Origin of the sequence: Campylobacter sp. IFREMER_LSEM_CL2151 (genome assembly GCF_025771725.1) — a bacterium.
Lineage (GTDB): Bacteria > Campylobacterota > Campylobacteria > Campylobacterales > Campylobacteraceae > Campylobacter_D > Campylobacter_D lari_C.
This window is the reverse complement of the sequence record NZ_JAKMQT010000001.1, coordinates 230,686-288,356: the sequence shown is the minus strand read 5'-3', so window position 1 is coordinate 288,356 and position 57,671 is coordinate 230,686. Positions and strand designations below refer to the sequence as shown.

61 protein-coding genes and 1 other RNA gene (2 of these 62 only partly in view) are annotated in these 57,671 nt (G+C 29.9%); 18 read left to right on the top strand and 44 right to left on the bottom strand.

From position 1 onward, the window contains the following. The 3 genes from L8V82_RS01510 to rnpB form a co-directional block, all read left to right on the top strand. Positions 1 to 219: the final stretch of a hypothetical protein gene (locus L8V82_RS01510; protein ID WP_263723756.1), read on the top strand. It extends 792 nt beyond the left edge of the window; only the last 219 of its 1,011 coding nucleotides appear in the window; its start codon lies off the left edge, out of view; the stop codon is at positions 217 to 219. Further along, the gene (locus L8V82_RS01505; protein WP_263723755.1) at positions 182 to 721 is read left to right on the top strand and encodes a hypothetical protein; all 540 of its coding nucleotides are present in this window, start codon (positions 182 to 184) and stop codon (positions 719 to 721) included. Before L8V82_RS01510 ends, L8V82_RS01505 begins: the two co-directional genes overlap by 38 nt. A gap of 26 nt (positions 722 to 747) precedes the next feature. Further along, positions 748 to 1,070: RNase P RNA component class A (gene rnpB / locus L8V82_RS01500), an RNA gene on the top strand. On the opposite strand, the gene L8V82_RS01495 is transcribed toward rnpB, so the two are convergent. The 17 genes from L8V82_RS01495 to L8V82_RS01415 form a co-directional block, all read right to left on the bottom strand. Further along, on the bottom strand, positions 1,065 to 1,280 hold the full coding sequence (locus L8V82_RS01495; protein WP_133318894.1) for a hypothetical protein: 216 nt from the start codon (positions 1,278 to 1,280) through the stop codon (positions 1,065 to 1,067). The genes rnpB and L8V82_RS01495 overlap by 6 nt on opposite strands. Then, on the bottom strand, positions 1,277 to 1,648 hold the full coding sequence (fliS, locus tag L8V82_RS01490; RefSeq protein WP_039618295.1) for a flagellar export chaperone FliS: 372 nt from the start codon (positions 1,646 to 1,648) through the stop codon (positions 1,277 to 1,279). The genes L8V82_RS01495 and fliS overlap by 4 nt, the downstream gene beginning before the upstream one ends. Positions 1,649 to 1,665: 17 nt before the next feature. Continuing rightward, the gene (gene fliD, locus L8V82_RS01485) at positions 1,666 to 3,960 is read right to left on the bottom strand and encodes a flagellar filament capping protein FliD (protein WP_263723754.1); all 2,295 of its coding nucleotides are present in this window, start codon (positions 3,958 to 3,960) and stop codon (positions 1,666 to 1,668) included. Positions 3,961 to 3,962: 2 nt separating this feature from the next. Next, entirely contained in the window at positions 3,963 to 4,310 is a 348-nt protein-coding gene (locus tag L8V82_RS01480) for a FlaG family protein (RefSeq protein WP_263723752.1), read from the bottom strand. A gap of 120 nt (positions 4,311 to 4,430) precedes the next feature. Then, positions 4,431 to 6,224 carry a menaquinone biosynthesis decarboxylase gene (locus L8V82_RS01475; protein WP_263723751.1) on the bottom strand — a complete coding sequence of 598 codons (1,794 nt, stop codon included), beginning with the start codon at positions 6,222 to 6,224 and terminating at the stop codon, positions 4,431 to 4,433. Beyond that, complete coding sequence (hemC, locus tag L8V82_RS01470) at positions 6,225 to 7,151, bottom strand: hydroxymethylbilane synthase (RefSeq protein WP_257942496.1); 927 nt, start codon at positions 7,149 to 7,151, stop codon at positions 6,225 to 6,227. Next, positions 7,142 to 7,540, bottom strand: coding sequence for an FxsA family protein (locus tag L8V82_RS01465; protein ID WP_257927512.1), 399 nt, complete (start codon positions 7,538 to 7,540; stop codon positions 7,142 to 7,144). Before L8V82_RS01465 ends, hemC begins: the two co-directional genes overlap by 10 nt. After that, complete coding sequence (locus L8V82_RS01460) at positions 7,537 to 9,237, bottom strand: proline--tRNA ligase (protein ID WP_263723805.1); 1,701 nt, start codon at positions 9,235 to 9,237, stop codon at positions 7,537 to 7,539. The genes L8V82_RS01465 and L8V82_RS01460 overlap by 4 nt, the downstream gene beginning before the upstream one ends. After that, on the bottom strand, positions 9,224 to 10,531 hold the full coding sequence (hemA, locus tag L8V82_RS01455; protein WP_263723750.1) for a glutamyl-tRNA reductase: 1,308 nt from the start codon (positions 10,529 to 10,531) through the stop codon (positions 9,224 to 9,226). The genes L8V82_RS01460 and hemA overlap by 14 nt, the downstream gene beginning before the upstream one ends. Then, positions 10,531 to 11,424, bottom strand: a complete 894-nt coding sequence (locus tag L8V82_RS01450) for a polyprenyl synthetase family protein (protein WP_263723749.1) — start codon at positions 11,422 to 11,424, stop codon at positions 10,531 to 10,533. Before L8V82_RS01450 ends, hemA begins: the two co-directional genes overlap by 1 nt. Positions 11,425 to 11,471: 47 nt before the next feature. Continuing rightward, on the bottom strand, positions 11,472 to 11,906 hold the full coding sequence (locus L8V82_RS01445; protein WP_373274254.1) for an exporting protein: 435 nt from the start codon (positions 11,904 to 11,906) through the stop codon (positions 11,472 to 11,474). A 2-nt stretch (positions 11,907 to 11,908) separates the two neighbouring features. After that, positions 11,909 to 12,172 (bottom strand): DUF2018 family protein, encoded by a 264-nt coding sequence (locus tag L8V82_RS01440; protein WP_263723747.1) that lies wholly within the window; start codon positions 12,170 to 12,172, stop codon positions 11,909 to 11,911. 2 nt (positions 12,173 to 12,174) lie between these two features. Next, positions 12,175 to 12,801, bottom strand: coding sequence for an HAD family hydrolase (locus tag L8V82_RS01435; protein WP_263659848.1), 627 nt, complete (start codon positions 12,799 to 12,801; stop codon positions 12,175 to 12,177). Next, the gene (locus L8V82_RS01430; protein ID WP_012661485.1) at positions 12,798 to 13,130 is read right to left on the bottom strand and encodes a hypothetical protein; all 333 of its coding nucleotides are present in this window, start codon (positions 13,128 to 13,130) and stop codon (positions 12,798 to 12,800) included. Before L8V82_RS01430 ends, L8V82_RS01435 begins: the two co-directional genes overlap by 4 nt. Further along, positions 13,127 to 14,752, bottom strand: coding sequence for a cation:proton antiporter (locus L8V82_RS01425; protein ID WP_263723746.1), 1,626 nt, complete (start codon positions 14,750 to 14,752; stop codon positions 13,127 to 13,129). The genes L8V82_RS01430 and L8V82_RS01425 overlap by 4 nt, the downstream gene beginning before the upstream one ends. A gap of 27 nt (positions 14,753 to 14,779) precedes the next feature. Further along, complete coding sequence (locus L8V82_RS01420; protein WP_039668403.1) at positions 14,780 to 15,154, bottom strand: heat shock protein transcriptional repressor HspR; 375 nt, start codon at positions 15,152 to 15,154, stop codon at positions 14,780 to 14,782. A 12-nt stretch (positions 15,155 to 15,166) separates the two neighbouring features. Next, complete coding sequence (locus L8V82_RS01415; RefSeq protein ID WP_039628332.1) at positions 15,167 to 16,039, bottom strand: co-chaperone-curved DNA binding protein A; 873 nt, start codon at positions 16,037 to 16,039, stop codon at positions 15,167 to 15,169. A 149-nt stretch (positions 16,040 to 16,188) separates the two neighbouring features. Between L8V82_RS01415 and L8V82_RS01410 the strand changes: the two genes are divergently transcribed. Genes L8V82_RS01410 through L8V82_RS01380 form a run of 7 tightly spaced genes read left to right on the top strand, consistent with a single transcriptional unit; the run spans position 16,189 to position 23,049 of the window. Continuing rightward, positions 16,189 to 17,607 carry a DegQ family serine endoprotease gene (locus tag L8V82_RS01410; protein ID WP_263723744.1) on the top strand — a complete coding sequence of 473 codons (1,419 nt, stop codon included), beginning with the start codon at positions 16,189 to 16,191 and terminating at the stop codon, positions 17,605 to 17,607. 12 nt (positions 17,608 to 17,619) lie between these two features. Further along, entirely contained in the window at positions 17,620 to 18,294 is a 675-nt protein-coding gene (locus L8V82_RS01405; protein ID WP_039618324.1) for a response regulator transcription factor, read from the top strand. Then, positions 18,291 to 19,532, top strand: coding sequence for an ArsS family sensor histidine kinase (locus L8V82_RS01400; protein ID WP_087700579.1), 1,242 nt, complete (start codon positions 18,291 to 18,293; stop codon positions 19,530 to 19,532). The genes L8V82_RS01405 and L8V82_RS01400 overlap by 4 nt, the downstream gene beginning before the upstream one ends. A gap of 7 nt (positions 19,533 to 19,539) precedes the next feature. Then, positions 19,540 to 21,561, top strand: a complete 2,022-nt coding sequence (locus L8V82_RS01395; RefSeq protein WP_263723743.1) for an ATP-dependent helicase — start codon at positions 19,540 to 19,542, stop codon at positions 21,559 to 21,561. Positions 21,562 to 21,620: 59 nt separating this feature from the next. Beyond that, positions 21,621 to 22,145 carry a thiol peroxidase gene (tpx, locus tag L8V82_RS01390; RefSeq protein WP_263723742.1) on the top strand — a complete coding sequence of 175 codons (525 nt, stop codon included), beginning with the start codon at positions 21,621 to 21,623 and terminating at the stop codon, positions 22,143 to 22,145. Positions 22,146 to 22,184: 39 nt separating this feature from the next. Then, the gene (locus L8V82_RS01385; RefSeq protein WP_263723741.1) at positions 22,185 to 22,790 is read left to right on the top strand and encodes a Crp/Fnr family transcriptional regulator; all 606 of its coding nucleotides are present in this window, start codon (positions 22,185 to 22,187) and stop codon (positions 22,788 to 22,790) included. 58 nt (positions 22,791 to 22,848) lie between these two features. Continuing rightward, a complete protein-coding gene (locus L8V82_RS01380) occupies positions 22,849 to 23,049 on the top strand; it encodes a DUF2892 domain-containing protein (protein ID WP_012661495.1) in 201 nt (66 codons plus the stop codon). On the opposite strand, the gene msrA is transcribed toward L8V82_RS01380, so the two are convergent. From msrA to L8V82_RS01300, 17 genes are all read right to left on the bottom strand, one after another. After that, on the bottom strand, positions 23,046 to 23,552 hold the full coding sequence (gene msrA / locus L8V82_RS01375) for a peptide-methionine (S)-S-oxide reductase MsrA (protein WP_263723740.1): 507 nt from the start codon (positions 23,550 to 23,552) through the stop codon (positions 23,046 to 23,048). The genes L8V82_RS01380 and msrA overlap by 4 nt on opposite strands. Further along, positions 23,542 to 23,907 carry a hydrogenase maturation nickel metallochaperone HypA gene (locus L8V82_RS01370; protein WP_039641489.1) on the bottom strand — a complete coding sequence of 122 codons (366 nt, stop codon included), beginning with the start codon at positions 23,905 to 23,907 and terminating at the stop codon, positions 23,542 to 23,544. Before L8V82_RS01370 ends, msrA begins: the two co-directional genes overlap by 11 nt. Next, a complete protein-coding gene (hypE, locus tag L8V82_RS01365) occupies positions 23,907 to 24,878 on the bottom strand; it encodes a hydrogenase expression/formation protein HypE (protein ID WP_263723739.1) in 972 nt (323 codons plus the stop codon). The genes L8V82_RS01370 and hypE overlap by 1 nt, the downstream gene beginning before the upstream one ends. Before the next feature lies 1 nt (position 24,879). Then, a complete protein-coding gene (hypD, locus tag L8V82_RS01360) occupies positions 24,880 to 25,971 on the bottom strand; it encodes a hydrogenase formation protein HypD (RefSeq protein WP_263723738.1) in 1,092 nt (363 codons plus the stop codon). Then, positions 25,958 to 26,239, bottom strand: coding sequence for a HypC/HybG/HupF family hydrogenase formation chaperone (locus tag L8V82_RS01355; protein ID WP_039618343.1), 282 nt, complete (start codon positions 26,237 to 26,239; stop codon positions 25,958 to 25,960). The genes hypD and L8V82_RS01355 overlap by 14 nt, the downstream gene beginning before the upstream one ends. Further along, complete coding sequence (gene hypB, locus L8V82_RS01350) at positions 26,239 to 26,973, bottom strand: hydrogenase nickel incorporation protein HypB (protein ID WP_039628341.1); 735 nt, start codon at positions 26,971 to 26,973, stop codon at positions 26,239 to 26,241. The genes L8V82_RS01355 and hypB overlap by 1 nt, the downstream gene beginning before the upstream one ends. 63 nt (positions 26,974 to 27,036) lie before the next feature. Beyond that, a complete protein-coding gene (gene hypF / locus L8V82_RS01345; protein WP_263723736.1) occupies positions 27,037 to 29,235 on the bottom strand; it encodes a carbamoyltransferase HypF in 2,199 nt (732 codons plus the stop codon). Continuing rightward, the gene (locus L8V82_RS01340) at positions 29,216 to 30,730 is read right to left on the bottom strand and encodes a hypothetical protein (RefSeq protein WP_263723735.1); all 1,515 of its coding nucleotides are present in this window, start codon (positions 30,728 to 30,730) and stop codon (positions 29,216 to 29,218) included. The genes hypF and L8V82_RS01340 overlap by 20 nt, the downstream gene beginning before the upstream one ends. Before the next feature lie 100 nt (positions 30,731 to 30,830). Beyond that, on the bottom strand, positions 30,831 to 31,652 hold the full coding sequence (gene pepE / locus L8V82_RS01335; RefSeq protein WP_263675297.1) for a dipeptidase PepE: 822 nt from the start codon (positions 31,650 to 31,652) through the stop codon (positions 30,831 to 30,833). Between the two features lie 73 nt (positions 31,653 to 31,725). Next, positions 31,726 to 32,391 carry a M48 family metallopeptidase gene (locus L8V82_RS01330; protein WP_263723734.1) on the bottom strand — a complete coding sequence of 222 codons (666 nt, stop codon included), beginning with the start codon at positions 32,389 to 32,391 and terminating at the stop codon, positions 31,726 to 31,728. Then, positions 32,367 to 33,683, bottom strand: coding sequence for an MATE family efflux transporter (locus L8V82_RS01325; protein WP_263723733.1), 1,317 nt, complete (start codon positions 33,681 to 33,683; stop codon positions 32,367 to 32,369). The genes L8V82_RS01330 and L8V82_RS01325 overlap by 25 nt, the downstream gene beginning before the upstream one ends. Positions 33,684 to 33,762: 79 nt before the next feature. After that, on the bottom strand, positions 33,763 to 34,452 hold the full coding sequence (locus tag L8V82_RS07740) for a DUF2920 family protein (protein WP_318529664.1): 690 nt from the start codon (positions 34,450 to 34,452) through the stop codon (positions 33,763 to 33,765). Next, positions 34,403 to 34,960, bottom strand: a complete 558-nt coding sequence (locus tag L8V82_RS07735) for a DUF2920 family protein (RefSeq protein WP_318529663.1) — start codon at positions 34,958 to 34,960, stop codon at positions 34,403 to 34,405. The genes L8V82_RS07740 and L8V82_RS07735 overlap by 50 nt, the downstream gene beginning before the upstream one ends. A gap of 59 nt (positions 34,961 to 35,019) precedes the next feature. Then, a complete protein-coding gene (gene pstB, locus L8V82_RS01315; protein WP_263723732.1) occupies positions 35,020 to 35,760 on the bottom strand; it encodes a phosphate ABC transporter ATP-binding protein PstB in 741 nt (246 codons plus the stop codon). Next, positions 35,757 to 36,845 carry a phosphate ABC transporter permease PstA gene (gene pstA / locus L8V82_RS01310; protein ID WP_263723731.1) on the bottom strand — a complete coding sequence of 363 codons (1,089 nt, stop codon included), beginning with the start codon at positions 36,843 to 36,845 and terminating at the stop codon, positions 35,757 to 35,759. Before pstA ends, pstB begins: the two co-directional genes overlap by 4 nt. Further along, positions 36,842 to 37,756 carry a phosphate ABC transporter permease subunit PstC gene (gene pstC / locus L8V82_RS01305; RefSeq protein ID WP_263723730.1) on the bottom strand — a complete coding sequence of 305 codons (915 nt, stop codon included), beginning with the start codon at positions 37,754 to 37,756 and terminating at the stop codon, positions 36,842 to 36,844. The genes pstA and pstC overlap by 4 nt, the downstream gene beginning before the upstream one ends. Positions 37,757 to 37,770: 14 nt before the next feature. Beyond that, on the bottom strand, positions 37,771 to 38,754 hold the full coding sequence (locus L8V82_RS01300; RefSeq protein ID WP_263723729.1) for a substrate-binding domain-containing protein: 984 nt from the start codon (positions 38,752 to 38,754) through the stop codon (positions 37,771 to 37,773). 85 nt (positions 38,755 to 38,839) lie between these two features. Here L8V82_RS01300 and L8V82_RS01295 point away from each other — a divergent pair, with 85 nt between their 5' ends. The 8 genes from L8V82_RS01295 to ccsA all read left to right on the top strand — a co-directional run bounded on the left by L8V82_RS01295 (position 38,840) and on the right by ccsA (position 49,696). Beyond that, a complete protein-coding gene (locus L8V82_RS01295; RefSeq protein WP_263723728.1) occupies positions 38,840 to 39,499 on the top strand; it encodes a response regulator transcription factor in 660 nt (219 codons plus the stop codon). A 56-nt stretch (positions 39,500 to 39,555) separates the two neighbouring features. Further along, positions 39,556 to 40,782 (top strand): sensor histidine kinase, encoded by a 1,227-nt coding sequence (locus tag L8V82_RS01290; RefSeq protein ID WP_263723727.1) that lies wholly within the window; start codon positions 39,556 to 39,558, stop codon positions 40,780 to 40,782. 77 nt (positions 40,783 to 40,859) lie between these two features. Then, positions 40,860 to 41,354: a non-heme ferritin gene (ftnA, locus tag L8V82_RS01285; protein ID WP_012661514.1), complete on the top strand. Its 495-nt coding sequence runs from the start codon at positions 40,860 to 40,862 to the stop codon at positions 41,352 to 41,354. A gap of 106 nt (positions 41,355 to 41,460) precedes the next feature. Then, positions 41,461 to 42,096, top strand: a complete 636-nt coding sequence (locus L8V82_RS01280; RefSeq protein WP_039668429.1) for a helix-turn-helix transcriptional regulator — start codon at positions 41,461 to 41,463, stop codon at positions 42,094 to 42,096. Between the two features lie 183 nt (positions 42,097 to 42,279). Further along, entirely contained in the window at positions 42,280 to 44,217 is a 1,938-nt protein-coding gene (locus L8V82_RS01275; RefSeq protein ID WP_263723726.1) for a cytochrome c family protein, read from the top strand. 95 nt (positions 44,218 to 44,312) lie between these two features. Beyond that, entirely contained in the window at positions 44,313 to 46,331 is a 2,019-nt protein-coding gene (locus L8V82_RS01270; protein WP_412175306.1) for a rhodanese-like domain-containing protein, read from the top strand. Between the two features lie 56 nt (positions 46,332 to 46,387). Beyond that, entirely contained in the window at positions 46,388 to 46,987 is a 600-nt protein-coding gene (locus L8V82_RS01265; protein ID WP_263723724.1) for a SoxW family protein, read from the top strand. A gap of 9 nt (positions 46,988 to 46,996) precedes the next feature. Further along, positions 46,997 to 49,696 carry a cytochrome c biogenesis protein gene (gene ccsA / locus L8V82_RS01260; protein ID WP_263723723.1) on the top strand — a complete coding sequence of 900 codons (2,700 nt, stop codon included), beginning with the start codon at positions 46,997 to 46,999 and terminating at the stop codon, positions 49,694 to 49,696. Position 49,697: 1 nt separating this feature from the next. Here ccsA and L8V82_RS01255 read toward each other — a convergent pair whose 3' ends face one another. From L8V82_RS01255 to L8V82_RS01210, 10 genes are all read right to left on the bottom strand, one after another. Continuing rightward, complete coding sequence (locus L8V82_RS01255; RefSeq protein ID WP_263723722.1) at positions 49,698 to 49,922, bottom strand: hypothetical protein; 225 nt, start codon at positions 49,920 to 49,922, stop codon at positions 49,698 to 49,700. Beyond that, a complete protein-coding gene (lpxD, locus tag L8V82_RS01250; RefSeq protein WP_263723721.1) occupies positions 49,915 to 50,874 on the bottom strand; it encodes a UDP-3-O-(3-hydroxymyristoyl)glucosamine N-acyltransferase in 960 nt (319 codons plus the stop codon). Before lpxD ends, L8V82_RS01255 begins: the two co-directional genes overlap by 8 nt. After that, positions 50,871 to 51,338, bottom strand: coding sequence for an acetolactate synthase small subunit (ilvN, locus tag L8V82_RS01245; protein ID WP_039628356.1), 468 nt, complete (start codon positions 51,336 to 51,338; stop codon positions 50,871 to 50,873). The genes lpxD and ilvN overlap by 4 nt, the downstream gene beginning before the upstream one ends. Continuing rightward, positions 51,335 to 53,044: an acetolactate synthase large subunit gene (locus L8V82_RS01240; protein ID WP_263723720.1), complete on the bottom strand. Its 1,710-nt coding sequence runs from the start codon at positions 53,042 to 53,044 to the stop codon at positions 51,335 to 51,337. The genes ilvN and L8V82_RS01240 overlap by 4 nt, the downstream gene beginning before the upstream one ends. Before the next feature lie 83 nt (positions 53,045 to 53,127). Next, entirely contained in the window at positions 53,128 to 53,685 is a 558-nt protein-coding gene (locus tag L8V82_RS01235) for a 2-oxoglutarate:acceptor oxidoreductase, gamma subunit (protein WP_039618370.1), read from the bottom strand. Then, the gene (locus L8V82_RS01230) at positions 53,682 to 54,527 is read right to left on the bottom strand and encodes a 2-oxoglutarate ferredoxin oxidoreductase subunit beta (protein ID WP_115645582.1); all 846 of its coding nucleotides are present in this window, start codon (positions 54,525 to 54,527) and stop codon (positions 53,682 to 53,684) included. The genes L8V82_RS01235 and L8V82_RS01230 overlap by 4 nt, the downstream gene beginning before the upstream one ends. A 1-nt stretch (position 54,528) precedes the next feature. Then, on the bottom strand, positions 54,529 to 55,653 hold the full coding sequence (locus L8V82_RS01225; protein ID WP_214127234.1) for a 2-oxoglutarate synthase subunit alpha: 1,125 nt from the start codon (positions 55,651 to 55,653) through the stop codon (positions 54,529 to 54,531). 8 nt (positions 55,654 to 55,661) lie between these two features. Continuing rightward, entirely contained in the window at positions 55,662 to 55,976 is a 315-nt protein-coding gene (locus tag L8V82_RS01220) for a 2-oxoglutarate:acceptor oxidoreductase, delta subunit (protein WP_039628359.1), read from the bottom strand. Positions 55,977 to 56,146: 170 nt separating this feature from the next. Continuing rightward, positions 56,147 to 57,043 (bottom strand): malate dehydrogenase, encoded by an 897-nt coding sequence (locus tag L8V82_RS01215; protein WP_263723718.1) that lies wholly within the window; start codon positions 57,041 to 57,043, stop codon positions 56,147 to 56,149. Between the two features lie 18 nt (positions 57,044 to 57,061). Continuing rightward, a protein-coding gene (locus L8V82_RS01210) for an AsmA-like C-terminal domain-containing protein (RefSeq protein WP_263723717.1) crosses the window boundary here: on the bottom strand, positions 57,062 to 57,671 show its 3' end. It continues 1,892 nt past the right edge of the window; the window shows 610 of its 2,502 coding nt (coding positions 1,893-2,502); its start codon lies off the right edge, out of view — the gene reads right to left on this strand; it ends in the stop codon at positions 57,062 to 57,064.

Here is a 57,671-nt window from a genome sequence, read left to right as displayed (position 1 = left end):
ATAAATACACTTTGTTATAAAGATTTTTATGATTTTTTAAAAATTTTAAATTCTCATCAAGCTTATATAGAGGCTTTGCATGTTAAAAATAATGATTTTATTGTAGAACTTAAAAATGACTATGAATTTTATGAAGATTTTAAAAAACATCATTTTGTATTAAAAAATAAAGAAGTTAATAATGGAAAAATCACTCTTGTTTTTGAAAAATCTTTATAAAAATTTAGAAAATATCTTTGCTAGGTTATCTGGGCGTGAATTTGCACTAGCTTTGATAGTTGCTTTTGTTTTTGGTTTTTTCATGGTTTATATGAGTGTTTTTGATAATTTTGAAAAACAAATGAAGTTGTCAAAAGATGAACTATATGTTTTACAAACAAAATACGAGCAAAAACAAGAAATGATTTCTGATTTAAAAGAAGATGAAAATATATCTTATAACGAGCAGTCATTCTTGAGTTTAGACAAGGACTATCAAAGCATTTTAAAAGATATTGAGAGAAATCTTGCTAAAATAAGGTCTTTACAAATCCAAAGTTATAAAAGTCAAGATGAATATTTTACTTATTATGAATTAAAATTGAGTTTTGTTAGTGATTTTTATTTTTTAATGCAATTTTTACAAAAACTAGATTCTTATATAAAAGTTAAAAATTTAGAGCTTACAAAATATGAAAATGAACTAAAAATCACACTAAAACTTATTTTTACTCTAGTATAAAAATGATTTTTTTGATAAAATTCATCTAAACATGGCAAGCGATCGCTTCTTTCGAAGAGGAAAGTCCGAGCTGCAATAAGACAAGGATTCCATCTAATGGATGGCTAGGGCAACCTAAGGGAAAGTGCAACAGAAAGAAAACTACCATATTTTTATGGAAAAGGTGAAACGGTAGAGTAAGAGCCTACCAGTAGCTTTGGTAACAAAGCTAGCTATGTAAACCCAATCTGCAGCAAGAAGGGGTGGTTTTAGTCTTATAATATAACCCTTCGCTTGAATTTGTTTGCAAAAACAAGTCTAGATAAATGATCGCTCTTGACAGAACTCGGCTTATCGCCATGTTTTACTTCATATAAGCAGAAGCTTTTTTGAGTTTTTGCAAATTTTTTGCTACTTCATCTTGCTTTTTTTTCATAAAAGCTATTGCTTCATTAGTAAGTGCCAAGGCTTCATTAGGACAATCTTTAAAATCAGGTTTTTCGATGAGTTTAACTATTTTTTCCACATCTTCAGTATATACAGCTAGTTTAAACTCATCTATCCATTTTTTTTCACTCATTTTTGATGTACTTCCCTCCAAGCTTCTAGTAAGCCTTTTACTACATTTATTACTTCATCTACTCTAGCCTCATTATTTTCTATGTTTGCTAAAGAAAGAAGTTGTAATTCTCTTGTATATAAGCCACTCAGATAATGTGCTACATCTCCACCTTTTTCATAGTCAAGACAGTTAATAAGCTCAACAAAAATAGCACTAGCTCTTTTTACATAATACACTCTTTCTTCTATATTTTCATTTTGTATAGCTATTTTTATCCTACTTGCAAAGCGTAGAATCCCTCCGTATAACATCTCTATAAGTTTTTCTTGAGATTCTACGCCTGCTTGGCTTTGTGAATATGCATTATAAACTGCACTATTTACCATTTAAATCCTTTCTTATTTTAAGAATTTTGATTATTTGCTGCATTAATCATATTAGCAATAACGCTTGCTTGATTATTTAATTTAGAAATAATACTATCATATGCTGCCCATGTTGACCACATAGTATCATATTTTGTGTCAATAGAGCTTTTTGTATTTTCTATGGTTTCATTCAAATTCTTTGATTCTTTTGTTAAAGAAGCTTTATACCCGCCAAAAGAACCTTCTGAACTCATCATTTCTCTCATGGTGTTTTTAAGCACGCCAAAAGTTCCAGTTTCTTCTTTCCAATTTGAATACATAGTTTTAGGACTTAAGCCAAATTGTTTTAAAAACTCTTCTTTACCTTGAATTTCTAAATCGCTTCCTGAAGTTCCTTTAATTTTAAATTGAATTTTTTGATCAGGACTTCCTTGATTGATAATTTCAAAACTAGCCTCTAAACCTTCTAAACCAAAGCTATTAATATGATCAACTAAATTCTGAGCCATTTCTTCATCTGTACTTCCCGTTAGCACAAAAGGATCGCCATTTTTTGTTTTAGTTAAATCTATGGTTTCTTCATTATAAATAATTTTAAATTCTGAATCAGTAAAGTTAATACCACCTGGATTGTCTTTTGCAAATCCTCCAACTTTTTCTCCACTTAAGTTTATATCTTCAAAACCATTACTTCCTACGAAAAATCTTTCAGCCATTTCCGGATCTTCGCTAAATTTGGTGTTAAATTTAGAAGAATCAAAAGTCATGGTTCCATTAGATATAGTAAGTCCATAATCAGCCAAAGATAAACTAACTTTAGATGATATTTTTGTCCCTTCTGAAGTTTCACTATCTCCAACTGTGATTGTTCCATCAACTGTGATGGTTTGAAGTAAAATATTATTAATTTGAGATTTTATATTTGAGATTGCATTAACACCTACAAAATTTCCTTTTGTCCCTGCATCAGGATCATATTTTGTAGCTGCTGTAAGATTTAACATTAAATCATTATAAGCAGTTGCTAAACTTTCCAAAGATTCAGCTATGGCGGCTGTATCTTGAGTCACATTAAAGCTTATTTCACCTTTTTGTTTAAGCTCTAAGGTAGTATCTGGACTTATATCTGTAATAGTGTTGGTTGGTCTAGTCATTTGAACACCATCTACACTAAAGATAGCATCCATTCCTTTTTGGATATGATTTTTATTATCTTTAGAAACATTATATCCTTGTGGAGTACTAGTATCTAAAGTAATACCAAATTTATCTTTCAATAATGAAGTAGCTTTGTCATCTCTAGTATAATTTGCTTTATCAATATTACCATCTTCATCTACAGCATAGCCTCCATCAAAAATTCCAAGCTCAGCCCCATTAGTTGTTTTGAAAGTTGCTGCTCCATCTTTTATTTCAAGGTTAACTTTACCACCAGTTTTTTTACTAATTTGCTCAGCTAGACTTTTATAAGTAGTATTTTCATCGATATCTATGGTATATCTATCGTAAGTATCACCATTTTTAACTACAAAAGTTAAAGAAGTTTTTTCGCCAGAGCCAAGAAGTTTATCATTTTCATTTATACTAGTAGTAAGAGATCCGCTAATTTGAGTTTTATCTGTATTACCTTGTTGTCTAAAACCAAATAAACCACCAGCGCTAATACTATTTTTATCAAGCTCCCATCCCATACCTTTTAAGAGATCTTCATCACCTGAAAAAGAAATATTATTTTGCGTTCCAGTGTCTTTGCTTTGTACTACTAAACGATATGGGTTTTCTTTATCTCCAGTATTGACTATTTTAGCTTCTACTTTGCCGCCTGTAGCAGAGTTGATTTTTTCAGCAAGTTGAGCTACGGTAGTGCTTTGATCAATTTCTATTTTATATTCTTTTCCATCTTGTGTGATTGTAAAAGATTTGGTGCCGCTTAGACCTAAATTTTGTAGTACCGATGAAGTTTTATCCTTAAAACCATTGCTTTGATATACATCTTTTTGAGCAAGTTGATCAACAATAACTTTCATGTTTGTAAGATTGGATAAGGATCCTACAGTTAAACTAGCAGCAGCACTATCTCCACTTACACTAGGTGATACTTTTTTTTGATTAAACTGTGAAGCATCTCCTAGACTATTTACAGCTGTTTGAAATGCAAGTAGTTTAGCTTCAAGCTCTGCCAAATCTTTCTGTCTTAAGCCATTGGTTTCAAGTTGTGAATTATAAAATTTCAAATTCGCATGCATTTCTGCTTCTTTTAGTTTATTAAGCGTATCGCTTGTTAAAACTCCTGAACCTATCCCTAAACTTCCTAAACTACCTACTGCCATGATTAACTCTCCTTATCAAAAATAGTACCAATAACACCTTTAAAATGCTCTATTAATTTCATTACTTCTTCACTAGGAATTTTACGTATCAGTTTTCCTGTGTCTTTTTCGGTAACATTTATATACATTTCATTGATTTTGTCATTAAATGCAAAACGCACATTTGTTCCTAGTGTTTCCATTTGACTATTAAGCTTTTCTGTCGCGTTTTTTAGTTTTTCATTTAAATTCTCATCTTGATCGTTTAAATTAACTTGTTGTTGCTTATTCTCTTGAGGTGCTTTTTCAACGCTTTTTGTGTTAAAATGAGCTACATTTGCATCTCTTTGAATATTGTTACTAATGTCCATTTTAAACTCCTTTTTAAAAGACTTTAAAATACTCTATCGACATAATTTTAAAAAACTTAATATTTAGATTAAAAATCTATATTTTCTTACAAGCAAAAAGTGTTCTCAAAAAGTTTAAAATTAAAAAATTTCAAACTTTTTGAATAATTTTTCATCATTTGGAAGTAAATTTCTTGCAATAAGTCTGTCTATAACTTCTTTAGAACAATTTGTCATTAAAGGCCATTCTTTATGGTAATCTTCTAACAATCCTTTATTTGTCGCATCAATCGCAATACAATCTTTTTTGATAAATATATCTCTTTTTGCGTCGATATTATTTACCACACGCCAAATTAGCATATAAGGATTTTCTAAAATAGCATCTGTATCTAAGAAAACTAAAATTCTAAAATGCTTTTTACAAGTTTGTAATTTTTCAAAAACTTGAGCAATTTTTTCTTTTTTATCAATCAAAATCACACAAACTGGAGCAAAGGCTTGGGTGTAAAATTGCTTTAATTTTAAAATACTTTGATCTTTTTCTTTAAAAAGTGAAAGTAAAGCTTCATCACTTAGAATTTCAAGTTCAACTTTTTTCTCATCACCACACGCATCAAGCCCTGCTTTACCACCATAACAATAAGTACTTGAAGCATGATCAAGCTGATCGCAAATTCCTTCACTAATAAGTAATTTTTCTTCATCAAAACGATTAAGTATGTAAGGTATGAGTTTGTCATAATCTTGCAAGCAAGGTGCATTTTCATCAACAAAAATAGCATGTTTTACAAAACTCATTTGTCCTACACCCCAAAAAGTATGCATGACTTGTTTTGCATGAGCTGGGTATTTTGCTTCTATTTTAGCCAAGATTAGATTATGAAAAACTCCATTTTCAGGCATGTTATAATCTATCAAATCAGGTGCGTTTGTTTGAAGTAAGGGTAAAAAAACTCTTTCTGTTCCAAGTCCCATGTATTTATCTTCTAAAGGCGGTTTTCCTACAACGGTAGCTTGATAAATTGCATTTTTTTTAGCAAAGATTTTTTCTACTTTTAAAACAGGACAAAGCTCAACCGGAGTGTAAAAACCCGTATGATCTCCAAAAGGTCCCTCAGGTGCAAATTCATTTGGATCTACAAAGCCCTCAATCACAAAATCACTATCATAAGGCACATAAAGATGATTGCTTTTGCATTTTGCTAAAATGGCAGGTTTTTTCTTGATAAAACCATAAAGTAAAAGTTCAAAAATTCCTTTTGGCAAAGGCGCTTGAGCACACCAAATATATAAAGGATCTCCACCTATGGCTATGCTTACTGGCATTTTTTGGTTTGCTTTTTTATACTCATGGAAAAAATGGCTCGCATCTTTGTGAATTTGCCAATGCATAAGCAAGGTTTTTTCATCAACTACTTGCAAACGATACATTCCAAGATTATTTTGTTTTCCATCTAAGCTTTGAGTATAAACTTGCCCCATGGTAATAAAAGGCGCAGCGTCTTTTTCCCAAGTTTTTAAAATAGGCATATCATATAATGAATTTAAGCTTTTGTAGTTAAATTCTCCATCTTTTTTAATGCGTTTTGGTGGGATATTTTTTAAATCAAGTAAGGTCTTGAAAAAATTTAATTTAGCACCAAAGCTTTGAGGTATATGCATTTTAAGCAAAGAGCTAATTTCTTTAGCCACATCTTCATAGTCTTTCCCAAATGCTAATTTTAAAGCTTTTTCATTACAAAAAGTATTTAATAATACAGGATAATCGTATTTTTTACCATTTTTTACTGCATTAGTAAAAAGTAAGGCTTTTGAGTCTTCTTTTTTAACTTCTATATAAGCTAAATGTGCCATCTCAAGATCAACATCAACAGGCTCATGAATGGTTTTTAATAAATTATTTTTTTCTAAAAGCTCTATGAATTTTTGCATTTATATCATACTCTCTGCTTCTTTTAAAATTTCTTTTGCACCTTTTGCTATCATTTCTTTAGCTAAAAGCTCGCCTGCTTTTGCGTAATCTTGCTTATCAATCACTCTTTTTTCTTTGAGAATTTTACTTGCATCAGGTAAGCCTACTATGGCGCGAATTTCTATTTTTTTATCAATGATTTTTGCGTTAATTCCTATAGGTACTTGACAGCCACCTTCTAGAGTTTTTATAAAATCTCTTTCTACATGGGTTTCTATAAAGGCATTTTCATCATTTAAACATTCAAGGTATTTTAAAATTTGTTTATCATCAATACTTTCTATGCCTAAGGCTCCTTGGGAAGCTGCGGGTATCATCTCATCAAGTTCAAAAGCTCTAATGTATTTTATTTCTTTATCCAAACCTAAGCGTTTAATACCAGCTAAAGCTAAAATAATAGCGTCAAATTCCTTGGCTTTAAGTTTTTCTAAGCGTGAGTTGATATTACCTCTTAGAGAAATGATATTTAAATCAGGTCTTAGTGCTAAAAGTTGCATTCTTCTTCTAAGACTTGTTGTACCTACTTTTGCACCTTTTGGAAGAGCATTTAAGCTTTCGTAATACTCACTTAAAAAAGCATCATTTACCACTTCTCTTTTTGAAATAGCAGCTAAAACCAAACCTTTTGGAAAAAAACTAGGAACATCTTTTAAGCTATGCACAGCTAAATGCGAATCACCTCTTAACATACTTTCTTCAAGTTCTTTTGTAAAAAGTCCTTTTCCGCCTATTTTAGCCAAAGGTGAATCAAGTAAAACATCACCTTTTGTTTTAAAACCCTCTAAAGAAATTTCTAATTCAGAATGTGTTTGCGATAATTTATTTTTTATATGCTCACTTTGCCATAACGCAAGTTGGCTTTTTCTTGTTGCGATAATTAATTGCATTTTTTATGCTCCTGTATGATTTCTACATCTATGATTTCTTCTTCATTATTTGTATGATGATGATATTTTCTTTTTTGTTTTGTAAAAAGTTTTAGTGCCATTATAAAAAATAAAAGCAAAATTCCTAAAAATGTACTTAAAATTCCTGGTATTAAAAGTAAAATTCCTACTATAGTTAAGGAAAATAATTTAATCATACCAAATAAATTCGTGTTAGTATTTTGCATAGTAATGAGATTTGTCCAAGTCTTTGCTAAAAACATTGCTCCTAAAAACATACTTGCAAAAACTATCATAAAAAAATTTAAAAAACCAAAAAAGGCTATAAATAAAATACTAGCAATCAATTCTAAAATCAAAAATGCACTTATATTTACTCTTGCTATCATAGAATTTTCTCTAAGTGTGAAATTACTTCTTGGGTTTTTAAAACTTGTTTTTCTAAGGTATTTCTATGGATTAACTCTACTTCATTATTTTCTAAGCCCTTACCTATAACTAAAGCATAAGGAAAGCCCATTAATTCAAAATCGTTAATCTTTACACCAAAACGCTCATTTCTATCATCAAATAAAATCTCTTTATCACTAAAATGAGTATAAATTTGCTCAGCAAATTCCATAGCTTTTGTATCTTTTATATTAGAAACGATGATGTCTAAAACAAAAGGAGCTAAAGTTTTATTCCAAATACAGCCTTTTTCGTCATGGCTTGCTTCTATGGCAACCGCAACCAAACGACTAACACCCATACCATAACAACCCATAGTGAAAAATTGAGCTTTACCATTTTCATCTAAATAGCTTGCATTCATTGCTTTTGAGTATTTATTTCCAAGTTTAAAAATATGTCCTACTTCAATACCCTTGCTTTGCTTAAGCTTGTGCTGGCATTTTGGACAAAGATCATGCTCTTTAACTGCCGCAAGATCTTTAAAGCGTTCTTTGTTTAAATTTACAACATTGATTCCGACTAAATGATAATCTTTTTTATTTGCTCCAATAATCATATTTGTTTCATTTTCAAGCTCATGATCAATATAAAAATCAACTCCATTTAATCCTACAAAGCCGATAAATCCTGGCACTAAACCTGCTTTTTCTAATTCTTCTTCACTTGCATCAACTAATTCTAGTGCATTTGCCGCATTTAGTGCTTTAACTTCTTGTAATTCATCATCACCGCGTATAAAAAATACTACAATTTTTTCTTCATTTTCATAAATAGCTTTTTTAGCAATAGCTTTAATAGTATAGTAAGGATTAATTTTAAAAAATTCTGCTAATTCTTCTATAGTTTTTACATTTGGAGTGTGAAATTGTGTAGCAAAGTCAGCTTCTGGTCTTTCATCTTCGCAACTTTTTTTAGCTCTTTTTGCTGCTTCAATATTTGCAGCATAATCACAATGCTCACATAATAATATATCATCCTCGCCATTTTTAGCCAAAACCATAAATTCTTTTGAACCGCTTCCACCAATAGCCCCGCTATCAGCTTCAACAGCTCTAAATTCAAGCCCTAATCTTGTAAGAATTTTACTATAAGTTTCATGCATAAGATTAAATTCTTTGTCTAAATCAGCTTCACTGCTATGAAAACTATAACCATCTTTCATTAAAAATTCTCTACATCTTAAAAGTCCAAATCTAGGTCTAGCTTCATCTCTAAATTTAAGTCCTATTTGATACAAATGTAAAGGAAGTTGTTTATAAGAATTTATTTTATTTCTTACTAAAGCCACCATAGCTTCTTCATGAGTTGGCCCTAAGACAAAATCATTTTCTTTTCTATCTTTAAAGCGTAAAAGCTCTTTGCCAAAAACATTAAATCTCCCACTTTCTTTCCAAAGTTCTGCTGGAGTATTAAAACTTAAATTTACTTCTAAAGCCCCTGCTTTATCCATTTCTTCTTTGATGATATTTTTAATCTTATCTAAAACTCTTTTTCCTAAAGGTAAAAAATTATACAAACCACTTCCAATTTGTTCTACAAAGGCACCTTTAACTAAAAATATATGACTTGGTAAAGTAGCGTCTTTTGGATTTTCTTTTGTACTTATGGCATAAAATTTACTAAATTTCATGATTATTCTCCAAATTAAATTCACATTTATAAAGGTTTAAACCTTCCATATTTTCATTTTTTAAATCAAACACATAACGCATAGCATTAACTACTGAATCATTTTGCATAGTTCCACTTAGTTTTTTTAAATTTATGCTTGGATGATGTAAAAATGCATTCATTACTTGTCTTATAAGCTTTCTTGCTTCTTCATGGTTTGAGTGTTTTAAATACCCTTTATCTATAGCCTTTTGCAATTGTTCTTTAGCGATTTCATCAGCTTGTAAGCGTAGTTGTTTCACTAAAGGCAGGGTTGCTAGTTTGCTTAGATGTTGAAAAAACTCATTTGTCATAGCACCTACTATAGAATAAGCAATTTGGGCTTGGTGTTCTCTTAGGGTTAAATTTTTTCTTACAACTTCTTCTAAATCATCAACAGCATAGACTATATTTTTTTCATTTGTTTTTACATCAATATCCCTAGGCACCGCTATATCAAAAAAATATCTTTTATAATCTTTTTCTTCTAATAAATCATTAGTTATAATAGCATGTGGAGCATTTGTGGCACTAAAAAATATCTCATATTGATTTAATGCTTCTTTTAAATTTGCAATACTTTCACAACTTGCATTTTCACCCAAATCCTCACAAAGCTTTTGGGCATTTTGTATATCTCTATTTAATATCAATACTTTGGCCTTAGCATTTAATAAATGCTTACAGGCTAGCTCACTCATTTCCCCTGCACCTACTACAACTGCAGTTTTATTTTCTAAATTTACAAGTTCTTTGGCTTTTGCTACTGCTACTGAAGCAACTGAAATAGGATTTTTAGAAATTTCGGTTTGATTTCTAACATTTGCTGCACATTTAAAAGCATAATGCACCGCTCTAGTTAAATGCACGCCACATCTTTGTTCTTGCAGAGCAAATTTATAAGCATCTTTTAATTGTCCAGCAATTTGTGTTTCACCAATAACCAAGCTATCAAGTGAGCTTGCCACAGAAAATAAATGATGAATAGCCCCGCTATCTTCGTAAAAATCAGCCTTAGTGCTTAAATTTTCTTTATCAACACCACAAAGCAAACTAAGTGTTCTTAAAATATGCTCATTAATGCCTTCAATCTCTCCAACAAAAAGAAAAATTTCAACCCTATTGCAAGTACTAAGTACTAGGCTTTCTAAAATTTTATTATTAGTATGGATTAGCTTTAGCAGTTCTCTTTTTTTGTCTTCATTAGAAAAGGAAAGTTTTTCTCTAGTAGCAATATCTGTATTTTTATGTGTAAAACTGATACAATAATAGTGCATTAAAATTCCCTTTCTATCATACTTTTAATAATATCTTCTAAATCTTTTATATTGTATTTTTCTATGGCTTTTAGTGCATTATTTGCATAAATGTTTAATTCTTGGCTAACTTGATTAAAAATTTCACGCTCTTGCATTTTATTTTTAATCCAAGCAAGCTCATCCACACTTAAATCTTTCTTGTAATAAGACTTAAGTATTTCTTGATCTTGTGGATTTAATTTTTCATATAAATACATATAAGCAAGAGTGGTTTTACCTTCTTTAAAATCATTCATAGCGGGTTTGCCTAAGGTTTGCTCATCACCTTTGATATCTAAAATATCATCAACAATTTGAAAAGCCAAGCCCAAATTTTTACCATATTCTGCAAAATCATCTTCATTTAAATCAGCAAGTATTGCCCCACACCTTGCACTAGCTTCGATTAAAATGGCTGTTTTATTATATATCATTTGTAAATAAGCGTTTTTATCGGTATTGAAAGTTTCGCTTAAATTTACATCCATTAATTCACCAACAGAAAGCATAACAACAGCATTAGAAATGATTTTTGCTAATTTTAAATCTATTAAAGAAAGCTCATAAAAGGCTTTTGAGTATAAGATATCTCCAAGCATGATAGCATTTTTAGCTCCAAATTGTGCATTGATAGACTTTACTCCTCTTCTTAATTTTGCCTCATCAATCACATCATCATGCAATAAGCTTGCAGCATGAATTAACTCTATAATAGCACAGATTTTATAGCTAATATCACTTTCCCCAGCTATTTTTAAAAGTAGTTTTGAGCGTAATTTTTTACCACCTTGAAGTTTTGAACTCATGGTTAAAATAGGCTCATAATTTAATTCAGATAAAAATTCATGCATATATTGATCGATCTTTTGCACTATGCTTTCCTTAGTTTTCTTATAATTGTATTTTATTAAATTTTACTTTAGTTTTGGTTAAGACTAGCTTTTCTAGGGTCTAAAAATTCTACTTCTAATCTTTTATCTCTATCTTCTATATATACAGTAAAAATAGCTTCGCCTTTTTTAAAATCACTAAATTCAAGTATCAATCTTGCTCTATCTATATGAGGATTTTTATAATCAGGTACTAAGGTTTGATCTACCCAGTTTAAATTTCTTCTTAAAGACATCACAAATTGTCTAGGGTATTTTTTATATCTTGAATGAACAATGATATTAGTTTGATCAAATAAAGTCCATGAAAAGTCAAAATAATAAATCTCATCAGGATAGTCAATTTCTTTTATTTTTACACTTGCTTTTTCATCTTTACTTAAGGTAAATTTATAAGTATAATCAAAAAATACTTCAGCCTTTAAAAAATTAAGTATCAAAAATAAAGATAAAAATAAACGCAAAATCAACCCTCATGCCCTAAAATTTCAGCGCTTAATCCTATGTAAAAATCATTTTTTCTCTCATCTATTAAGAGTGAATTTTCCATTTGAAATTGCGCTACATCGCTTTCATTTAAATTATTTTTTTCTAAAAGTTCTATCATAGCGATATGATTGGCTAATAATTTTTCTAAAACATTTTCTAATGCACCCAAATTTGCATATTTTATTGTTTCGATAAATTTTTCTTTAGGGCTTTTTGCAAACATTTCATCAAATATATCCATTTTTAACCTTTTATGTAAGTTTGAATTTTTTCTATTAAAGTAGTTTTATCGTTAGCTTCATCTAAGTCTTTAATTTCTTTTTGCCAAGAAATATGTATGTAATCCATCTTAGCATTTTTAGCACAAAGTCTGTCTTTTAAGCTATCGCCTATAAAAATACTTTTTTCATATTTTGCTTCATCTGCGATTAATCTTAACATCATAGGATCAGGCTTAGCTTCTATACCATAACTAACACCTAGTATTTTATCAAAATATGAAAGAATGTTTTGTTTTTTTAAAATAGGTACCAAACTTTCTTGAGGTGCATTAGTAGCTATAGCTAAATAGCAATCATTTTTTTTACAAAATTCTAAAACCTCAAGCACACCATCAAAAAGCACCACACTTTGATCATAATGCTTAATAAAATACTTCTCATAACCTTCTTTAAAGCTAGTATGTGAGTAAGTATCAACACCGTAAAAAATCTTAGCATAATTTTGCCCAGGAGTATTGATAGTATCTAAAATAAACTCTCTTTTTAAAGGTTCTAAATTTAAATCCGCTCTTATCTCATTTACTGCACATACTATGGCATTAGCACTATCTATAAGCGTGCCATCCATATCAAAAATTACATTTATCAATATTCATCCTTAAATTTAATTTTATGTTTGTCTTTTTTATAACTTTGATTATTTTTTAGCTTATATAAGGCATTGGCTTTTGAAGCTAAGGTTTTTTGATCTAAACTTTCATCTAAACACTCATTTACAAAAATCTCCAAAGCCTTAGTATAAGTAGAATCTAAAAACACCGCTTGAACTTTTTCAAAGATTTTAGCATTTTTTTGCATTCTTTCTCTAAAAAGTGTTAAATCAAAATCTTCCCTTTTTAAAGCACTTACAGCAGAGTTGGTAAATTTTTCTAAAGCTCTTACGTATTTAACTCTCAAGGCTTTTTCATCATTTTTCATTCTGCTGCACTTGTATTAATTCTACATTGCAATGCTTCTTGAACTAAATTTCTAGCTATTGAAGCTTCAGCATCTACAATGTGTAAATGTTTATCAGTATGTGGGAAAATGATCTTAGCACCCGTACCACTTGTCTTTAAAACTGTTTGTATAGGTTTGTTAAAACTAGAAAGCACTTGATAAAGCATATCAAGTTTAGCTTCATTGCTTATAGTTATAATAGCAACTGAACATTCTTCTATATTAGCTACTTTTAATGTTTCTACTTGCGCTACACTAGCAAAAAAAACATTCTCATTTCTACTACGCCCAAGCTCAACTAAATTTAAATCACTTTCTAAAACTAGATATGGAATACCTGTTTTTTTAATCTTTTGCACTACTTCTTGACCTAATCTTGCATAACCAAAAATGATAAAATGATCTTTCATTTTTTGATCGCATAAATAAAATTTAGCCATATCATTTTGCTCACCTTCAGCTGCGTTGGCTATTTTTCTAAGATTATTTAAAATAAAAGGTGTTGCAACCATAGTGATGATAGAAACTATAATGAAAATCTGTGCTGTTTTTTCATCTATAAGTGAATTTACTTGCATTAGTGAAAATACTGCTAGTGCAAATTCTCCAATTTGAGAAATACTCAAAGCAGTTTTTAAAGCTACTCTTTTTCTTGTATAAAGGATTAAAAGACCATAAATTACTACAAATTTTATTAATAACACCAAACTTACAAAAACAAAAATCAAAAACCAATTTTCAAAAACTATATGAAAATCAATTTGCAAGCCAACACTGATAAAGAAAAATCCTAAAAGTAAATCCCTAAAAGGAACTAAATCTGCTTCTATTTTATGTTTATACTTAGTTTCAGCAATCAAAGCTCCAGCTATGAATGCCCCAAGTGAATATGAAAAACCAAAAGAATGCGCTAAAAAGCTTGCTCCTATTACGGTAAAAAGTATGGTAGCGATGAAAATTTCATTTGCATTAGTCTTAATGATAAATTTTAAAACATAAGTAAAAAGGTATTTGCCTATAAAATAAAGTAAAACAAGTAAAATCACAGCACTGACTAAGGTTGTAAATAAAAGCTTTGAAATATCAGCGTTTTGAGAGCTAAATATATCAATCATTAACAGCAGTGGTATCACAGCAATATCTTGAAAAAGCAAAATTCCCAAAGCTTTTCGGCCATATTCTTCATTGATATCGCCACTATCATTAAGTATTTTTAAAACTATAGCTGTAGAAGATAAAGCTAGAGCAAAACCTGCTATCATTGCTATATGGTTTGCTATACCTAAAATATAAGTTACAAGTAAAGTACAAACCAAGCCACAAGTTAGCATTTGCAAACTTCCATTTAAAAACACTTCTTTTTTCATTGCTAAAAGGTGTTTAAATGAAAATTCAAGCCCTATGGTAAACATTAAAAAAACTATACCAAACTCAGCCACATGGATAATGATTTCATTCGTGCTAAAACCATAAAATTCGCGCACAAATAAACCTGTGGCTATATAGCCTATAATGGTTGGAATTCCAAATTTTTTAAGTATAACATTAAGTACGACAGCAACTGCTACTGCAGTTAAAAATAAAGTTATAAAAGCATCCACTCACCAACCTTTTTTTGTAATGTTTTATTATTTTATTTTCTCTAAAAAAATTAAGTCAAAATTGCTTCTGTGTTTGACTACTGCTCTTGATTTAGAAGGATTATCTCTTCTATCAAGTTCTAATCTTAATTCTTCAATGGTATTTTCAAACTCATCAATTTTTGTTTTTAGCTTTAAAATCACATCAACACCAGCTAAATTAACTCCAAGATCTCTTGTTAAGCGTAAAATCATTTTGATTCTATCTATATCTTTTTGAGAATAAAGCCTCATTTTGCCATCAGTTCTACTTGGTTCAACCAAACCTTCTTTTTCGTATTGTCTTAGAGTTTGTGGGTGTATGCTTAAAACCTTTGCAACAACGCTTATAAGATACACCGGTTCATCATAACTATGCTCCATTGCATACTCCTTTTAAGGTAATTTTTCTTCTAAAATTTTTACAAATTCAGGATCAAGACTATTAATATCAGGTATTTTTACATTTAAAATTAAATACATATCCCCATAAAGATCTGTTTTTCTATTTTGCACCCCATAGCCTTTAAGTCTGATTTTTTGATTATTTTTAGAATTTGGCGGTATGGTGATTTTAACTTCTTTTCTTGGGGTGTGTACGCTGATTTTGTCTCCAAAAAGTGCTGTTTTTAAACTAATTTCAACCTTTTTGTATAAATCATCATCTTCTCTTTCGTATTCATCACTTTTTTCAAGCTCTACTTTTAAAATCAAATCTCCTTTTTGTCCTTGAAAGCTTTTTCCTTTACCTCGTATGCGTAGCTTTTCGCCATCTTTTATACCATGTGGAATTTTGATTTTAACTTGTTCGTTATTGATATTTATTGTGTGTTCACCACCTAAAATTCCTTTTTCAAAAGGAATTTTAACACTTGCTTGTAAGTCTAAATCCTCTTCAAAACCCCCAAAACCTCCAAAACCACTTCTAAAATTATTACTAGAGCTAAAACCTCTACCAAAACCTCCAAAGCCACCGCCAAAAATATTATTCAAAATATCATTAATATCAGCTCCGCCTGCATTTCTTGAAAAATCATGAAAACTTTGCCCACCAAACATAGAATCACCATATCTATCATATTGAGCTCTTTTTTTCTCATCACTTAAAATTTCATAAGCGGCGTTGATTTCTTTAAATTTTTCCTCAGCACCTGCTTCTTTATTGATATCTGGGTGGTATTGTCTTGCTAATTTTCTATAAGCTTTTTTTATCTCATCTGCGCTAGCATTTTGCGAAACACCTAGTGTTTCATATAAACTATTACTCATTTTTTATTCCTTATTTTTTATAAGATTATATCATAAACTTTAGTCTTAGTCAATCAACTTTTATAAGTTTTAAAACTAAAGGTTTTATTTACAATTGTGTAAAAATAAAATTTTATACTTGCATAAATTGATTTTACAAAGGATAATACATGAAAAAAACTATGGTTCTTTCTTTGGCATTAGCAACTACTCTTTTTAGTGCTAGTATTGATTTTAAACAAGCAGATGATAATGTAAAAAGATCTTTACCAACTGATAATCAAAATACTATACTTTCTTATCATGATTCTATACAAAAAGTTAAAAATTCAGTTGTGAATATTTCAACTTCTAAAACCGTTCAAAGTAATTCCTTTGGGATTGATGATTTTTTCAATGATCCTTATTTTAAACAATTTTTTGGTTTTGATTTTCCACAAGCTCCAAAAAGTAAAAAGAATAAAAAAGAAGTAGTAAGTTCACTTGGATCTGGTGTAATTATTTCAAGCGATGGTTATATTATAACAAACAATCATGTTATAGAAGATGCTGAAAAAATCACTGTAAATTTACCTGATTCAAGTACTGAATATAAAGCTAAATTAATTGGCGCTGATCCTAAAACAGATTTAGCAGTGATAAAAATAGAAGCAAAAAATTTACCTGCTGTGGTTTTTGCTGATTCAGATAAATTATTAGAAGGCGATGTTGTATTTGCCCTAGGTAATCCTTTTGGTGTTGGAAGTAGTGTTACAAGTGGGATTATTTCAGCTTTAAATAAAAACAATATAGGTTTAAATCAATATGAAAATTTCATCCAAACAGATGCTTCAATTAATCCTGGAAATTCAGGCGGGGCTTTGGTAGATAGCAGAGGAGCTTTAGTTGGAATCAATTCAGCCATACTTTCAAGAAGTGGTGGAAATAATGGCATAGGCTTTGCAATCCCTTCTAATATGGCAAAATCTATTGCACAAAAACTTATCGAGCATGGAAAAATTGAAAGAGGATATTTAGGTGTAGTTATAGGAGCTTTAACTCAAGATATTAAAAAAGCTTATACTAATCAAGAAGGAGCTTTAATAACAGAAGTTCAAAAAGACTCAGCAGCTTATAATGCAGGATTAAAAAGAGGCGATTTGATCATAAAAGTAGACAAAACTGTGATTAAAAGTCCTATGGATTTAAAAAATTATATAGGAAGTATTGATCCAAAACAAGCTATAGAAGTAACTTATGAAAGAGATAATAAAGTCAAAACAGCTAAATTTATGCTAAAAACAGATGAAAAATCGCTACAATATGAAAAAGGTTATATTGATGGTTTAAAATTAGTAGAGCTTGATTCTAAAAATAAACAACAATACCGCATACCTGAAAATATTAGTGGTATTTTAATCACTGAAGTTACTCCAAAATCAAAAGCAGAAAAAATAGGCTTTGAGCAAGGTGATATTATTATAGGTATTGATCAATATGAAGTTTCAAATTTTAAAGAATTATCTAAGGCTTTAGAATTAAATAAAGGCAAAGAATATGTTAAAATTTGGATTAATAGAGGCGGTATGGTTAGAGCTTTACTTTTTTAAGAAAGGAAAAAAATGACAAATATTTTAATGATAGAAGATGATTTAGAATTAGCAGAGATTATAGCTGAATATTTAGAGCAATTTGATATGAAAGTAGATATTGCTCATGAGCCTTATATAGGTCTTTCAAGACTTGCTTTAAATCCTTATGATTTAATCATTTTGGATTTAAGCTTACCTGGGCTTGATGGACTTGAAGTGTGTGAAGAAATTCGCAAAAAATATGATACACCTATTATCATTTCAAGTGCAAGACATGATATTAGCGATAAGGTTGCAGCGCTTGATTTGGGTGCAGATGATTATTTACCAAAACCATATAATCCTCAAGAGCTTCAAGCAAGGATTAAAAGTCATTTAAGAAGAATTTCAAACACCAAAACCGCTCAAACTCAAGTTAAAAAAGATCTTGTATATGATAAATATAAACATACTATCACTATGAAAGATCAAGAAATTAGCTTTACTAATGCTGAATTTGATATTTTGAGTTATTTAATTAAAAAAGAAGGTGGAGTGGTGAGTCGTGAAGAACTTGTATATAATTGTAGCTCTATTAGTGAAGATTCTAGCAATAAAAGCATAGATGTAATCATTAGCAGAATCAGACAAAAAATCGGAGATGATCCTAAAACTCCAAAATACATTCATTCAATCAGAGGCATAGGGTATAAATTAACTCAATGAATAAATCATCAATTTTTTATACTATAACCTTTGTTTTTTTACTTGCTAGTGTTAGTGTGATTTTGGCATTTTTATGGCTTATAAAATATGATCAGCAAAATTACACTAATGAGCTTAATGCGAAATATTCTTTTATAGCTAATGCAAGATTATTGTATTTTAATCATGTAATTAGCGAAAAAGAATTTTATGAGCAAACAAAAAATTACAAAATGATAGAATTAACAACCCCATCTTCTATAAGAAAAATCATCTATAAGGCTGAAACTATAGCACGCGCTCAAACTAGTACAGGTGTGGTTGAAATCATTACTTTAGAGGATAATGTGTATTTAAAAATCATTTTTGATGGTAAGCTTTATTTGTATAAAGATTTAGAATATCAAGGTTATCGTTATTTTGTGATTAAGCTTATTGCTAGTATAGTGGTAATGGTTTTATTGATTTTATATATTTTTATCATTAGAAAATTAAAACCACTTAGAGCTTTAAAAAGACAAATAGATAAATTTGGCGAAAATAAACTCAATGAAATTCAAAATGTCAGTAAAGGCAATGATGAAATTTCTCAAGTAGCAACAGCCTTTTATGAGTCTATTTTGAGAATTCAAAAACTAAACACTTCAAGGCAATTTTTCTTAAGAAATATTATGCATGAGTTAAAAACACCTATTACTAAAGGTTTAATTACTTTAGAAATGCTTGAAGATAGCAAATATAAAGAAAGATTAGTAGGCGCTTTTAATCGTTTAGAGATTTTGATTAATGAATTTGCAGCCATTGAACAAATTACTTCAGGTGCTGGTTTGATTAATTTAAAAAAATACAATATCTTAGATCTTTTAGATGAAGCTAAAGATATAGCTATGAGCGATGATGAAAAGGTAAAAATTAGCATAAAAGAAAGTTTTAGCGTCAATGTGGATTTTAAACTTTTTACTACTGCGATGAAAAATATGATAGATAATGCGACAAAATATTCTGATGAAAATTGTGTTACCATAGAAATAACTAAAGATTATCTTTGCTTTAAAAACAAAGGAAAAGCCCTAGATAAAGACTTGAAATACTACACTCAAGCCTTTACGCAAGGAAAGAAAAACAAAGATAGTTTTGGACTTGGATTATACATTGTTAAGACTATTTTAGATTCTCATAAACTCACGCTTTATTATGAATATAAAGATGGTATCAATCATTTTTATTTTAACGATATTCAAAATATAATTTTAAACTAGGAAGCTCATGCCCTTATCGCGTTTAAATGAAGAACAATACAAAGCTGCTAGTGCTCCTTTTGGGCACAATCTAATCATAGCAAGCGCAGGCACAGGTAAAACTTCAACCATAGTTGCAAGAATAGCCTTTTTGCTTCAAAATGGTATAAAGCCTGAAAAAATTATGCTTTTAACCTTTACAAACAAAGCTAGTAAAGAAATGATAGAAAGACTTAGTAGGTATTTTGATAAAAGCATTACTTCAAAAATCACAGCAGGAACCTTTCATAGTACCGCTTATTCTCTACTTAAAGAATTAAATCATGATATTATTTTAAAACCTGCAAGTGAGCTTAAAATTCTTTTACGTTCCATTTTTGAAAAACGCACTTTTCATCATCTAAGTGACATTAAACCTTATATGCCAAGCTATTTGTATGATGTGTATTCTTTATTTCAAAATACTAATGCAAATTTAGATGAATTTTATAATTGGTTTTGTCAAAATTATGATGAACAAGCTGTTTATGCTGAAATTTATGAGGATATTTTAAAAGAATACGAAGAAGAAAAAGCACGTTTTAATTATGTGGATTTTAATGATTTATTGATTAAATTAAAACACGTTTTAGCTTCACATCATTTTGAATTTGATGAGATTTTGGTAGATGAGTACCAAGATACTAATACTTTACAAGGTTCATTAATTGATGCTTTTAAAAGTAAAAGTTTATTTTGTGTGGGGGATTATGATCAAAGTATTTATGCTTTTAATGGAGCTGATATTTCTATTATAGGAAGTTTTAAAGATAGATTTATCGATGCAAATATTTTTACTTTAAATAAAAACTATCGTTCTAGTAAAAATATACTTGCACTAGCTAATAAGGTTATTTTAAACAATGAAAGATTATATCCTAAAGAATTGATTGTAACTAGGGAAGGAGATTTTAAAGCACCAAGTTTGCTAACTTTCAATGAATTATTTGATCAATACTCTACTATAGCAAAAATAATCTTACAAAGTGGGGTTAATCTTGATGAAATTGCTGTTATTTTTAGAAACAATTCTAGCGCAGATGGAGTAGAAGTTGCCTTAAGAGAACTTGGTATAGCAAGCAAAAGAAAAGGTGGGGGAAGCTTTTTTGAAAGCTTGGAAGTTAAAAACTTTTGCTCTATGCTTGCAATCGTGCTTAATCCAAAAGATATCATGGCTTTTATACACTTGCTTGAATACACCAAAGGAGTTGGTGGGGTTTTAGCAAAAGATATTTTTGACGCTTTGTTGAAATTAGGACATTCTAGTTTGATTAAAGGCTTTTTAAATCCTGATAGTAGTGTGAGTTTAAAAAAATACAAAAAACAAAGTTACCAACTAGGACTTTTTGATGATATTGAGGAGTTAGCCTCGCCTTCAAGATTTAACCTAGAAAGTGAATTTAACACCCACCCTATTTTAAGCCTTCCTAAAATCAACGAGTTTTGTGCTAAAAATCTTGAAAAAATTTATCTTTTTATTAAAAAAGCAAGTGAGTGTAAGGTTTCAACTCAACTTGTAAATTTGATCTTAGAAAATGATTATTTTAAAGAAATTTGTGATATTTTAGCAACTAAAAGAGCAACTAATAAAAACTCTAATGTTGATCTAAATAAAAAAAATGAAATTTTAGAAAAAATCAATGCAAAAATGTTTGTATTAAAAGAACTTGCTAAAAATTATAGTGATAATTATAAATATTATAATTTTCTTACTCTTGGTGCTAGTGAAATGAGTAGTGGTAGCGGGGTTAATCTTTTAAGCATACATGCTAGTAAGGGACTTGAGTTTGAGCTTGTATTTGTAATTGATCTTGCACAAGGAAGATTTCCTAATCAAAAACTCATGAGCATGGGTGGAAGTTTGGAAGAAGAAAGAAGACTTTTTTATGTAGCTGTAACTAGAGCTAAGGATACTTTATACTTAAGCTATGCAAAATATGACAAGATTAAAAAAAGCAATTATCAACCTTCGTGTTTTCTAATCGAAGCAGGTATGTGTAAAGAAGAATAAAATAAGACTTTATTAATCTTTTTATACTATGATTAATAAAAATCATTCAAGGAGAAAAAATGAATAGTGTATTATTCAAAGGAAATAAAGTAAATTTAAAAGGAAATAATATCCAAGTTGGCGATATGGCTCCAAATATCACCTTAAAAGCTAAAGATCTTTCAGGTGTTGAAATTGCTCCAAAAGGTAAAACTCAAATTATTATCAGCGTGCCAAGCCTTGATACTCCAGTATGTGCAACTGAAGCTAGAGAATTTAATAAAAAAGCAGCAGCAAGCGGTGTAGAAGTAATCGTAGTTAGTATGGACTTACCATTTGCTATGGGTCGTTTTTGCTCAACTGAAGGTATAGATAATTTAACTGTTGCAAGTGATTTTGTTTCTAAAGAATTTGGTGAAAAATATGGTGTTTTAATGGCTGATGGTCCACTTGAGGGAATTTTAGCTAGAGCAGTGTTTGTAGTTAAAGATGGTGTGGTTGTTTATAAAGAATTAGTAAATGAAGTAACAGAACTTCCAAATATGCAAGCTCTAGAAAGCTTCTTTGGTCAAAGTTGTGGATGTGGTGGTTGTGGTTGCCACTAAAATTTAAAAGCCTTTTATAGGCTTTTAAAACTTAAAAACATGGAAAATTTTCTTTCTCATTTTGAAATAGAAAAGCAAGATCTCAAACTTATACAAGAGCACTTACAAATAATAAACATTGAAAAAGACTTTAAGGTCAATGATAAATGTTTAGGATTTATAAAAATTTTAAAAGGCGAGCTTAGAGCTTTTATTCTAACTCCAAATGCAAAAGAAATAACACTTTTTCACCTTAAAGAAAATGATGAATGTATTATTTGCTCTGAGTGTAATATGGATGGTATATCTTATGATGTTTTTATACAAAGTACTCAAAATACAAGTATAGCCATCATCCCCTCATCAATTTTTCAAATTTTAAAAGAAAAATACCCAAAAATTAATAATTATGTTTTAAGTTTAATCACTAAGCGTTTTAATACTTTAATCAAAGTTTTAGAACAAGCTTTATTTATGCCTTTATCTTCTAGAATTTGTGATTTTTTAAAAGAAAATGCTAGTAACAATACTTTAAAAATTACCCATGAAGCTTTAGCTAATCACTTAGGAAGTGCTAGAGAAGCTGTTTCAAGAATTTTAAAAGAATTAGAAAAAGAAGGTAAAATCAAACTTGAAAGATCTAAAATAATACTAATTTCTTTGTAACTTTATCACAGAAATACTTTTAAAATTTATTTATAATATCAACAAAAAAGGAGAAATTATGAGTAAATTAGAAAGAGTGCTAAGAATAGCTTTAGCCATAGTGGCATTTTCTTTAGGAGTTTATTTTTCAACTTGGTGGGGATTATTGGGTTTAATTCCTTTATTAACAGGTATTTTTGCTGTTTGTCCTATAAGAGTGCTTAGTGGAAAACAAGCTTGTCCACTTGGGGTTTGTCCTATTTCTAAAAAGAAAAATTAGGAATGATTTACTAGTTTTTCTAGCTTTGGTGTAATGACAAATCTACAATAAGCTTGGCTGGGATTATTTTTAAAATATTTTTGATGATAATCCTCAGCCTTATAAAATTTTTCTAATTTTAAAACTTGTGTAATTATAGTTTTAGTGTAATATTTTTGTGCTTTTTGTAAAAAATCACTAATGATTTTTAACTCCTCATTAGTTGGATAAAAAATAACTGATCTATATTGTATCCCCTCATCAGCACCTTGTTTATCTAAGCTTGTTGGATCATGCATTTTGAGAAAAATTTCTAAGATTTTTTCTAATGAAATTTGTTTTTCATCATAAATTATCTTAGCTACTTCTATATTCCCATCACCATTTATCACGCTTTCATAACTTGGATTTGGCTTACCACCGCTATAACCTACTTCTGTATAAACTACGCCTTTGATTTCATCAAACACAGCTTGAGTACACCAAAAACAACCCGCACCTAAGATGATTTCCTTATTTGTCATTATTTTCTAAATCCTCATTTTCTTTTAAAACAAGTTGCATAAGATAAAGCTCTTCTCCATCTATGATTTTTAAATCTTTATCTTCGCATTTTGGGCACCAAAAGATATTATTTTCAAGTACTCCGCTAAAATGGCATTTTTGACACTCAACTACTACTTCTTGAATATGCATAATAAATTTAGCATTCTTACACAAAGGACTATTTTCTTTAAAAGTTTCAAAGCTTCTTTGTAAAAGTGGAGGTTCAACCCCGCTTAAGCGCCCTATTTTAACATGCACTTCTTCAATAATTTTTCCTTGAGCATATTCTTCGCAAAGCTCTAGTAATGATTCTGTAATACTTAACTCATGCATTAGCAAATTCTTGGTAAAAGTTCGCCTTTTGGAGCTTCTAAAATGCGTTTTGCTCCATAAGCATTTTCTAAAACCACTCTTGCTTTTTCATTAGCTGTGATTTCACCTATAATGGCCGCATTAACATTAAATTGTTTTAAAATTTCTAATGCTTTTTGCTCATCTTTTTTTTCAACACAAACAATAAAAGTTCCTTCATTTGCAAGCTCATAAGGCTCATACCCAAAAAGCTCACAAACCCCTAAAACTTCATCACAAACTGGAATTTTTTCTTCATATATTAAAAGCTCTAAATTACTTAATTTAGCCCATTCATTTAAAACCGCACTAAGTCCACCACGCGTAGCATCACGCATTGCCTTTACAGAAATATCTGCATTTAAAAGTGCTAAAACTTCATCTTTTAAGCTTTTGCAATCACTTTGGATATTTGCCTCTAAATTATTTCTTTCAACCAAAACCGCACAACCATGAGCTCCAATATCCCTTGAAACTAAGATACTACAACCACTTTTTAAGTCTTTGGTATTGATTTTTTGTATATTTTTACCTATACATGAAGTGTTAATATATATTTCATCGCCTTTATTTTTAGGAACAACTTTAGTATCCCCACAAACTAGTTTTACTCTCGCTTTATCGCATTCTTCTTTTATAGATTTTAATATAATTTTTAACTTTTCTATCTCAAAACCCTCTTCTAAAATCAAAGCTAGCGATAAATATAGCGGTTTTGCTCCTACCATTAATACATCATTTAGGCTACCACAAACTGCTAATTTTCCTATATTTATATCTTTTAAAAAGATAGGATTTAATACAAAAGAATCGGTACTAAAAGCCAAGTCATCTAAAATAGCAGCATCATTTGCTTCTTTTAAAACATCATTTTCAAAAATAGAAAAAATTTCATTTATCAAAGCATTCATTTCTTCGCCACCACCACCGTGGGCTAGAGTAATTTGTTTCATTTTATGCCTTATCTTGATAGTATTTATAATAAGCCGCACAAGCTCCTTCGCTAGAGACCATACAGCTACCTATAGGATTTTTTGGAGTGCAAGCTTTTGCAAACACCTTACAATCATAAGGCTTAGCTAAGCCTCTTAAAATTTGACCACAAATACAAGCTTTACTCTCATCTTTACTTTGCACTTTACAGTCAAACACTTTGCTAGCATCTAAGTGCGCAAATTCATCTTTTAAACAAAGCCCGCCATTTACAATCACTCCAAGACCTCTAAATTCAAAATCACAAGGTTTAAAGTATTTTTCTACTAAAGCTTTGGCTTTTAAATTTCCCTCTTTGCTAACTACTCTGTGATATTCATTGTAAACTTCAAAAGTATTTGCATTCATTTGCTCTACTATATTTAACACACTAAGCATTATATCAACTGGCTCAAAACCACTCACTGCTATAGGAGTTTTGTATTTTTTAGCAATAGGTTCATAAATATTTGATCCTGTGATAACGCTTACGTGAGAAGGTCCTAAAAAGGCATCAATTTTTACATTTTCATCTTGCATGATAGCTTCTACTGCGGGTGGAACTAATACATGATTAATATGAAAAAATAAATTTTTTAAATTTAAGGCTATACTTTTTTCTATAATCACCCCACTCATAGGTGTAGTTGTCTCAAAACCTATGGTAAAAAAGATTATATTTTTCTCAGGGTTTTTTAAAGCTATATCTATCACATCCAAAGGTGTATAAAGCGCTCTAACATCAGCTCCTTTAGCTCTAAGATCAATTAAGCTTTCATAACTTCCTGGCACTTTAAGCATATCGCCTAATACACAAAAGATAGTATTTGGCATACTTGCAAGCTTTAAAGCCACATCAATACGCTCTCTAGGCATAACACATACAGGGCAGCCTGGGCCGTGAACAAAATTAATTTCTTTTGGCAATAAATCAGGTAAACCAAATTTCATAATACTATGCGTATGTCCACCACAAATTTCCATGATATTAATAGGCTTAGTAATTTTAGAAGCAATAAGTTCTTTTAGGGCTAAAATTCTTTCTTTATCTCTAAAATCATTAATTAAATCCATTTTTTAGCCCCATATCGCCTTCATTTTCATCAATTTGTCCATTTTGCATTTTCTCTGCTATATCTGTATAAATTTTTAAACTCTCTTGTGCAGCTTGAGTGTCAATTTTTTCCATAGCAAAACCTACATGTATAAGCACATAATCGCCTACTTTTAAAGGTTCGCTTATCAAGTCTAAACTCACTCTTCTTTTAACCCCTAAAGTTTCTACTATAGCTGAATTTAGCTCATCAATTTCTAAAATTTTAGAAGGTATAGAAAGACACATTAGTTAAGCTCCTTTTTCATTTTTAGATAATTTATCCAAAGATCAAATCCTGTTTTTGTTTTGCTATCTAAAATCATAATATCTATTTTAGGATTTAGCCTTTTAGCAGCCATAGAAGCCGCTTTGAAATCAAAGTCAAAATGCTGAGCTAAATCGGCTTTAGTAATGACTAATAAATCAGCCTTTCTAAACATCACTGGATATTTTTCTACCTTATCACTACCTTCTGTTACTGAAAGTAAAACCACATTTAAATGCTCGCCCAAATCATAACTTGCAGGACATACTAAATTTCCCACATTTTCAACAAAAACTATATCAAGTTCGCTAAGTTTAAAATGATGTAAAGCTTCATGCACCATAAAAGCATCTAAATGACAAGTTTGTCCTGTGGTGATTTGATGAGCTAAGCCTCCTGCTTTGATAATGCGATTTGCATCATTATTAGTTTCTAAATCCCCTTCAACCACGGCTATTTTTAAATCATCTTTTAAAGTTTTTATAGTTTCTTCTAAAAGTGTTGTTTTACCGCTTCCTGGAGAACTCATTAGATTAATACAAAGAGTATTATACTCATTGAAATGCTCTCTATTATGAGCTGCTTGATGATCATTTTTTGATAAAATTTTACTAATAACATTAATAGTTTTTTCATCTTTTAAAGCTGGATTTTCATGATGGTGATCATGATGATGTTCATGTCCATTAATAGAACAGCCACAATCTTTACACATAATCTTTCCTTTATATTTTTATTTTATTGTATATAAAAAAGTATTAAAAAAATATGAGTTTTATTAAGTTTTTAAAGATAAATAATGTACAAGTTGTCCAAGCGCAATAGAGCTATCATTGCAAGGAAATTGCAAAGAAGTCTTATAAGTGAATTTTTTTCGATCTAAAATTTCAAGTAAGGTTTTATTTTGAAATACCCCGCCACACAAAAGTACTTCTTCTTTAAAATCTTTTGAATATTCTATAATTAAATTTGCAATGCCATTAAGTAAACCTGTGCTAATTTTAACCTTATCTTTATCTTTTAAAGCTTGTAAAAAAGCATTTTTAAAGCAAATTTCTTTTTCTTGGATGTCAAATTTGTAACTATAATCAAGATTTTTATCATAATATTTTTCCATCAAAAGTCCAATTTGCGCTTCATAATCAAGCTTTTGTATATCAAAAGCAAAAGCGCCAAAAGCATCAATGATCCTACCAAGAGAACTTGTATATAAAGAGCTTTGAGTGTGAATTTTTTTAAGATTGTCTAATTTTACTTGAGAAAATTTAGCTAAAAACTCACTAGCTTTGTTTTCTAAATTAAAATCAAAAATCAAAGCTAAAGCTAAATTTGCGATATTTTTAATATCTGCATTGATTAGTTTGAAATTTTTAAAATGATTTAGCCTTTCATAGCTTTTTAAACTCGCTCTAAAAATCTCTCCGCCCCAAATTTTTCCATCATCTCCATAGCCTGTTCCATCAAAAACAAAGGCTAAAACATCATTTTTGTAAATTTTATGCTCGAATAAACAAGCGCACAAATGCGCATAGTGATGTTGTACGCGAAAATTTTTATAATCTTTAAATTCTTTTACATAGTTAAATTGTGGGTGTTTATCGCTTAAAATCTGATCAAAATTTAGTTTATAAGAGTTTTGAAAGAAAGTTAAAATTTTAAAAAATCTCTCTTGTATGTCTAAACTTTTCATATCGCCTATATAAGGAGAAATGAAAATTTGATTTTTAAAAAAACATGCAAATTCATTTTTTAGCTCACTTCCTAGAGCTAGAATATTTTCTTTTACATTAAAAATATCTGCTGTGTTAATATAAAGTGGGTTAAGACCTCTTGAAGTCCTTAAAAACATTACTTCTTTACCGATAACTTGAGCAATGCTATCATCGCTTGAATTATGTATTGCTCTATCATAATCAAGATAAAAATCAAACACATCACTAAGTTGCTCTAAAAGTTTTGTTTCTTCATAAATAATGCTTTGTGAGCTTAGATTAGCACTTGTTGCAATGATAGGTTTTTTAAAATGCTCAAAAAGCATTAAATGTGTTCCCATATAAGCTAACATAATACCTATTTTATTAGTATCTGGCGCTAAGCTTTTATGGATATTTTTGCTATTTAAAATAACTATGGGTTTTAAATTTGAAGTTAAAAGTTTTACTTCAGCTTCATTGATAAAAGCTAATTCTTGAGCCATTTTAAGATCTTTTACCATAATAGCAAAAGGCTTTTTAGAGCGATTTTTACGTATTCTAAGTTCATTTATAGCATTTTCATTTGTGCTATCACAAATTAAATGAAACCCACCCATACCTTTAAAAGCTATGATTTTACCTTGTTCTAAAAGCTTTGCAAGCAAGATAAAAGCTTTTTTATCTTTAGCTAAAATATTTTGATTTTTATCTTTTAAAAAGATAGTAATTTTGCATTTTGGGCATGAGAGTGGTTGAGCATGAAAGCGACGATTAGTAGGTTCTTCATACTCGCTTTGACAAAAAGAACACATTTTAAACTCATCCATAGTCGTATTAACTCTATCATATGGAAGTTTTTTTATAATAGAAAATCTTGGCCCGCAATTTGTGCAAGTGATGAAAGGGTATTTAAAACGTGGATTTTTCTCATCATAAAATTCATTATAGCAATCCTCACAAAGAGCAAAATCACTCAAAATCGGACTAAATTTTTCACTATCTTGTGAAGTACTTATACTAAATTCATTATAAGTTTTTTGAAGTTTTTTATAAGAAAAATTAAAATCATCTATCCTAGCTAAAGGTGGTAAATTAGCAAAAAGTTTTTCTTTAAAAATTTCTAATTCATCATTGTTACACTCAAGAATTATAACAACGCCTAAGCTATTATTATAAACTTCACCTTTTAAATTAAGCTCTTTAGCTATATTAAAAACAAAAGGACGAAAGCCAACGCCTTGCACTAGCCCTTTAATATGAATTTCATATCCAAAGCGGGACATCACTTAACTTAAAAAATGGTATGTGTTTAAATACATTTTTACTAAGGCTCTTATGTTCAAACAAGCTCCCACTAAGCACGGCACAATCAACTTGCTCTTTAGCCTTTAAATCATCAAATAAATCTCTTAAAAAATACGCCAAACTCTCAACAACACCTAAGGCTATGATTTGATTTTCTACTCCAGCAAGCTTAAAACTCATCACGCTTCTTAAGGTCTTAGTATAATCAAATTCCTTTTGCTCATTAAGCTTAAAGTCTATCCTAACACCTTTTGCCATTTTACTCTCATCTGCTAAAGCTAAAAGCGCTAATGCTGCTTTTTTCTCGTCTTCACCAAGCTCTAAAATCATCCCTACCATGCCAAAAAGATTAAAAAAATTATTAGCCATGTTTAGTTCTTTTCGCACTAGGGTAAATTCTTTTTCATAATTAGCTAATAATCTCTTAGCAACATCATCTTGACTTATAGTTTCATAAAACTCATCAAAGCTTTTTGGTAAATTTAGTTTTAAAAGATTGATTTCTTTATCAAGTAAAATAATATCATCATTTCTTTTACTAAGTTCTAAAAGCAAAGGCTTTTTGTCTTTAAAATCAGACAATATACAAGAAATTCTTGCAAAATTTTTATCTTCTTTTTGAAAAATCAAATTTTTAAACTCGGGCAAAATATAATCATAACCCCTACAAACTACTAGTTCATTTTCGATTAAAGCTACTTCAAAATCATCCTCAAAATGTTCTAGCTTTTTAAAATTTAAAAATTTAATTCCTTCTTTTTCAAGCTCAAAACACAAGGCAAACAAGAAAAGATTATCATATATTTTTATTTTAAAATACTCATGATTTAACTGATGATTTTGTCTAAAAATAGCATTAAATTTAAGCTTCATTAGAGGCTTTTCAACTCCTGCTAAGATTTTAAATTGCTCATTATTGCAGGAAAAAAACACATTGATATGCTTTGGATCGCTTGGCATTAAAAAATCATCTAATGTTTCATTAAAAATTTCAAAAGCATATATTCCTTTTGAGTTTTTAAAATATATTTTTTCTTTGTTTTTTAATTTTTCTAAGGCTTTTTTTAAATTATCGCAGAAATTTTCTTTAGTGATTTTTATAAAATCTTCTTCTATCTTAAACTCTTCTTCTACAAAAACACCCCATTCATTTTCTAAAAGCTCGCCATTAGTATAAGCATTTGCATTAAGTCTTGTTAAAAAACTTCTTTTAGTGAAGTTTTTTTCTTTTTTTATAGGTGTAAAATCTTCTTCTATAACTTTTAAGTCGAATTTGTTTAAAAAAACACTGTGGCTGATATTTTCTAAATTAGAACAAAAGGCTTGAATTTCATCTTTTTCGCCTTTAACTTTAATGATGATTTTTTCATCTTTTTGCTCATAATTATACACATAATCTTTAGCATAATAAGCTAACAAATACTCAAAAATATCATTTTTAGATTTATAATCAAAAGTAATTTCTAAAAGCAAGTTTAAAACCTTAAAATTAAATTTTTAAAGCATAAATATAACAATTTTAATTCTAAGGAAAGCTTAAACAAGCTATCTAAAATATAGATAGCTTGTCATTTTAGTAGTTAAATTCAGAACCGATAGCGATTTTTTGAATTTCTTTTTTGTTTTCAAGTTTTAAAAGTGGAGCATTTTTATCCATACCTAAAACTTTTGCTTTTTTACCATCAAGTGACAATGCAACACCTTCAGGTAAAGCATAAACCACTACTTTAGGATTAACAATCAAAAACTCTTCAAGTCTTTCTTCACGGCTTTCACCGTTATGTCCTACTGGTTTACCTGAGATAAAATGTGGGTTGATTTGATGAGGGAAGATATTGAAAGTATTGAATGATTTTGGTTCAACTATAGGCATATCATTGGTTGTCATCATAGTTGCACCTGCTACGTTTGAGCCTGCTGACCAGCCAACATAAGGCACACCCTCACTTACTCTTTTTGCAATGAGTTCTACTAGGTTATTATTATAAAGTTGATTTACAAGTTCAAAAGTATTTCCACCCCCTACAAAAATCGCATCAGCACTTTTAACAATATCAACAGCATTGCCTCTATGTACACTAATTATTTGAAGTCCTAAGCTTTCTAAAGCTTTAGCAACTTGTGCTTCATATTGCTCATAAGTTTTTCTAACACCCGCATAAGGTATGAATGCTACTTTTTTACCTTTTAAGTTATTTTTTTCAACAAATTCTTTAAGCCAAGGTAAAGCATGGTTTAAATACCCAGTGTCTTTATAGCCCGAACTTGAAAGCAATAAAGCTTTTTGCTTATCTTTTGGGAAATTAACCACATCATTAGCATTTAAAGCTACCCCACTAAAAAGCATAGCAGCTAAACCAAGAGCACCTACTTTTAACAAATTTCTTCTTTTCATTGTTTTTCCTTTAAAAGATATTTAAAAACAGTTTATTTTAATAAATAATTTTTTAAAATAAAATAAATTTTTGTTAAAAAATAAGACTTTTTAGAAAAATTTCCCTTGCTTTATAATCAGGCATAAATTTATATAAAAAATCATAAAATTCTTTTTGATGATGTGGGTAGATTAAATGTGTAAGTTCATGTAAAATCACATATTCTATAGCTTTTATAGGTTTTTGCATGAGTTTTAAATTTAAGTTTATGTATGCTTTTTGATGATTGCAAGAACCCCATCTTGAGATCATTTTTTTAATACAAATTCTTTGTACCTTTCTCTTGCAAACAAATTGCCATTTTTTTATAAAATACTCAAAAATTACCCTAGCACTATGCCTTAAAAAAAGATCTAAGGCTTTTTGATTTTTTGCAAAGATTTTATCTTTTTTTATGAGAACTTTTTTATGATTTTCATTAAAAACTAGCTTATATTTTCTACCTAAAAAACACAACTCATCACTTGCTAAAACTATTCTTTTTAAAGAAAGTTCTTTTTCTTTAGCTCTAATCCAACTTTCATTTTTTTCTAAAAATCTTAAAACATCTCTTTGCTCATAATATAGCGGTATGCTAAGTTTGAAATTTAAATCCCTATCTATCCTAAGTCTTAGATATTTAAGTTTTTTCTTTTCAAAAGCAAAACGAAATTCTTTAAATTCTAAAATTCCTTTTATACTAGTGCTTTGCCTTGCCATTTTTTACTTTTCCATCTATATGAATTTACTATACCGCGTAAAAACTCATCTACACAAAAACCTATCCAAACTCCCAAAATTCCAAGTCCAGCATAAAAACAAAGCACATAACCAACCGGTAAAGAAACCCCAAGCATAAACACCACTCCACTTAAAAACGGAAATCTCGCATCACCACTTGCTCTTAGCGAATTCACCATGACTATATTAAAAGTTCTTGAGATTTCTAAGAAAATTGAAAGAGTAAAAAGTGGTATCATAAGTTCTTTTAAACTTTCTTCAAGCTTTACCACACCCATGGTAAAATCTTGCAAAACATAATTAAGCAAAGCTACAAAAGCACTTGCTATCACGCTAAAATATAAAGCTATCCAAGTATGTTTATAGGCTACATTTAAGTATTTTGCGCCAACTAATTTACCTATGATAATTTCATTTGCCACGCTTATAGCTTGCCCTACTAGCATGATAAGCAAAGAAATTTGAAAATAAATCGTTTGAACACTTAAGTTTTCTTTACCTAAACTTGCTACAAAAGCAAAAGCTATGGTGTATTGTATAAACCATATCAAATGCTCTCCTGCTGCAAAACCACCGATATTAAAAATCTTTTTAAGCACAGCTTTTTCAAGGCTTATCATCTCTTTGATTTTAAGATGAATTTTGAGCTTAAAACTAAGTATTGCTACAAGCATGCTAAAGGCTACCAAACGCCCAAGTATATTACTAAGCCCTACCCCAAAAAGCTCTAACTTAGTAAAATGCAATACATAAAAATTTCCTATAAATATCACAATATTCATCAATAAGGTAGTAAACATAACCCAATAAGCCATATTATACACCCTAATAATAGCAGCCAAAACTATACCCATAGCATCAAAAAACAAACAAATTCCAAGCATATGCAAGTAAATCGCACTATCTTTTAAAAGCTCATTTGGGATTTGCAAAAGATAGAGCAAAAACTCTCCATGCCATAAAATCAAACTTCCACACACAAAACCAAGCAAGGCATTTAAAAATAAACTTTGATGAATTGCCTTTCTTGCTAGAGTGTAATCCTTAGCTCCTAAAGCTTGAGCGATCACTACACTACAACCCACACTTAAAAAACTAAAAATAATGATAAATAAATCTGCTACTTGATTACCCGCACCCATGGCTCCAACTAAAAAGTTAGAATACTGCGAAACCATCACGGTGTTGATAATCAAAGAAAAATATCTTAAAAACATTTCAAGTAATATAGGCATACTAAGATGTTTAAGTGAAAGTTGTTTGCTAGCCATAAATACTCTTTTTGATAATAATCTTTTGAAAGTAAAAAGTAATTTTACTTAAAAATTACTTTTTATAAAATAAATAATATTAATTCGAATTTACTATACTTAAAACAATCTGTTCATTTTCCTCTTTAAAAGTATATATTAAATCATCACACTTATATGAGATTTCTTTTTTACAAGTTTTATCTTTTAAAGGTTCTTGTAGAATTTGTGGTAAGTGTTTTTTGACTAAAGTTTTTATTGACATTCCTAATCCGTGATTTAAATTTTTAATCAATCTACCATCTATTTGTTTTTCACAATTAATTTCATATAAGCAAGTATTAAATCCTAATTCACTTAAAAACCTATATAACTCTTTTTTATCCTTAAATGGTGCTATGGTATCATATATACTATGATAGCTAATATAAGGAATTTTTTTATAACTTGATTGAAGTTTTAAATGTTCATAATTTAAAATATCTCTAATATTTTTTCTTGCATTAGAAAAATAACAAGGAGAATATTGATTAGACGTCCAAAAACTTTTAGTAAACAAAAATAAATCAATATTTTCAGAATAATTTATATAAAATTCGCAGTTCTTAGTATAATCGATTTCTTTAGCAAAACCCAAATATGAAAGAGGTGCTAGAGTGTATGAGGAATTATCTATTATGGCATCTACAACCCAAGGGCTTATTTTGGCACATAAATTTGCTAAATATCCCCCATGAGAACTACCAATTAAAATTACTGGTATACCCCCCCCCCATATTTTTTTCCACATGTAATATAGCATTAGATATATCTATTGCTTGCATGATGCCAAAATTTTGATACTCATTTTTAGTTGGTTTTAAAGTGGCGCTAAGTTGAATTTTACTTTGATTGTGAATTTTATTTGTTGATTTTAATTCAATCATTTGATGGTCTATATATTTTAAATCATCATAGGCAAAATCTTTCCATTTTATACCAAAAGCTTTACATGAATACTCTAATATAAATTCATCTATATTATCAAATACTATTTTTGCACCATTATTTAATCTTGAACCAATACAGTGATACTCAACACTAAGTACAATTACATCAAAATTACTACAAATAGCTTCAGCTAAATGTCTTCTATAATCGCTATTTGCATCATCTCCAAATCCAGAAATAATGCAAACAATAGCTTTCATTTGCTTGTTATCATCATAAGTGATTCTATATTCTAATTTACTTTCTCTTTTTATATTTAATTCTACATCATCGCAAGAGTCTATGAAATAAGTTTGATTTTTAAGCATATTAAGCCTTTTAGAAATTTTGATTAATTATATCATCAAAATTTCTAAATAAATAAAAATCATCCAAAAGCTCCATTTAAATAAGATTTTGTTTTTTCTTCTTTAGGATTTTCAAAAAATTCCTTACTCTCTCCAAATTCTACAAGTTCTCCTAAATGAAAAAACGCAGTATAATCAGCCACGCGCTTACCTTGTTGCATGTTATGTGTTACCATAATCATGGAAAGATTATGACTTAATTCTTTAATAAGCTCTTCTATAACACTTGAAGATATAGGATCAAGTGCAGAAGTTGGTTCATCTAAAAGTAATAATTTTGGCTTTATAGCTAAAGCTCTTGCAATACAAAGGCGTTGTTGCTGACCACCTGAAAGTGCTAGAGCATTTTGTTTTAGTTTATCTTTTACCTCTTCAAAAAGACCCACTTTTTTAAGACAATCCTCCACTAAAACATCTTCTTCATCTTTGTTTTTGATCATCCCATGGAGTTTTGGAGCATAAGAAATATTATCATAAATGCTTTTTACAAAAACATTAGGTTGTTGAAATACCATTCCGACTTTTTTTCTAAGCACAACTAAATCTTGATTTTTAACATCTTTTCCATCAATCTCAACAAGACCATCGATTTTTGCTATTTTGTCATTCATCCTATTAAAACAACGCAAAAATGTGGATTTTCCACAGCCTGAAGCACCTATTAAAGCTGTTATTTTATTTTTTTGAATTTCCATATTAATATCAAATAAAGCTTGTTTTTTACCATAAAATAAATTTAGATTTGTTGTTTTTGCTATCATTTTAATTTTCCTTGAAAATATCTTCTTAAAAGTATTGCTGCTAAATTTAAAATCACTAAAAGAGATAAAAGCACTATAATCCCTGCTGCTGTTCTTTCTAAAAATGCACGCTCTGGCATAGCTGACCATGAAAAAATTTGAGCAGGTAAAACACTTGTTGGCGCAAAAACACTATTTGCCACATCAGGTATAAAAGCTATCATACCTATAATCATCAAAGGCGCGGTTTCGCCAATAGCCCCTGCTAGAGTTAAAATAGAACCTGTTAAAATCATAGGCATTGCCAAAGGTAGCATAATGCCTTTTATCATTTGAATTTTAGTCATGCCTAAAGCATATGCTGCATTTTTCATATTAATATCCACACTTTTTAAAGCAGCTTTAGTTGAAACAATAATAATAGGCAAACTCATAATAGCCAAAGTAAGTCCCCCAACTAAAGCACTAGAACGAGGCATCCCAAAAAGATTAATAAACACTCCAAGTCCTAAAAGTCCAAATAAAATACTAGGAATACTTGCAAGGTTGTTAATACACACTTCTATAAAATGCGTAAATACATTTTGCGGAGCAAATTCTTCTAAATAAATAGCTGCTCCAACTCCTATTGGGATACTCACAGCCATACATACTAACATTACAAGCAAAGTTCCAACCACAGAAGCAAAGATTCCTGAATTTTCAGGTGATTTAGAATCTCCATTAAGAAAAAAATTCGTATTAAAACTTAGTTTGATTTCTTGCTTTTGAACTAATTCATCAACTAAAGTTTTTTGTTCATCGCTTAGTTTATTGTAGTTTTTTTTCATATATTGATCAACTTCAGAATTTGCTAAAAGCCAAGATTTTTCTTTGATTTGACCTGTTCTTATTTTCCTTTGTTCAGCACGCGATAAAAGCTCATACGAAGGGCTATTTCTATCAGCCTGGGCATAAATGTAAGTTTGCTTAAAAGCTCCTATCCCAAGATACCCTACACTTGATAAAAAAATACAAAGAAAAATAAGGTTTATATAAAGCCCTATTTTACAGAAGCTTTTGAAATTTTTTGAAGCTTTTTTTCTTTGTTTAAAAAGTCTTTTCATAAATTTTTCCTTTTATGGAAGCGATTGATCAAATAAACGCTAAAAACATTAATGATTAATGTGATAATAAAAAGCACAAGCCCTAAAGAAAATGCACTTAAAGCTAAAGAACTATCAAAAGCTTGATCACCACTTAATGCTTCTACTATTTTTACAGTCACTGTTGTCATATCTTCTAAAAAATTCATTGTTAAATTTGGACGCAATGAAGCAGCCATAACAACAATCATCGTTTCACCTAAAGCTCTTGAAAGTCCTAAAAGACAAGCTGCAACTATACCTGGCATTGCTTCTGGTAAAATTACTGCAAATACGACTTCTTTTTTAGTCATACCTAAAGCATAAGCTCCATTTATCCTTTTTGAACTTACAGCTTCAATGCAATCTTGTGAGAGTGAAGCTACTATAGGAACTATCATGATACCCATGATAAAACCTGCACCTAGGGCACTTTGAAAACTAGCTTTGATACCAAAAAGAGAAAAAAACCACACTATAAAAGGAGCTACAACTATGGCTGCGAAAAATCCAAAAACTACAGTAGGAATTCCTGCTATGATTTCTAAAATAGGTTTTAAATAGTTTTTAGATTTTTTACCTGCAAATACTCCAAGATAAATAGCACACATTACACCTAAAGGTAAGGCTGTTAGCATTGCTATTAATGAAATATAAAAAGTTCCCCAAAATAAACTCAAAGCACCAAAAACACCATGCTTGCTACTTCCATCAGCACCTACAAATGCAGCATCTGCTGCCCACTGACTTGAGAATAAAAAAGTAAATACACTTTCTTTTTGAAAAAATTTTAAAGCCTCGATTAAAATCGTCAGCATAATAGTAAAGCTTACTACTACGCTAACAAAAGCACAAAGAAAAAGCGTTAATTTTATTATTTTTTCTTTTATCAATTTTTCATCCTAAATCAAAAAACTTTCCCTGCTTTAACAAGCTCATCAGTTAATAAACCTTTTTCTTCTATATGTTTTTGGGTTTGTTTTAAAGTTTTTTCATCCAAAGGAACTAATCCTATTTTTTCTAATTCTGCCCCACTCTTAGCTAAATCATCGCTCATATAAATTTTTGCAAATTCAAATACTTCTGGATTTTTCTTAGCATTCATATATATAAATAAAGAACGAGCTAGTTTATATTTTCCTTCGGAAATATTCTTCTCATCAGCTTTTACACCATCAATGTAAGCAGCATTAATTTTATCATCATTGCTAGCTAAAAATCCGTATCCAAAAAGCCCAAAAGCTTCTTTATCAACAGAAAGTTTTGAAACAATTAAATTATCGTTTTCACCACTTGGTATAAATGCTCCATCTTGGCGTATAGTTTTATATGCACCTTTGTATTCAGGAATTTTTTTAGAAATATCTACCATTATAAGCTCTTCTATACTATCTCTTGTTCCTGAACTTGATGGGGGACCATAGATTGTAATTTTTCTATTTGGTAAATTTTTATTGATTTGTTGCCAATTTGTATAAGGATTTGGGATTAATTTTCCATCTTGCGGAATTTCTTTAGCCAAAGCTAAAAATAACTCATGTAAGCTTATATTTAACGGGGCATTGATTTTATTTTGAGCTAAAACTATGCCATCATAACCTATCATAATACCGACTATATCACTCACACCTGATTTTTTACAAGTTTCAAATTCACTTGGCTTAATTGCTCTTGAAGCATTAGAAATATCAGTAATACCCTCGCAAAACACTTTAAAACCACCGCCTGTGCCAAGACTTTCAACTATAGGTGTTTTTGTATTTTTTATAACAGCATATTCTTCAGCAACAAAAGAAGTAAAAGGATAGACAGTAGATGAACCTGCTATTTTTAATTCTGCTGCATTTAAACTAATAAAGCAAGCCATACTTAAAGCTAAAAGTTTTTTCATTTTTTCTCCTTAGTTAAAAAGTAATGAAAATTTAAAAAAACTTGGAAACATTTTGGATACATGTATTTTTTGATATAATTTTTATATGTTAAATATTATTTTGATAGAAGATGATAAAGATTTAAATGAGTTAATTAGTTTAAGACTTAGTCAAGAAAATATAAAAATTTATAGTTATTTTGATTTTTTTGACTTAGAATATTTTCTAGATACAAACGAAATAGACTTAATCATCATGGATAGAAATTTACCAAGTGGTGATAGTGTAGAGATGATAAAACAATTAAGAAAAAAAGGTTATATGGAGCCTGTGATTTTTCTTAGCGCAAAGACTTTACAAAAAGATATTTTAGAAGGTTTTGAGCAAGGCTGTGATGATTATATATGTAAACCCTTTGATTTTAATGAGCTTTTATTTAGAATTAAAGCTGTAACTAAAAGAAATAAAACTCCAAAAGAACAAATTTCTTATCAAGATTTTACCTTATATATAGAAGACAGAAAACTAACCTATAAAACAAATACATTTGAAAATTTATCAACCCTAGATGTGGAATTACTCAAGTGTTTTTTTAATCACAAAAATCAACTTCTAAGTCGTCAATTTTTAAGTGAGCAAGTATGGAAAAATGACACAACAAGCGATAAGACAATCAATACAGCTATTTTAAGATTAAAACAAAAAATTCCACAAATTAAAGAAAATATCATTTCAGTGCGCTCGGTGGGTTATAAATTGTGCTAAAAATAAAAACATTTTTCCTTTTTACACTTGGATTTTTTTGTATTGCTTTTTTTATATTGTTTTATTTTTTCAATGAAAGCTATATCAATACTACGGTAAAAAATACTTATGAGCAAAAATTAAAAACACTCAATGATGTTTTACAATTTCAGTTATTAGATACACTAAATTCCAATAACATCAAGCAATTTGCTCAAAATACCAGAGCGGATTTTATCATTAAACAAAATGATGATATTTTTTCATCATTAAAAGATTATTCTTATTTTCTAAATCATTTTAAGTCTAATTTTACTCATGATTTTTACAAACAAAAAGAAATTTATTTTAAAGCTTATGCTTATAAAAACTATCAATATATCATCATTGTATATCCTAAAATACACTCTTTGGTGCAAAATTTTTGGATTAAAAATATTATTATTTTTTCTTTCTTTTTACTTGTACTTGTTGTGTTTTATTTTGTTGTATTTAATTTTTTCAAAAATTATTTTCAAGAATTATTATTGTTTGTTAAAAGTATCAAATCAAATACTAATTTTATTTTAAAATATAATTTCGTTTATGAATTAAAAAATTTAAATTTACGCTTATTGAAAATTAAAAAATTACTCATCAAGCAAGAATTAAAAAACAAAAAACAAGCAAAGAAAATTCAAACCAAAAACACCCAACTAAGCAATGTAATCAGCGCTATATCACATGAGCTTAAAAACCCTATAAGCGTTATAGATTTAAGCTTGCAATCTTTAAAAGAAACCAATGATGAAAATATGAAATTATTTTTACTTGAAAAAATTCACAAACAAAGCGTAAAAATCAACCAACTAACACACAAACTCAATTTTGTTTTTAATCTTAATTTTGATTCTTTAAATTTAGAAAAATTCGACCTATATGCTTTAAGTAAAAATTTATTAGAAAGTTTTAGAGATGATAGGTTGAAAATTCAAGGCCAAACAAGCTTTATCAAAGCGGATAAATTTCTCGTAGAACAAGTTATCATTAATCTAATAGATAATGCTCTAAAATACAGTAAAAAAGAGGTACTAATCATCATAAAAAATCAAAATTTTACTATCATAGACCAAGGTATAGGCATAGAAGAAAAACACCTTAAATTTATAACAAAAAAATTCTACAAAGCAAACTCAACACAAAATAACTCTTTTGGATTAGGATTGTTTTTAGTTAAAAAAATACTCACTTTACACAAAAGTTCTTTAAAAATTCAATCTAACCCACAAAAAGGTAGTGTTTTTTCTTTTAGTATTAATTTATAATTTTATGAATACGCTTATTAATGTATTTTTAATGTAGTTCTAACTAATATAACAAAAATAATTCATAAGGAGAAAAAATGCTTTCTAAAGAAGTAGTGGCTTTATTAAATGAGCAAATCAATAAAGAAATGTATGCAGCAAATTTATATTTAAGCATGAGTTCATGGTGCTATGAGCATAGCTTTGATGGTGCGGGGGCGTTTTTGTTTGAGCATGCAAGAGAAGAAAGTGATCATGCAAGAAAACTCATCACTTATTTAAATGAAACTGATTCTAAAGTAGAGTTAAAAGAAGTTAAAAAACCTGATAGTGATTTTAAATCATTACTTGATGTATTTGAAAAAACTTTCGAGCATGAGCAAAGCATTACCGCTTCTATTAATAATCTTGTAGATTTTATGCTTTCAAGTAAAGATTATTCAACTTTTAATTTCTTGCAATGGTACGTAAGCGAACAGCACGAAGAAGAAGCGCTTTTTAGAGGTATAGTAGATAAAATCAAACTCATAAGCGATAATGGCAATGGCTTATATATGGTAGATCAATACATCAAAAGCTTAATTAATAAATAATTTTTTAGCTTCCGTAAATTTGGAAGCTAAATATCTTTTAATTTAAAAGAATTCTTGCAAAATAAAAGTAAATTTGCTAAAATACTTTTTATTTAAAAGGATTTTTATGCAAATGAATGAAATTACTGATAAACTTAAATTTATACTCCAAAAAGAAGGCATAAAAAATGCCAAAGATTCTGATGTAGCTAAAATGCTAAATATTAATCCAGATACCTTTTATAGTATGAAATTTAGAAATTCCATACCTTATAAGCAAATACTTCATTTTTTAAATGAAAGAAATATCAACATCAATGCATTTTTTTATGAAGATTCCCTTGAGAGCAATACTCCAACACTTGATCTAAACTATAATGTCTTAAAATATTATGATGTTAATGCTTCTATGGGGGGTGGAGCTTTAAATGATAATGTGAGTTTTTCAGAAGTGATTATAGATGAAAAACTCAGTGATTTTTTTGGCTCAAAAGATTGCGATATCATCCCATGTATAGGCGATAGCATGGAGCCTGAAATCAAAGATGATTCTTTGTGCTTAGTAGATAAAAGCAAAAGCTTTAAAGAAGGCGGAGTTTTTGCGGTAAATACTCGAGATGGTTTATTCATCAAACAAATTTTTAAAAGCAATAAAGGCGGAGTTTATTTACACTCTTTTAATCTAAGTTATGCAGATGTGCATTATCAAAATGGCGATTTTTTAATCGTGGGTAAGGTAGTAGGGACTATAAGTAGAATTTAGTATTTAGCAAATAACTTCTTTTTTCTATATGATAATTTTTATTATTTAAATTAACAAAAAATAAATATAAGTATATTTTTAAGTTAATTTTTATTAAAAAATAGTCACAATTATACTTTAATAGTTAATAGATAATAAATAAGAGTATTTTTATCTTTTAACAAAACACGCGAAAGGGAAGTTATGAAACACAAATTAGCTAAGGTTGCTACCTATGCCTGTTTAGCTTTAGGCATAAGTTTAAGTTCGCAAGCTTTTGCTTCTTCAGAGCCTAGAACCCTTGATGGTTATGTAGCCCAAGAAGATGCATTTTTTGACTATCTTTACAAACATCACCCTATTTTTAAATATGAAAAAGAAGGGCGTTTGGTGGGTAAATTTACCCATAGCGATAGAACTGAAAACTGGGTTTTAAATCAAAATGGAGCTAAATTTGCTGCTGAGCATGATTTAAAACAAGCTTCTATTACTTACCGCTTGCCTTATGAATCTTTTTTGGATTTTCCAAACAAATTTGTAGGTCCAAAAAAATGCGGTGAGTGTCACCCTGCTCAATATGCCTCTTGGGAGCGTTCTCGCCATGCAAAAACCGTGCGTTTTCCGCATGAAATGGAAGAAGTTGGCGGAGCTGAAGGTTTAAAAAAACCTATGTATAACTCTCAAGCTACTATTTTACCTGATGGAATTTATCCAAATGATGTTTATGCTCTCATTGGAACACCAAGAACAAAATATGGTTTTATAGATAGATGGCTTGTGCGCGGAACTTACCATGTTGAAGATGGAAATTTGAGTGATTTAAGTGGTAAATTAACCGCTGGAGGCAATCAATTCTCAAGACTTTGGAGTGAGTTTTTAACTCCTGAAATGGCACAAAAAATAGCTGCTTTTGCACCTGGTTTTCCTACTAAAATGGAAGATTTTGGAGGAAACGGCTCTCAAGTATGGGGAACAAACTCTTATGCTGCAACTTATAAAGAAAAAGCAGTTTTCCAACCTGCTACTGCATATTGTGAAACCTGTCATACTTTTAAATTTGATTTTAAGAGTAAGGAAGAATTTTACAAAGCACTAGGCAATCCAAAAGAACTTCAAAAACATACCATCTCAAAAGGTATTACTTGCGAGGAATGCCATGGGGCTGGAGCACATCTTTATGGAGCAAGAGGTGCGGGTATGCCATCAAATTGTGAAAGATGTCATCAAAGATTTTCATATAATGAAGCTGATGCTAAAATCAATCCTAGAAAACCTTTCAATGCGTATTTTAAATCAAGTTGTCCTGCATGTGGTACAGAAGGTGCTCAAATGTATTCTTCAGCACACTATGATAAGGGTATGAGATGTAATACTTGTCATGATCCACACGAAGTAACTTTTAATGATTGGAAAAGCGGTTATACTAAAACAAAACTTAAAAAAACTTGTAAAGATTGTCATGAAACCCAAGCTAGCTTTTTCAAAAAAGGCGGAATTCACGCAAAAGATAGCTGTACAGCTTGTCACATGCCAAATATGATGAGTTGTGAAAACTTTGGAGCAGTTCAAAACCCTGATAAAGGTGGATTTGACAATGTTAGAGCCTCTCATATATGGAATATCAAAGTAGACAAAACCGCAAAAACACTTAACCCACCAGAAGGCAAAGAAAGATCGCCTAAAGTTGGTGGTTGGACTATAGCTAGAGATGATGAGGGTAGATTTTTCCTTGATTTAATGTGGAGTTGTGGTAGAACTAGTTTTAGTGATATTAATCTAATGGGTCCTGGCGCAAGTGGTTGTCATAGCCCTGTGCAATCAACCTTGCCTGAAAAACTTCACTTTAGTAATCAAGAAATGATTTATGATAAAGTAATGCAGTGGCAAAACCCTGTTAAAGAAGGCTATGATAAAATTAGAAAAGGCATAGCAAATATTGATAAAACTTTTGCTGAAAAAACCAAACTTTCAATAGAGCAAAAATCAAAAATACTAAGCCTAACTAATCAAGCTCAAGCCATAGCTGATAGACTAGAAAAAGATGGTTCTTGGGGTGTTCATGGACCTGCTTATTCTAAGAAAATCATAGAAGAAGCTTTAATTTATATCCAAGAAGCACAAAATATCCTAAATGGTAAATAAAAACAAAGGAAGAATGAAAAATTCTTCCTTCAAATAAGGAGCTAGTCTTGAAAAATTTAATCACTCGACTTTTTATTGTCCTTTTTACTCTTTTTATGCCATCAGGATTTATTTTTGCTGAGGCTAATGGAGAAATAGGCTCAATAGAAGGTGTAAAAAGCATTAGCTTAGCGCAAGCTCAAGAAATGCTAGATCAAAATAATACTTATTTTTTTGATGTCAACTCAGAGCAAGATAGACAAGCTAATGGCTATATACCTAATTCCATATCAACCTATGTGGAAAATTGGCAAAATTTACTACCTAATGACAAAAATGCAAATTTAGTATTTTATGGTTTAAATCGTTTTAGATTTGAAGCTTCTCAAGCTGCTGCAGTTGCTATAGAACTTGGCTATAAGAACTCTGTTGTAATGCTTGATGGCATTGAATCATGGATAACTTCAGGTAGAAAAGTTGAAAAAATAGACACAGTTAAATGGGAAAAAGCTAAAGAAATTATCGAGTTTAAAGATACTATCCACTCAAGATTTAAATTTAGCAATACCCCATCTTGTCGTGATTGTCATGCTCAAAAAGGTAAAGGCATTAGAGCTGATATTGCAGCAAGTAAAAACTTAATCAATCAAAAATGCGCAACTTGCCATGAAAAAGCAAGCAATGCTTTGGCAAAAAGCGCTCATGGAGTAGAAAAGTTCTTACCTGCTCAAGATATGCAAAAGAAAAAAGAAAAACCATCTTGTGCGACTTGTCACTCTATTCATGTTACCCCAAAACATTCAGGAATTTATTCACAAAAACAATTAGTCGATCAAAAATGCGCACAATGTCATAAACAAAAAAGCACAACTTTTCATATGACTTTCCATGGTAAAGGTATGGTATTAAGCACACCAGGTGAAACTCCAAGTGTTGCTACTTGTTCTGATTGTCATGGCAAACACAATATTTTAAAATCAAGTGAAAGAAGCTCAACTCTCTCGCCAATAAACCGTGTTCAAACTTGTAAAACATGTCACCCAAATGCAAATGAAAATTTCGTAAATTGGATGGCACATGCTGATCATAGTGATGGAGAAAAATATCCTGGATTACATGGTGCTTATATATTTATGACTATTTTGGTAATTTCTGTATTTGTTTTCTTTGGAGCTCATACTATACTTTGGTGCTTGCGTTTAATTGCTATGCGTATAAAATATCCTAAAGAATGGAAAGAAGCAAGAAAAGCAGCACATGAAGATAAAGTAAGAATAAGAAGATTTAGCACTTTCCATAGAATTCAGCATTTCTTTATGGCAGCTAGCTTTTTGGGTCTTGCGTTCTCAGGCTTACCACAAAAATTCTATGATTCAGCGTGGGCTAAACCTATGATTGATTTAATGGGTGGAGATATCATTAATGCAGCAACCATACATCATATTTCAGCTATAGTAATGTTTGCAGTATTTTTCTCTCACATTGGAGAAATCATCATTGTAAATTGGAAACGCCGTGATGTAGCAAGAGATCCAATCACTGGCAAAATAAGCTTTATGAAAGTTTTAAAAGCTACTTTTGGTCCTGATTCTTTAATGCCAAATTGGCAAGATTTTAAAGATATGAAAGATCATTTTAAATGGTTTTTTGGTTTTGGACCAAGACCGCAATTTGACCGCTGGACTTATTGGGAAAAATTTGATTATCTAGCAGTATTTTGGGGTATGTTTATTATTGGTATTTCAGGGCTTATTTTATGGTTTCCTGCTTTCTTTGGTAAATTTTTACCAGGTGAAGCAATCAATTTAGCAACCCTACTTCACTCTGATGAAGCTTTACTTGCTACAGGATTTATTTTTGCAATTCACTTCTTTAATACACATTTTAGAGCAGATCGCTTCCCTATGGATATGGTGATTTTCTCAGGAAATGTTAGCGAAGAAGAGATTAAACAAGAAAGAAGCGTATGGTATAAACGCTTAAAAGAAAGTGGAAAATTAAGCACTTTATATGAAAATAAAAGTAATTTCAAAGCATATCAATGGCTAGCTAAACTTGCAGGATTTGCAATGCTAATCACTGGTTTGGTATTTTTATTTTTAATGCTTTATACTTTCTTTAACACTATCTTATAACCTTATTCGCTATAATAGCGAATAAGGACTTTTCCTAACTTTTTCAAGGATTTTAAATGTTTAAAACAATACTCACACTTAGTTTTTTAAGTATTTTTTTTACAGCTTGTTCTAATGAAGAAAAACTTGATTCTAATTTAATCTCAAATGGCACACAATTTTCTAAAGAAAATTTACAAAAAGCAAATGATTTAGATAAAAAATCTTATGAAGAAATAGCTCATTTATTTAAAGATAATACAAATATAAAAAGTGATGATAAAAATATTTTAATCATTTTTAGCGCAAATCACTGCCTTTATTGTGATAAATTAAAAGAAGAGATTAAAAATGATAAAAAAATACAAGAACTTATAAAAGAAAAATACAGCTCATATTATATAAATATAAGCTATAAAAAAATTCATACATTTTATAAAAACCATAAAAGCGACTTAAGTACAGCTGAACTTTCTAGTATTTATGATATAGTAGCCACCCCTACTATTGTAATTTTAAACAAAAACAGCCAAACTTTGCTAAATTATCCTGGTTTTATTAGCGCAAAAAGATTAAGCGCCACAATGGAGTTTTTAAACCAAAAAGAAAATCAAAATTTAGACGAAGCAACCATAGCACAAAAACTTATACATTTTTATAAAGAAAATAATATTTAAAGGTTAAAAATGCAGTATTTTTTTTCTTTTGCAATGAGTTTTTTGCTAATGAGCATATATGCTATAGCTTGCGCTGTAGCAACCTTTATAGAAAATGATTTTGGTATTAGCGCAGCTAAAGCTTTGATTTATAATAATGCTTGGTTTGATATGTTGCATTTATTACTAGGTTTAAATTTAATCGGAGTGATATTTTATAACAAGCTTTTTCAAAAGAAAAAATACTCTATCTTACTTTTACATTTATCTTTTATAGTGATTTTAATCGGTGCTGGACTTACTAGATATTTTGGCTTAGAAGGTGGAATGCATATAAGAGAAAATCAAAATTCTAACACCATAGTTACTAGAGAAGAATTTATAAAAATTACTGATTTTGATACTAATGCTAGTTTTGAATTTCCTATTAGCTTTACCCCGCTAACTCAAAAGCATTTTGAAAAAACTATAGACCTAAATGGCGAAAAATTAATCATAAGCTCTATCAAATATACTCCACAAAAAGATTCTATCACACCTGCTAGCTTAAAATTAAATATTACTTATCAAAAAGCAAATACACAAATAATCTTAAATCCAAATTTTACAAACAAACAAGCAGTGCATTTTAACTTACAAGGAAAAGATTTTACTATCAATTGGGGACCAAGAGAAATTAAGCTTCCTTTTGCATTACACTTAAAAGATTTTATACTAGAGCGTTATTTAGGCTCTATGAGTCCATCTTCTTACACTTCAAAAATTCAAATCATAGATGAGCAAAATAATATTAACTTAGATTATGATATTTTTATGAATAATGTTCTTGATTATGGTGGATATAGATTTTTTCAAAGCTCTTATGATCAAGATGAGCAAGGCACTATACTTTCAGTTAATAAAGATCCTGGTAAAATCCCTACTTATATAGGTTATACTTTATTGATTTTAGGATTTTTATGGGTTTTATTTGATAAAAACTCAAGATTTCATCGTTTAAGTGTTTATTTAAAAAAAGGCCAAAGTTTTATATTGCTTATTTTGCTTTTTGCAAATTTACAAACTCCGCTTTTTGCACAAGAAAATAAAAATGAAATTTTAAATTTACTCTCAAATTTACAAAAGAATTCCTATGAGCATTCTTTAAATTTTGCAAAATTACTTGTGCAAGATCATAATGGTAGAATCAAACCTTTAGATACTTTGGCAATGGAGTTTGTTTATAAAATCACTCAAAAAGAAAAATTTTTAAATCTTCACTATGATCAAATTTTTCTAGCTATGATGATTTATCCTAAAGAATTTAGAAAAATCAAAATGATAGCTACAAAAACAAGCAAACTAAGAGAATTAATAGGTGCAGATATAAATGAAAAATACATAGCATTTGATGATGTGTTTGATAATGGGATATATAAACTTAGTAATTATGTTGAGGAAGCTAACCGCAAAAAGCCCTCGCTAAGAACTAGCTTTGATAAAGATTTGCTAGCCTTAGATGAAAAAATAAATCATGCATATTATATTTATAGTGGTCAAGCTTTAACTATTTTTCCTGATATTAATGAGCAAAGTTTAAAGTGGTATTCTCCGGTGCAAATTTTACCTTTTGCAAAAGAAGATGTAGAACGTTTACAAATGCTTTTAGTTAGCTATTTTTTACAAGTTCGTAATGGTGTTGAAAATAATCAATGGCAAGATGCAAATGAAATTTTACAATCCTTAAAAGACTTTCAAAATCATTATGGAAGCAGTGTTTTACCACCAAAAGAAAGATTAGATCTTGAAATACTGCTTAATCATTATAATATCTTTGATAATCTAACTTTTGTTTATATTAGCTTTGCGTTAGTTTTTTTCTTTTTAAGTTTTTATACTATATTAAAAAATATTTCTTTATCTGCCTTTGTATATAGATTTTTTTACATCATTTTAAGTATGTGTGTAATCATACATGCACTAGCTTTAATCATTCGTTGGTATGTAGGTGGGCACGCTCCTTGGAGTAATGCTTATGAAAGCATGATTTACATAGCTTTTGCTTGTGTGATAAGTGCTGTGATATTTTTTAAAAAATCACTTTTAGCTTTATGTAGTGCGAGCTTTTTAGCAGGTATTTCACTTTTTGTAGCTCATCTTGGCTTTATGGATCCTCAAATTGGAAATCTAATACCTGTTTTAAAATCATATTGGCTTAATATTCATGTTTCTATTATAACAGCAAGTTATGGATTTTTAGCACTTTGTTTTATTATAGGGATTTTGAGTTTAATTCTTTTTGCTTTAAGGGGTAAAAATAAAAATATAGATTTAAACATCACCAAACTACACTGCGTTAATGAAATGTCCATGATAATAGGGCTTGCAATGCTTACAATAGGAAATTTTTTAGGCGGAGTTTGGGCTAATGAAAGCTGGGGAAGATATTGGGGTTGGGATCCAAAAGAAACTTGGGCTTTGATTTCTATTGTAGTTTATACCATGGTATTACATTTAAGATTTATTTTCAAAACTTATTTTATTTTTGTTTTTGCAAGTGCTAGTGTTTTAGCCTTTTATAGTATATTAATGACTTATTTTGGAGTAAATTTTTATCTCTCTGGGCTTCATTCTTATGCAAATGGTGACGCCTTCCCTATACCAACTTTTATATATGTTTTGATTGTGCTTAATTTTGTTTTAATTATTAGCGCAGGAAGAAAACGGGATTTAAATACGCCTAGTTTTTAAACTAGGCTTTGTTTTTTTCTATTTCTTGAAGTGCTAGGATAAGATCTTTTAAATTTTCATAAGGAATATGAACTTTCCAATCTATTCCATTTTCCTTTTTTAAAGCCACACCTATGCTTAAGACATCATTACTTCCTACACCATAAGGATTAGAAAGATTACAAAGACTTATTTCTCCACTTTTACTACCATGTAATTCTATAGTTTTAAATATTTTTTTACTCATGTTTATCCCTAAAAGCTGTGATAATTTTTGCTTGAAATTTCAACCAATCTTTTTGAAGCATAATAGGAAAACCACCATAAACCCTAGCACCTTCTAAATTTTTAGTGACCCCGCCTCTTGCGGCTATGGTGGCAAAATCTCCTATTTCTAAATGCCCACTTGTAGCACTTTGTCCACCCATAGTGACATTTTTACCTAAAATACTTGAACCCGAAATTCCACTTTGAGCTACTATAAGACAATTCTCCCCTATTTCACAATTATGTCCTACTTGAACGAGGTTGTCAATCTTTGTACCTTGCTTTATGATAGTACTTTCAAAAACTGCTCTATCAATAGTCGTACAAGCTCCAACTTCTACAAAATCTTCTAAAATAACATTTCCATTATGATAAATCTTATAATGCTCGCCATTTTTTGTATGCGCATAACCAAAGCCATCACTACCTATAACACAATTTGCCAGCAAATGGCATTTTTTACCTATTTTAGTGTCATTATAAATCACAGCATTTGGATGGATTATAGTATATTCACCTATACTTACATTATCGCCTATATAAGCACCTGCCATTATCACTACATGATCAGCTATTTGGACATTTTCGCCTATATAAACATTTGGCATAATCTTAGCACTTTTGGCAATATTAGATTGTTTTTTTTCACTAGAGATTAAAGGTTTAGCAAAAAGCTTACTTAAAAGCGCAAAAGATAAATGTGGGTTATCAACAACTAGCTTAATACAATCTTTTGAAACTAAATTTTCAAATTCTTTTGAGATTAATATAGCCCCAGCTCCACTACTTGCGATTTTTTTAGAGTTTTTTTCTCCATCACAATAACTAAGTTCAGTAAAACTTGCATTATTCAAAGAATTCAAAGCTGTAATTTCTATATCATCTCCACAATATTCTATGCCTAAAAATTTAGCAATTTCACTAATTTTCATTTTACCTCCATTAAAATAGAACCACTTCTAACAACACTAATAGGATTATACTTTTTCATGGTTTTTAAAAAGTTATCGATATTTTTTGCATTATCACTTGCCATTACTATAATAAACTCATCATCACTATAAGTCACACTGCCATTATAAGCTTTTAATATAGCATCTAAGCCTGCAAAATTTTCATTTAAAGCAATCTTTACCAAAGCTGTTTCTTTTTCTATAAAATCACTAGAATCAATCACCTTATAAGTAGGTATGAGTTTATGAAGTTGTTTAATAATTTGCTCAAAAACTTTTTCATCGCCTAAAGTGACAATATTTATCCTTGAGAATTCTTTATCATCAAGTGGTGCAACTGTAAGAGATTCTATATTATAGCCACGTCCTGAAAAAAGCCCAACAACGCGTGATAATACCCCATGCTCATTTAATACAATGACAGAAATTACTCTTCTTTTCATTTTTTATCCTTGTTTTTATAACTAGGTAAAATCATATTATAAATTGCTCCACCTGCAGGTACCATAGGTAATACATCTTCATAACGATCTATAGCTACATTTAAAACACAAGTTTTTTTAGATTCCAAGGCTTCTTTGAAAGCTTTTTGAAATTCCTCTTTACTAAAGACATTATAACCCTCACAATGAAAACCTTTAGCAATAGTGACAAAATCAGGTTGGCTTGTTAAATCTGTATTAGAAAATCTTTCTTTATAAAACATACTTTGCCATTGTCTTACCATGCCTAAAAAAGAATTATTTAAAATGATATTAATCACTTTAATTCCATAAGCACTTGCTGTCATTAGCTCTTGTATATTCATTAAAAAAGAACCATCACCTACAAAATTTACAACCACTTCTTCACTCACAGCTAATTTAGCTCCAAGCGCAGCCGGTAAAGAATACCCCATAGTTCCTTGCCCACCGCTTGTTGCAAGTTGTCTTGCATAATTAAAAGGATAAAATTGCGCTACCCACATTTGATGTTGCCCTACATCAGTAATTATCCTTGCATCAGGAGCTAATCTAGCACATTCTTCTATAACCCATTGAGGTTTTAAAACTTCATCACTATCTTCATAGATTAAAGGATATAATTGTTGATATCTTTGTAAAGTTTTAAACCATTCTTGGTATTTTGTATTATCAAAACTTTCTTTTTTTAATTCTTCTAAGGTATCTAAAATAACACTTTTAATATCCCCAACTATAGGAAAATGCGCTTCGATGATTTTAGAAATAGAGCTTGGATCTATATCAATATGAACGATTTTTGCACCCTTGGCAAACTCACTTGTTTTACCAGTAATCCTATCATCAAACCTAGCGCCCACAGCAATGAGTAAATCACACTCACTTAAAGCAATATTTGCACAATAACTCCCATGCATACCTGCCATTTTTAAATTAAGCTCATCATCACTTCTTAAAGTCCCTAGAGCCATCAAGGTTTCAACTGCAGGAATTTGACAAAAATGAATTAATTCCCTCAACTCATCACTAGCATTAGAAGCTATACAACCTCCACCTAGGTAAAATAAAGGTTTTTGAGCATTTTTAATCAAACTTACTAATTTTTTAATTTGCTTAATATTTCCTTTATAGGTTGGCTTGTAAGTTTTCATAGAAATTTCTTTAGGATAATGCCATTTACCTATAGCGGCAGTAACATCTTTAGGTATATCAATATGCACAGGCCCTTTTCTACCTGTTGTAGCAATATAAAAAGCTTCTTTTAAAATTTTAGGTAATTCTTCAATATTTTTTACTAAATAATTATGCTTTACACAAGGCCTTGAAATACCTATAGCATCAATTTCTTGAAAAGCATCAGTTCCTATTAAAGAATTTGCAACTTGAGCTGAAATTAAAACCAAAGGTATAGAATCACTATAAGCAGTAGCTAAACCTGTAACTGTATTAGTAAAACCAGGTCCACTTGTAACTACTGCCACACCAACCTCACCACTCATTCTAGCATAAGCATCAGCACTATGCAAGGCTGCTTGCTCGTGTCTAACTAGGATATGTTTAAAATAAGTTTGCTTATAAATTTCATCATAAATATTTAAAGCCGCACCACCAGGATAACCAAAAACTACTTTAACATTTTCTTCTTTTAATGCTTCACAAATCATTTGCGAGCCATTTAGCTCTTTCATTATTTTACCTTTTTGCTTAAAATGGAAAATATTATAACGATAATTTAATAAATATTATTTTATAAGGAGAGTTTCTTGAAAAATCAAGAAACTACTTGTGCTTTTTTAGCGTATTCTATACCTAAATCAAAAGCTTTTGCATTTGCTTCTTTAGTTTTTGCAGGCACCATATCAAGCATAGTTTGTTTTAATGCATCAATATCAATGCATTTACTCATATAAGCAGCAATAGCTAGAGCAACAACTGATTGAGTAGCTACATTACCTACTTCTTCTTTAGCTATAGTAATAATAGGAATTTCAAAAATTTTCCATCTAGCATAATCTTCTTTGCTTGGATGAACTAAATTTGGCTCTACAACTATAACACCACCATCACAAACACCATCTTTAAAACTATGATAACCCTTATCAGCAGTTGAAAGCATAAAACTAACTTCACCTTCTACTGCATAAGGAAAAAAGATTTCATTTTCATCAATGATGATATCAACCTTAGTTGGCCCACCTCTAACTTGAGAAGTATAAGTAGAAGCTTTAAAAGCATTACGTCCTTCTTTAATGGCAGCTTTAGCTAAAATTTCACCTGCAGTGATAACCCCTTGTCCACCTTCACCGCAAAATCTTAATTGATATTTCATTTTAATGCTCCTAAATCAACCATTCTTTTTTCTTTTAAAGCTCTTCTAACTTCTTCATAAGCTTCGCAATATTCTACCTTGCTTTCATCTTGGTGTAAAATTCCTGTAGGAAATTTATCTGCTCTTTGCTCATAGTCTAATTGTTCAAATTTAGACTTTTCAACACAACGATTTTTAATCCAATCAAGCATGCTTACAGCTTCACCCATTTTATTTTTTCTACCAAGATTAATATGGCAGTTTGAAAATACATCTACAAAACTATAACCTTTGTGCGATAAAGCTTTAAAAATGATATTTTCAAGCTTATTTGCTTCTATAACATTTGTTCTTGCTACAAAAGAAGCCCCAGCAGCTTTAGTAAGTTCACAAGCGTCAAAATTTGGATCTATATTACCTGCTTGAGCAGTAACAGTATAAAAGCCTTGTGGGGTAGTTGGCGAAGTTTGTGAATTTGTAAGCCCATAAATAAAATTATTGATTAAAATATGGGTTAAATCTATATTTCTTCTACATCCATGAATGGTGTGATTTCCACCAATTGCTAACGTATCACCATCTCCGCTTACTACGATTACATGTTTTTTAGGATTTGCTAGTTTAATCCCTGTTGCATAGGCAATAGCTCTACCATGGGTAGTATGCACTGTATTACAATTTACATAAGAACTCATTCTACCACTACAACCTATACCAGAAACTAAGCAAACATCATCCATATTCCAGCCAAGTTTTTGAATAGCTCTAATAATAGCTTTTAAAACAACGCCATCCCCACAACCCCAGCACCATTGTGTTGGAAGTTTATCTACTCTTAAATATTCATCATAATTAAAAGCCATTTTACATATTCTCCTTTACTTTAGCAATAATTTCACTTGGGGTTATAGGGCGACCATTTGCACGGTGCAAGCTAATAAAATCATCTCTTTTACTTACTCTTTGAATTTCTTCTAAATATTGCCCCATATTAAGCTCACTTACCATAACTTTTTCAAATTTAGATACTACTTGAGCTATTTTATTCTCAGCTACTGGATAAAGGGTAATAGGTCTAAAAAGCCCTACTTTTAAACCCTCTTCTCTAAGTCTTAAGATAGCTTCTTTGGCAGATCTTGCAACGCTTCCATAAGCAATGATTAAAAACTGCGCATCATCACACATAAACTCTTCATAAGTGCAAATTTCATCGGTATTATTTTTGATTTTACCAAATAATCTTTTTATATTTTTATCTACTATCGCTCCATCTTCAGTTGGAAAACCTATATCTCCATGATGAAGCCCTGTGATATGATAACGATAACCTTCAAAGAAAGGATTTAGCGTAGCAGCTTCATTTTCCCCTGCTGCATAAGGTTTATAATCTTTTTTATCGCCCGTAAATTTTTTACGGTTAATAATTTCTAATTCTTCTAAATCAGGTAATTTTGCCTTACCATTCATATGTCCTATAGTTTCATCTAAAAGCAAAAATACTGGTGTCATGTATTTTTCAGCTAGATTAAAAGCTCTAATGGTTTCAGTGTAAGCTTCTTCCAATGAAGCAGGAGCTAAAGCTATACTTGCATAATCTCCGTGTGTTGGAGCTTTTGCTTGAAATAAATCTCCTTGTGCAACTCTTGTTGGAAGACCAGTTGATGGACCACCTCTCATAACATTTACAATTACTAGTGGAATTTCAGCTATAAAACCCAAACCAATTTGCTCAGCTTTTAAAGAAATTCCAGGCCCACTACTTGCTGTCATGGATTTTACCCCGCTCATAGAAGCACCCAAAGCCACACTAATACCTGAAATTTCATCTTCCATTTGTATAAAAGTACCATCATTTTTTGGTAGCATATGACTTAATTCATGTGCTATTTCAGAACTTGGGGTAATTGGATAACCACCAAAAAATTTACAGCCACAATCAATCGCAGCTTTTGCTACTAAAACATTACCTGTTGATATCACTTCTCTCATTATTTTTCCTATGCGTTTAATTTTTTATATTTATTTTCTTTAATAGCTTGTGCTCTTTCTTTAGCTTCTGGCGTAAGTTTTGCAAATTTAAATTCATCTCTTTTAGCAACAAAAATTGCAAAATCAGGACAATGACTTTCACATTCACTACAGCCTATACAAGAATCAGGATGAACCACTTCTATCATCTGTCCTAAAACTGCGCTGATTTCATCTCTCATTGCTAAAACTCCAGCTGGACAATAACTAACACAGATATTACAAGCTTTGCATCTTGCTTCATCAACCCAAACCGGTGTATTTTCTGGGGCTACCATTAAAATTCCTTTCTAATTTTTGTTATTTTCAATGATTTTTTATTAAAAGTTATCTTTAAAACAAACTTTTTATTATAGCGAATTTATAATATGAGTAAATATTATTTAAAATATAAAGCAAAACAAATAAATATTTATAACGCAAAGTAACATTAGGAGTAAAAAACTCCTAAAAATTATTTGTAATTATACTGAATGAGAGAATTTTCTAAGATATTTTGCTCTTGGTTATCTAACTGTAACTCCAAAATTTCAAGTACCCCATCAAGACTAATCCTTGCCATAACACCAAAAGCTTTTTCTTTTATATTATATTCTCCATCTAAAATCACACATATTGGTAAAAATTCTCCACTTTTTAAAGCTTCTATCATTCTTACACAAGCACTTGCAGGGGCTAAATATGCTGAAGTTTTTAAATATTTTATAATTTTAGCACCACCGGTTTTAACTTCTTGTTCAATTTGAGCAAGATCATATTCATTTAAAACCTCATTTAATGCTTTATTTTGCACTTTACTTTGAGATTTTACTAAAACCATGCTATCATTGTGAAAACCTATAAGCTTAGTATCTATATAAGAAGTTTTTATATTTAGTTTTTTACCCACTTCATATTTAAATCTAGCATTATCTAAAACACCTGCCATGGCAATGATTTTTTTTGATGAAAATAATTTGCTTTCATAAAGAGCATTAAGTAAAAAATCCACAGGGTTACTTACTATGATAAACAAAGGATCGTTATTAAATTTTTTAATATTTTTTGCACACTCAAGCATAATTTTAGAATTAATAGCAAAAAGCTCATCTCTACTTTGACCTTCTTTTCTAGCTACTCCCGCACTAAAAACAACCACTTGAGAATCTTTTGAATGTGCATAATCATCTGTGCAAGTTATTTTAATATCAAAATTAAAAGCAGCTATACTCTGACTTAATTCTAATTCTCTAGCAAAAAGCAAATCTTTATTAATATCAATTAAAACAAGCTCATCAACCAACTCCCTTAAAATCAAAGCATAAGCAGTGCTTACACCAACATTTCCTGCACCTATGATGGTGATTTTCATTTTTTCTCCTTTTTGTATTTATTTCACTAAATTAGCCGGCAATTCAAAAATATTTTTAATTAAATGATAAGGAAGTTGCAAGCTTTGTGCAATAAGCTGGGTCTTAAATTCAGGGTTTTCTACTGTTCCGCTTAATTTAATTTGCGTGCTAATTTGTCTATCTTTGCCTAATATGATTTGATTAATGATAGGAACTTTAGAAATAACTGAACTTGCTGATTTTAACGTTCTAAGCTCTAATAAACCATCTACTTGATTATTTCTTAAGTTGATTTTAACTTGACCTAGCACATCTGCACTATCGCCATTAAAATTAAGTGCGTCTATCTCAAAAAGATCTTTTTTACGGTTAAAACTTATACCAGCATTTTCAACACTAAAGCCTTTTTCATTAAAAGTTGGAGCTTTAAATAAAAGCAAACTAGGTATGGTATCAATAAAACTTAAAAGCTGTTGATGGAATTTCAAATCTTTTAAATAAGTATCTTTAAATAAGAACTTACCTTTAAAAAAATCAGTACTATTACCATCTATATAAAGATTAAACTCACCTTTTTCAAAAACATTTTGACGCATAAAAGTGTTTAAAAAATCATCATCCATTTTTAAAGCTCTAATTTGCATTTGA

Coding starts and splice junctions, on each gene's coding strand:
- L8V82_RS01505 (WP_263723755.1), top strand. CDS start 182: ATGGAAAAATCACTCTTGTTTTTGAAAAATCTTTATAAAAATTTAGAA.
- L8V82_RS01495 (WP_133318894.1), bottom strand. CDS start 1,280: ATGAGTGAAAAAAAATGGATAGATGAGTTTAAACTAGCTGTATATACT.
- fliS (WP_039618295.1), bottom strand. CDS start 1,648: ATGGTAAATAGTGCAGTTTATAATGCATATTCACAAAGCCAAGCAGGC.
- fliD (WP_263723754.1), bottom strand. CDS start 3,960: ATGGCAGTAGGTAGTTTAGGAAGTTTAGGGATAGGTTCAGGAGTTTTA.
- L8V82_RS01480 (WP_263723752.1), bottom strand. CDS start 4,310: ATGGACATTAGTAACAATATTCAAAGAGATGCAAATGTAGCTCATTTT.
- L8V82_RS01475 (WP_263723751.1), bottom strand. CDS start 6,224: ATGCAAAAATTCATAGAGCTTTTAGAAAAAAATAATTTATTAAAAACC.
- hemC (WP_257942496.1), bottom strand. CDS start 7,151: ATGCAATTAATTATCGCAACAAGAAAAAGCCAACTTGCGTTATGGCAA.
- L8V82_RS01465 (WP_257927512.1), bottom strand. CDS start 7,540: ATGATAGCAAGAGTAAATATAAGTGCATTTTTGATTTTAGAATTGATT.
- hemA (WP_263723750.1), bottom strand. CDS start 10,531: ATGCACTATTATTGTATCAGTTTTACACATAAAAATACAGATATTGCT.
- L8V82_RS01440 (WP_263723747.1), bottom strand. CDS start 12,172: ATGGATATATTTGATGAAATGTTTGCAAAAAGCCCTAAAGAAAAATTT.
- L8V82_RS01430 (WP_012661485.1), bottom strand. CDS start 13,130: ATGAAAAATGATGAAAAAGCCTTGAGAGTTAAATACGTAAGAGCTTTA.
- L8V82_RS01420 (WP_039668403.1), bottom strand. CDS start 15,154: ATGGAGCATAGTTATGATGAACCGGTGTATCTTATAAGCGTTGTTGCA.
- L8V82_RS01415 (WP_039628332.1), bottom strand. CDS start 16,039: ATGAGTAATAGTTTATATGAAACACTAGGTGTTTCGCAAAATGCTAGC.
- L8V82_RS01410 (WP_263723744.1), top strand. CDS start 16,189: ATGAAAAAAACTATGGTTCTTTCTTTGGCATTAGCAACTACTCTTTTT.
- L8V82_RS01405 (WP_039618324.1), top strand. CDS start 17,620: ATGACAAATATTTTAATGATAGAAGATGATTTAGAATTAGCAGAGATT.
- L8V82_RS01400 (WP_087700579.1), top strand. CDS start 18,291: ATGAATAAATCATCAATTTTTTATACTATAACCTTTGTTTTTTTACTT.
- L8V82_RS01395 (WP_263723743.1), top strand. CDS start 19,540: ATGCCCTTATCGCGTTTAAATGAAGAACAATACAAAGCTGCTAGTGCT.
- tpx (WP_263723742.1), top strand. CDS start 21,621: ATGAATAGTGTATTATTCAAAGGAAATAAAGTAAATTTAAAAGGAAAT.
- L8V82_RS01385 (WP_263723741.1), top strand. CDS start 22,185: ATGGAAAATTTTCTTTCTCATTTTGAAATAGAAAAGCAAGATCTCAAA.
- L8V82_RS01380 (WP_012661495.1), top strand. CDS start 22,849: ATGAGTAAATTAGAAAGAGTGCTAAGAATAGCTTTAGCCATAGTGGCA.
- msrA (WP_263723740.1), bottom strand. CDS start 23,552: ATGACAAATAAGGAAATCATCTTAGGTGCGGGTTGTTTTTGGTGTACT.
- L8V82_RS01370 (WP_039641489.1), bottom strand. CDS start 23,907: ATGCATGAGTTAAGTATTACAGAATCATTACTAGAGCTTTGCGAAGAA.
- hypE (WP_263723739.1), bottom strand. CDS start 24,878: ATGAAACAAATTACTCTAGCCCACGGTGGTGGTGGCGAAGAAATGAAT.
- hypD (WP_263723738.1), bottom strand. CDS start 25,971: ATGGATTTAATTAATGATTTTAGAGATAAAGAAAGAATTTTAGCCCTA.
- L8V82_RS01355 (WP_039618343.1), bottom strand. CDS start 26,239: ATGTGTCTTTCTATACCTTCTAAAATTTTAGAAATTGATGAGCTAAAT.
- hypB (WP_039628341.1), bottom strand. CDS start 26,973: ATGTGTAAAGATTGTGGCTGTTCTATTAATGGACATGAACATCATCAT.
- hypF (WP_263723736.1), bottom strand. CDS start 29,235: ATGTCCCGCTTTGGATATGAAATTCATATTAAAGGGCTAGTGCAAGGC.
- pepE (WP_263675297.1), bottom strand. CDS start 31,652: ATGAAAAGAAGAAATTTGTTAAAAGTAGGTGCTCTTGGTTTAGCTGCT.
- L8V82_RS01330 (WP_263723734.1), bottom strand. CDS start 32,391: ATGGCAAGGCAAAGCACTAGTATAAAAGGAATTTTAGAATTTAAAGAA.
- L8V82_RS01325 (WP_263723733.1), bottom strand. CDS start 33,683: ATGGCTAGCAAACAACTTTCACTTAAACATCTTAGTATGCCTATATTA.
- L8V82_RS07740 (WP_318529664.1), bottom strand. CDS start 34,452: ATGTGGAAAAAAATATGGGGGGGGGGTATACCAGTAATTTTAATTGGT.
- L8V82_RS07735 (WP_318529663.1), bottom strand. CDS start 34,960: ATGCTTAAAAATCAAACTTATTTCATAGACTCTTGCGATGATGTAGAA.
- pstB (WP_263723732.1), bottom strand. CDS start 35,760: ATGATAGCAAAAACAACAAATCTAAATTTATTTTATGGTAAAAAACAA.
- pstA (WP_263723731.1), bottom strand. CDS start 36,845: ATGAAAAGACTTTTTAAACAAAGAAAAAAAGCTTCAAAAAATTTCAAA.
- L8V82_RS01300 (WP_263723729.1), bottom strand. CDS start 38,754: ATGAAAAAACTTTTAGCTTTAAGTATGGCTTGCTTTATTAGTTTAAAT.
- L8V82_RS01295 (WP_263723728.1), top strand. CDS start 38,840: ATGTTAAATATTATTTTGATAGAAGATGATAAAGATTTAAATGAGTTA.
- ftnA (WP_012661514.1), top strand. CDS start 40,860: ATGCTTTCTAAAGAAGTAGTGGCTTTATTAAATGAGCAAATCAATAAA.
- L8V82_RS01280 (WP_039668429.1), top strand. CDS start 41,461: ATGCAAATGAATGAAATTACTGATAAACTTAAATTTATACTCCAAAAA.
- L8V82_RS01275 (WP_263723726.1), top strand. CDS start 42,280: ATGAAACACAAATTAGCTAAGGTTGCTACCTATGCCTGTTTAGCTTTA.
- L8V82_RS01270 (WP_412175306.1), top strand. CDS start 44,313: ATGCCATCAGGATTTATTTTTGCTGAGGCTAATGGAGAAATAGGCTCA.
- L8V82_RS01265 (WP_263723724.1), top strand. CDS start 46,388: ATGTTTAAAACAATACTCACACTTAGTTTTTTAAGTATTTTTTTTACA.
- ccsA (WP_263723723.1), top strand. CDS start 46,997: ATGCAGTATTTTTTTTCTTTTGCAATGAGTTTTTTGCTAATGAGCATA.
- L8V82_RS01255 (WP_263723722.1), bottom strand. CDS start 49,922: ATGAGTAAAAAAATATTTAAAACTATAGAATTACATGGTAGTAAAAGT.
- lpxD (WP_263723721.1), bottom strand. CDS start 50,874: ATGAAAATTAGTGAAATTGCTAAATTTTTAGGCATAGAATATTGTGGA.
- ilvN (WP_039628356.1), bottom strand. CDS start 51,338: ATGAAAAGAAGAGTAATTTCTGTCATTGTATTAAATGAGCATGGGGTA.
- L8V82_RS01240 (WP_263723720.1), bottom strand. CDS start 53,044: ATGAAAGAGCTAAATGGCTCGCAAATGATTTGTGAAGCATTAAAAGAA.
- L8V82_RS01235 (WP_039618370.1), bottom strand. CDS start 53,685: ATGAAATATCAATTAAGATTTTGCGGTGAAGGTGGACAAGGGGTTATC.
- L8V82_RS01230 (WP_115645582.1), bottom strand. CDS start 54,527: ATGGCTTTTAATTATGATGAATATTTAAGAGTAGATAAACTTCCAACA.
- L8V82_RS01225 (WP_214127234.1), bottom strand. CDS start 55,653: ATGAGAGAAGTGATATCAACAGGTAATGTTTTAGTAGCAAAAGCTGCG.
- L8V82_RS01215 (WP_263723718.1), bottom strand. CDS start 57,043: ATGAAAATCACCATCATAGGTGCAGGAAATGTTGGTGTAAGCACTGCT.